The following is a 55,672-nucleotide window of genomic DNA, read 5'->3' as shown; positions in this document are numbered from 1 at the left end:
GTGCGCGACCACTCGTCCAGCCGCTCCTGCCCGATCCGCAGCCCGGCCCGCCCGGCGATCGCCTCCAGGTGGATCACCGCATTGGTGGACCCGCCCATCGCCGTGATCGCCCGGAACGCGTTCTCCAGGGACTGCAGCGTCACCAGCTCACCGGGCACCTCCCCGCGCCCGACGGCGGCCACGATCGCCTCCCCGGTGTCCCGCGCCACCGCGCGGCGGGCCTGGCTCACCGCCGCCGGCAGGGTCGACCCCGGCAGGGCGAAGCCGAGCACCTCGGCGACCGCCGCCATCGTGGTCGCCGTGCCCATCACGTTGCAGGTCCCCACACCCACGTTGACCGAGCCCTCGAGTCTCTCCCAGGCGCCGTCGTCGAGCGCGCCCACCCGGCGCTGTTCGCACAGGGGCCAGACGTCGTCCACGGTGAACTCGGGATTGTCCTGGAAGCAGGACACGGGGCGCGGGCCCGCCGCGACGACCAGGGCGGGCAGACCGGCGCTGAGGGCGCCCATGATCTGGGCGGGAATGGTCTTGTCGCACCCGCCGAGCAGGACGACGCCGTCGATGGGGGAGGCGCGCACCATCTCCTCGACGTCCATGGACAGCAGGTTGCGCAGGTACATGCTCGAGGGCCGGGAGAACGGCTCGGAGATCGAGATGGTGGGGAACTCCAGGGGCAGCCCGCCGGCCGCCCGGACCCCGGCCTTGACCTCCTCGGCCAGCGACGACAGTCCCGCGTTGCAGGGGTTGAGTTCGCTGGCAGTGGTGGCGATGCCGATCACGGGGGAGCGGCGCACGTCCTCGGCGCTGAACCCCTCACCGCGCAGGAACGCCCGGTGCAGCAGGCCGTCCTGGCCCGGGCCGCGGAACAGCGCACCGCCGGCGCGGTGGATTCCCTCCTGTGACATGCAGGTCCTCCTGGGGGTCGATCTGGGGGTCGATCTGGGGGGCTCGATCCCGATGGGGACAGTGAACCACGCCGGGCCGCGGTGCGGGGCGGGTCTTCCGTGTCAGCGGTCCGGCACCCCCATCAGCGGCCGAGGTCCTCGAGATAGGTGTTGAGCCCGCGGGCGTGCTCGACCATGGCGGCCCGCACCGGGGCGACGGCCACCCCCTCGGTCGAGGCGTCCATCAGCACGGCATGGCGGCCGGCCGGCGTGGCGATGCACGAGTAGCCGGTGAACCCCTCACCGGCGTGGTTCGCGTAGGCGATGTAGAGACCGTTCTCCAGCGCCCGCGAGGGGACCTGGAGGGTGGACGTGAGCGTCGCCGAGTACCGGTCCTCCGGAGCCGGGGCCTCACCGTCTAACGGAAGCGGACCGGGGTCGTCGAGGACCGGGACCGCGGTGGGCACCAGCAGGACCTGGACGCCGTGCCGCGCCTGCGCCCGGGCGAACTCGGGGAACTCGACGTCGTAGCAGATCCCCAGCCCCCAGCGGAGCCCGCGCCAGTCCACCGGCAGGCCGTAGTCATCACCCGGGGCGAAGTACTGCCGCTCGGTCGCCCCGTAGAGGTGGCGCTTGCGCACCCGGCCGATCTCACCGTCGTCGGGATCGAAGAAGGAGGCGGAGATGTGGGACCGGCCCCCGGCGGTGTCCACCGTGGAGGCGACGAGCCCGACGCCCGCCCGGCTGGCGACCCGGACCAGGCGGCCCCGGATCTGCTCGGCATCGTGGGTCCACGCCGTGGCGGGGTCGTATCCGGTGGCGAACAGCTCGGGAGTGACCACCACGTCCGCGCCCTGCGCGGCGGCCTCACCGACCCAGCGCTCCAGGACCGCGAGGTTCCGGTCCACCTCGCCGGGACCGGCCGCGGCCTGGACGATGCCCACCCTCATCTGACGTTGCGACATCTCGGACCTCCCTGGACGGACGCGGACCCCGGCCCGCGCTGGCTCTTGACACCTCCAGTGTGAGCGCTAACACTTTCATAACCAAATGCCATTGGATAATCCAAGCCCCGGCCCCCAGGAGCTGCCATGAACTCCCGCCGCCACGAATTCCCCCACCGGGAGGACGCCCTCGCCTGGGCGCCCCCACGCCTCACCGCCACGGCGGAGCTGACCGACGTCGGGATGCCCGCCCACGTGGCGGACGAACTCGAACGCAGGATGGCCGCCGTGGCCCACGAGGAGGCCACCGGCGAGGACTCGCGCCGGCCCCTGTCCGCACGGGAGCTGACGGGGTACGTCCTGACGACCGTGGCCATCTGCCTCCTCGGCCTGCTGGTGGTGATCGCGTGAGCGAGACGGGTGAGGCGGGCGAGGCGCGCGCGACCCGTCACCATAGGGAATCGGCGGAGCAGGAACTGGACCGGGAGTCCTCCTACGGCACCTTCCCCCTGCTGAAGCACGAGCGGACCTGGTCCGGCTGGGACTTCACGTGGGTGAACACCGCGCTGGCCATCGCCACCTGGGCCTTCCTCGTGGGCGGATCCACCGCACTGCTGGTCGGCTTCCAGCAGGGGGTGGCCGCCATGATCATCGGCAACGCCATCGGCCTGTGCTTCATGGTGCTGGCCTCCGTGGTCGCCTCGCAGCGCTACGGCAGTGAGCAGTACACGCTGCTCCGGGGCGCCTTTGGCGTGGTGGGGGTGGGCATCCTCGTCTTCACCGTCATCCTCGTCACGGAGATGGGCTGGTCCGCGCTGCTGGCCATCATGGCCGGCCGGGCCGCCTCGCAGGTGGCCTCCACCGTCAGCGGGGTCGAGCTCGACCAGTACGGTCCGGCCGTGGTGGTCGGTGCGCTCCTGGCCATCCTCCTGGCCTGGTTCGTGCTGTCCCGCGGTCCCGTGACGATCGGGAAGTTCAACAAGTGGATCGCCCCCGGCCTGGCCGTGATCACCGTGGTCATGTTCGGGTTCCTGGTGGTCAACACCTCGTGGGGCGCGTTGCTGGACGCGGCCCCGCTGGCGCCCTTCGACGACGCGACCCTGAACTTCATGGTGGCCGTCGAGTTCAACGTGGGCGTGGGGGTCTCCTGGTACCCCGTCATGGGATCACTGGCCCGGATGACCGTCTCCCGCAAGGCCGCCGTGTGGCCGGCGTACGGCGGACTACTGGTGGCGACCCTCATCGCCCAGATGGTGGGCATGGGCGCCGCTCTGACGCTGGGCGACTCGGACCCGACCCTGTGGATGGTTCCCTTCGGCGGGCCCGTTCTCGGCGTCGCGGTGCTCGTCTTCATCGCCTTCGCGAATATCACCTCGATGTCCTCGATCATCTACTCCACGATCCTCGCCATCCGCCAGTCCTCCGGCCGGCTCCTGGCGCGCATCCCCTGGACCGTGCTGACGGCGTCGTTCTTCGTCCTCCCGGCGATCCTGTCCTTCTTCCCCCAGTTCATGTACGAGCAGTTCATGGTCTTCGTGTCCGTCTCCGGAGCCTTCCTGACGGCCGTGTGCGGCGTGGCCGTGGCGGACTACTTCTTCCTGCGCCGCCAGCGCATGGACCTGCGCGAGCTGCACCTGGCCCAGCACGGTCAGCTGTACGCCTACCCCGGTGGGGTGAACGGGGCCGGCATGCTCGGGCTGGTGGCCGGGGCCGCGTTCTACCTGTGGCTCTACAACCCGATCACCCTGGACACGCAGCCAGTCTTCTCGGTGATCACCGCCTCCTTCCCGGCGGCGCTGGTGGCGGCCGTCGTCTACCTGCTGGCCACAGCCCTCATCCACCGCGGCCGCCGGCTCAGCCCCGAGCCCGTGCCGGTGCCGGTCACGACTGGCACCACATCCACCGCACCCACGCAGGCGAAGGAAGGCCGCGCATGACCACCACGATCGACACGCTGACGGCTCGCGCGGCGGTGCACGCAGGGTCCGGGCAGGAGATGACGCTGCACCAGGTGGAGGTCGCCGTCCCCGGGCCGGGACAGGTCCGCGTGCGGCTGCGGGCCTCCGGGGTCTGCGGTTCGGACCGGCACGTGCTGGACGGCGACTGGACGCTTCCCTCGCCCACCATCATGGGCCACGAGGGTGCCGGCGTCGTGGAGTCCGTGGGCCCCGGCGTGACGGAGCTGCAGGCGGGTGATCACGTGGTCCTCACCTGGTTCTACCCCTGCCTGTCCTGCTCCGCGTGCCGTGAGGGACGGTCCTGGGTCTGCACGGGGTCGCGCTCGGAGGAATGCCTCCTGCCCGACGGCACGACCCCGCTGTCCATGGACGGCCAGGCCGTCTACCCCTACCTCGCCGTCGGCTCCATGGCCGAGTACGCGGTCGTGCCGGTGCAGGCCGCGGTGCGGATCCCCGCGGACGTCCCCTTCGACGTCGCCGCACTCATCGGCTGCTCGGTCGCCACCGGCGTGGGCGCCGTCGTGAACGACGCCGAGGTCAAGCCGGGCCGCTCGGCCGTGGTCATCGGCAGTGGAGGGGTGGGCCTGTGCATCGTCATGGGACTGAGACTGGCCGGCGCCGAGCCGATCATCGCCGTCGACGTCAACGACGCGTCCCTCGAGCTGGCCCAGGGGTTCGGGGCCACCCACGCCATCAACTCCTCCGGCAGGACCACCGAGGACGTCGCCCGGGAGATCAAGGAGCTCACCGACGGCGGAGCGGACTACGCGTTCGAGGCCATCGGCCGGGTGGAGACCATCCAGCAGATGCCTCCCTTCCTCACCCGCGGCGGAACCGCGGTGGTCGTCGGGCTGCCGCCCCAGGACCGACCGGTGGCCCTGGACCTGCTGGCCTTCGCCGAGAACGGCCAACGCCTGCTGGGCTCCAATTACGGGAGCACCGTCCCCGCCCGGGACTTCCCCCTGCTGGCCCGGTTGTACCGGTCGGGACGGTTGCCGATCGACCAGCTGATCACCCGGCGCCGGCCCCTCGACGAGGTGAACGAGGCGTTCGAGGACATGCGTGCCGGCGCTCGCGGCCGGACGGTGGTGCTCCATGAGTGACCGCCGGCGGCCCCACCGCGCCGGCCCGGGCCCGCGCGGCTGAGTGCCATACTCCTGTCATGGCGCGCCCCCTGCAGAAGATCCTGTCCCGCGAGCGCATCGTCCGGACCGCCCTGGACATGCTGCGCCGCGGGCGGGAGTTCACGATCCCGGCCCTGGCCGCGGAGCTCAAGGTGCACCCCTCCTCCCTCTACCACCACATCCCCGGCGGCCGGGACGAGATCGTGGACCTGATGCGCGCCGAGCTGTACGCGGGGATCGACCTCGAGTCCCTGTCAGACCATGGGATGCCGTGGGAGCAGCGCCTGCGCGGCTGGGCCCACGCCTATCGGCAGGCCACGGCCGGGGCGCCCTGGCTGCTCCCGGTCGTGGTGGGCCAGCCGGTGGACGACCGGCCGACGCAGGCCATCTACGAGGTCCTGTTCGCCCTGCTCGAGGAGGCGGGGCTGCCGGAGGACGAGTGGATGGCGGCGGCCACCATGCTCGACGTCATCGTGCTGGGGTCCGCCCTGGACGCCTCGTCACCGGTTCCGCTCTGGCAGAACGTCGCACCGGAGTTCACCCGGCTGACGGGCCCCGTGGCGAGCCGTGACACCGAGACACGCAAGCTGGACGGGTTCGCCATGGCCGTGGATGCGGCGCTGGCCTGGATCGGACGGCGCAGCCCTCGGTGCGCGGCGCAGCCGGCCGGCGGTCCCGCCCGATAGCGCCCGGCTCGGGGGCGCGGGCTCCGGGCGGGACCTGACCCCGCTCAGCGTGCGGACTCGATGACCTCCCCGTCGTCGGTCAGCACGGTCGTGGACTCCGCGGCCCGGTCCACCGACCGGCGGGTCAGGTGCTCGTCCTTGCACTCGAAGTCCCCGTACATCTCCAGCTGGTCGCTGTAGTGCTCGTCCCGGGTGCCGTCCGGGGCGATGAACCCGCTCTGGCCCGGAGGGGCCACGGTGCACATCTCGGCGTCGCGCCCGTCCAGGTGCACCATGTTGTTCTCCGTGCCGCGGTTCATGTAATTCAGTGCCGTGAACCGTTCGTCCTCACCGGCCTGGTCCACGCCGATGAAGTTCTTGTGACTGAACGTGTGCTGGGCCATGGGCGCCTCCCAGTCCGCCGGATCGCTCCCGTGCTCGGCCTCGAGCTGGTCGATCGCCTCCAGGTAGGTGGCGGCCAGCACGCTCGGGCCGTCCTCGCCGTCCAGCAGGTCCACGTGCTGCTCCACGCCGGCCTTACGCCCCAGCAGGGCGTTGTAGACCAGCTTGGTGCCGTTGGCCGGCCGGGCGACGCCCGCCTCGGGATAGATGTTCTGGGCGTACTGCCGATAGACATCCTCGGGCAGGTCGTCGGCCAGGACCTCCTCGAAGAGCCGCGGCAGCCAGGCGCGCATGATCGCCGGCTGCGGATCGTCGTAGAGGCCGTCGCCGTCGTCGTCCCTGGCCTGGCCGTCCCAGTCCAGGACCAGGTCGATCAGCTCGCGCTCCTGGCTGCGCGGGTGGTACGTCTTCGCGGCCTTCTCCAGGGAGGGGCGCAGGTAGCGGATGTTCAGGTCCGCGAAGCTGGTGGTCTCGATGATGTCCCAGGACTCCTCGGGCGTGAATCTCCGCTGGGACTCGAGCTCGGCGATGATCTCCTGGACCCGGTCCACGGGAGACCAGTTGCCACTGTCACCCACGGCACCCGGGCCGGCCTGGTTGTTCCAGTTGGCGATGTACCCCTGCTTGGGGTTGTAGGTCTGCGGGTTCTCCGAGAAGTCCCGGATGCCCTCCCACTCCATCGAGCCGTCACCGGTGGCGGGCACCCGGGCATCCTGACCTTCGGGGCGCTTCGGCATCCTGCCGGGGGAGACGTAGCCGATGTTGCCCCGGCGGTCCGCGTAGTACCAGTTGATGCTGATGCCCATCTTCTGGGCCTCGTCCAGGAAATCGTCCCAGTCTCGGGCCTTGGTGACGTCCACCCACGCCATGAGCGACTGCACCTCGGTACCGGTCCAGGACCGCTTCTTCGCGTACGCCGTGTTGTTCTCCGTGTCGATGCTCGTCACGGTGCCGTGCACGGTCGAGTAGACGGTGTGGGTCACCGGCTCGCCGTCCTTGACCTCGATGGTCTCCTGCCGCTGTTCCATCTGCCGCCACTGACCCTGGTACCGGTACTGCGTGGGGTCCTCGGGGTTCAGCTGTTCCTGGTAGACGTCGTTGACGTCCAGTGGCCCGGCCGTGGCACCCCACGAGGTCTTCCTGTTGGTGCCGAAGATGACCGCCGGGTAGGCGAAGGGGGTGTTGCCGGTGACGTCGTATCCCGCGCCGTGCAGGCCGATGCCGTACACGTAGGAGGGGTTGAACCAGCCGAACTGCGGGCCGTTGACCAGCGTGGAGCCGCCGCCCCGGGTCTTCTTCTCCCCGGTGATCCACAGGTTCGAGGCCTCCGGCCGGTCACCGGGGGCCGAACCTCCGCCGTTGGCGCGCATGCGTTCCACGCCGTCGTCGCTCAGGTCCGTGTCGATGGGGGACAGGCCCGACGCCGTCGCGCTCGCCCGCGCAGCCTCCTCGCGTTCCTGCCCGCCGGGCAGGTGCTTCGGCGCCCGGGTGTCCTTGCGCGGCTGGGTGGTGGGTGCGGTGGGGTCCTCGGTCCACAGGATCTGGTCGAACAGCTCCCGGCCCTTCTCCTCGCCGTGCTCGTCGACCAGGGACTGCAGGGTCTGCAGGTTGGCGACCTCACCGGTCGAGTCGGAGAACCGGTTGGCCATGGTGCCGATCCAGATCATCGCGACGTCGTACGCGGTCCACTCCTGCGGGGTGAAACCGTGGTCCGAGAACTGCTTGGGCAGCAGGGTGCCGGGGTCCGCCTCGATCTGGCGCAGGTGCCGGTTCATGCCCTCGGCGTAACCGGCCAGCACGTCCAGGTGCTCCTTCGGCAGGTCCTCGAGCTGGGCGCGGATGGCGGCCGGATCGAAGGTGGCGCGGGTGCGGCGGTCGATCTCCACGTAGTCCGGTCCCAGCACCTCGGCCGAGGTGCCGAGAACGGCCCGGCGGGCCATCTCCATCTGGAACAACCGGTCCTGGGCCACCACGTATCCGTAGCCGTAGAACACGTCGAAGGTGGTGTCCGCGTAGACGTGGGGGACACCGTACTGGTCCCGCTTGATGGTGACGTCCTCGGACGGTTTCTGGACCTCGCCCGCGGTGGCGGCCGAGGCCACAAGGCCAGCGGCGGTGCCGGTGCCGGTCCCGGTGGTGGCCGCGGCCGGCGCGAGCGCGGCCAGGGACAGGGTCAGGGTGAGCGCCACACCAGCGGTGCGCTTGACGTTGTTCATGCGTGAGTACCTCACTCGAGTGCCTATAGCGGGTGATCGCGCTCCCGGCAGCTGGTGGATGCCGGGCCCCCTCGGCCCGGATGCGGGCCCCCTGCGATCGCGTGGCTGACTGACCGTTCGGTCAGTGATCCACGTCACAGGAAAGTATCAGTGGTCACCGAGGTGGTCAATCACATGACGCCATGGGGCGGGCGGGCGCGCCTGGCGGACGGCGGGTCCTCCTGGGAATGTGCCGCGGTCGCGGCTGTCCACTGAGTGGCTGGTGGGACTCGTCGAGCGGGATGACGCCGTCGAGGGGGGTCCCCGCGCCCTGGGGGCGGCGGGGTGCGGCGGGAATGGCTGAGGGCTCCCGGGGCCGTCAGGCGGCGAGGGAGTGCGCGGAGGCGTCCTCGAGGAACTCGGGGGCCTCGGGCACCTGGTAGAACCCGTCCAGGATGTCCATGAAGTGGGTCATGAACTCGTGGAAGTCCTCGGCCTCCTGGTCCTGCAGCAGCATCAACGCGTCGTCTTCGACCACGCCGGTGGAAGCGCTGAGGGAAATGTGCGCGGTGTCCTCGACCTCGAAGCCGGCGCGGAAGCCGGTGACGGTCTCCACGCGGTACCCGGTGCCGGTGTCCGCCAGGGTGGCCACGTTCGACAGGTCGATGCTGGAGACCGGGCCGGCCGCACGGGCCGTCACGCGGGGCGCGTCGCCACCGGCCTGCGGCGGGCGCGTCAACTCGACCGGGACGAGCACGAGTTCCAGGGGCGTGTGGCGATAACCGATCACCAGGGCCGTGCCGGGGGTGCAGGACTCCGCGTAGACCACGCTGTAGTCCCCGTGATTGATCACCTGAGTCTCGAACAGCTCATGGAGCGCACGCGTGACATCGTTCCCGTTCATGATGCACCAGCTTAGCCCATCATGTGACCGCCGTCACAATCGTGACGAGGGGCGATGACGAGAGGTGGTGAGATCGGTCTCTGCCGGGCGTCCTTCGTCAGGCTCGAGCCCTCTTCGCGTGCTGCGCCCAGGGGGCGGCTCCCCGTGAGGGGCGGGATCTCGTCCCCGGCCGTGGGCATCATGGGGAGTAGACTCCGCCCGCATGCGTCCGGGCGGCCCGTGACCTGCTGATCGATGAAAGAAGGCGCTGTGCGATTCCTCGCTCCCCGTGACCGGCAGGGTGCTGCTCGCGCAGCGGACGGTGTGGCTCCGGCCGGTGACACTCAGTCGCGGCGAACCCTGGGAACCGTCCCGGTCCTGCTGGCCGTGATCGCCGTGTTCGTGGCGGCCATCAACCTGCGCGCCGGTATCGCCTCCCTGGGGCCCGTCCTCGGCGATGTCCTGGACGCCTTCGACGCGGCCGGCTGGCTGGCCGGAGTGGTGACGGCCATCCCGGGGCTGTTCTTCGCACTGATGGGCCTGGCCGCCGTTCCGCTGGCGCGACGGCTGGGATTGAGCACCGCGCTGACGGCCGGCATGGTCCTCACGCTGATCGGCCTGGCGGTGCGCCCCTGGGTGGGGCAGATCTGGGTGTTCATCGTCCTCACCGCGTTCGTGGTGGCGGGCATCGCCCTGGCCAACGTGCTCCTGCCGGCCTGGATCAAGAACCACGGGCGGCACCGCACGGTGGCGCTGATGACGGTGTACACCGGGGTGCTGGGGGTCTCAGGCGCCGTCGGCCCGCTGAGCGCCCTGTTCTTCCACGGCGAGGACGCCTGGCGGTGGGCCCTGTTCGTCTGGGCCTCGTTCGCGGCCGTGCAGGTGGTCGTGTGGGTGATCGTCTCGGCGCGCACCGGCTTCGACTTCCCGTCGGTCAGCATGAGCGGGGCCGAACCGGGCGGCTCATTGTGGAAGGCCCCGACGGCGGTGTTCCTCATGGCGTTCTTCGGCCTGCAGTCGATGAACGCCTACGTGCAGATGGGCTGGCTGCCGCAGATCTACCTCGACAGCGGGGCCCCGGCCTCTGTGGGAGCCGTCGCCCTGGCGCTGATCGGCGCGCTGAACATCGTGGGCGGCCTGGTCATGCCGTTCCTCATCAGCCGGGTGCACAACCTGACCCTGTTCCCCGTCCTGTTCTCGGTCCTCTCGGCCACCGGGTACCTCGGGCTGTACGTCGCCGCGGACCTGATGCCCCTGCTGTGGGCGCTGTTGCTGGGCCTGGGCGGGTTCTGCTTCCCCACCGCCCTGGCACTGATCGCCGCCCGCAGCCGGACCGCGCTGGTCACGGCCCGGCTGTCCGGGTTCGTCCAGCCGTTCGGGTACTTCGTGGCCGCCGCCGGCCCGCTGCTGGTCGGCATCGTCTACGACATCACCGGCCAGTGGTCGGCCATCCTGCTGGCCCTGGTCGCCGGGACCGTGGCCATGGCCATCGCCGGATTCCGTGCCAGCCGCCCGGGGTACATCGACGACGAACTCGCGGCCCCCACCCCCTAGGGGAGGTGTCCCGGCCGCGGCCCCGGAACGAAGGTCACACCGGTTCGGGTGCGGCGTCGATGAAGATGTCCGCTAGGTTCGATATTCGGCCCTGATGAGGCGAGACCCGGTTCATCGGGGCCGGAACAGACCAGTTCATCATCGAGAGAGGACCCAGTGTGATCGGATTTATCGTGGCAGGACTTGTCATCGGCGCCCTTGCCCGCCTGATCAAGCCAGGCAAGCAGAACCTCGGCCTGGTGGCCACCCTGCTGTTGGGGCTGGCGGGTTCGGTGATCGGCGGTGTGGTTGCCAACCTGTTGGGCACGGGGGACATCTTCGAGCTCAACGTCCTGGGCTTCGTGGTGGCCGTGATCGCCGCAGTGCTGTTGATCGGCGTCGCGGAGACCCTGGTGGGGCGCAACCGCACGCGCACCCGCTGACCGCTGCCCGCGCTCGCCGGTCCGCCGGTGGGCGCGGGCGTTCAGCAGGCGTCGGGGAGCGCATTAGGTCCCTGACGATTTGTGCCGTACGGTGGTACCAGAAGTAGTAGTAGCAGTAAGTCCGTCACATTTGCGGACCGGGAAGCCCTTCGGGGCTGAACGGGGCGTCGAGAAGCGGTTCGCAACATGCCGCTTCGCCCCCGCTGGAACCTTCAGTGGGTATACACCCCGAATAGAAAAGAGGCCACCATGGCCACCGGTACCGTCAAGTGGTTCAACGCTGAGAAGGGCTTCGGCTTCATCTCCCCGGACGACAACTCCGCTGACATCTTCGTTCACTTCTCCGCCATCGAGGGCTCCGGCTTCAAGGAGCTGCAGGAGGACCAGAAGGTCGAGTTCGAGGCGACCCAGGGCGCCAAGGGCATGCAGGCCTCCTCGGTCCGCCCGCTCTGATCTAGTCAGACGCACGAAGCGGCCGCTCTCCCCCTCGGGAGGGCGGCCGCTTTGCTGTGCCCGGGAGCCGGGCCGCGAGGCTCGCCCGTGCGCCGCCGCCACCTCCCGGATGATCGCCCACGCCTCGTTACCGGATCGGTACACAATCTGCATTGACGGTGTGAAGCAATGATTTCATCATGGGGGCACCTATAGCGTTCCACCGGAGTAGACAATGTCCATTCACCGGGGGGCCATGGGAGTGCTGGCCGCCCTGTCCCTGAGCGCCACGCTCCTGGCCCCCGCCACCGCCTCATCGGAGACCGACGCCTGTATGGCCGGGAGCGGAACCTCCCACCCGGACAGCGCTGCGACGGGAGTCTGCTGCGTCACCCAGACGAATTACTCGCTGGCCAGCAAGGGCGTGCGCATGCCCTTCAGTGGGGTGCCGACGTTCAAGAACGGTCCCGGCGGGAAGATGGTCGTCGCCCGGTCGTACTCGGGCAGCGTCTCCGCGCAGGTGGTGGCCGGCGCGGAGGCCGAGGTCGGCGCCGTGCTGGCCCGTGCCACGGCGTCCCTGAGCACGTCCCTGGCCAGCGCGAACTCCACCGCCTCCACGAACACCTATGAGCGCCACATCTCCCGGGACAAGTACGGTAATGCCCGGTACGTCTCCTGGGGCCAAGAGGTCTCCTACCGGAAGTTCCGGATCAACCGGGACTGCACCCGCACCACGCTGGCCAGCGGCAGGATCCAGTACCCCAGTGACTCCGAGGGCTGGTACTACTGGGAGACGGGGAGCTAGGCCATGGACGCGCGCCCGGGTGCCGGTGCAGGCGGACTGACTCCCGGTCTGCGGCGTGGCCGGGTGCGCGCGCTGTCCACGATCCTGGGCCTCGCCGCGGCCGGTACCCTGCTGGTCGCCTGCTCCGTGGGCTCACCGCAGGCCGCGACACCCACCCATCCCGGCGACGCCGCCACCCCCGCCACTTCCGTCGCGAGCAGGCAGGCCACACCCGCCCCGGAGGATGACGGATCCGCGAGCGCGGCGGGGGAGGAGTTCACCGTCAGTGAGCGGCGCCAGGACGCCATCGCCGTCGCCCAGGGCTCCGAACACCGCGTCGACGCCGCCACGCTGACCCCGGCCGAGGCCGGGGTGACCTACGTGGTCCACGCCGCCTGCGCCGGCCACGGCTGGATGCGCTACCGGCTGACGGTGGACGACCTCGAGGTCTCCGCCAGTCGGCTGCGGTGCGGGCGGGACGTGGTCAACACGGCGTTCACCGCCGAGGGCGGCGAGCGCGTGCAACTGCACCTGGAGGCCCCCGCCGGGGAGGGTGCCGGCAGCCTGGCCGAGGTCGTCCCCGCGCCCTGACCCTCGCCCCGGGATGATCGGAGCGGGCATCGGGGCGGGGTTGCGCCGGTAGCGGAGCCCCCGGAACCGCCACCTCACCCGGGTCTACGCTGGCCGTGTGCGCCTCCGACGAGGGCGACGCCGGGACGGACATCGCCCCGCAGTTCAGTGTGGAGAGAGGTTGATGGCATGAAGGCCTGGCAAATCGTGGGAACGGACCAGCCGTTGGAGCTCAACGAGGTCCCGGAGCCGACCGCCGGCCCCGGTGAGGTGGTCGTGGACGTCAAGGCCTCCGGCGTGTGCCACTCGGACGTCACCACCATCGACGATCCCGGCTGGATGGCGCTGTTCCAGCACGGCCTGCCGCGCACCATGGGCCACGAGTCGGCCGGCGTGATCAGCCAGGTCGGCCAGGGCATGGAGCACTGGAAGATCGGGGACCGCGTGGGCCTGGCCCCGGTGATGTCCGACGGCGACGCGCTCGGCTACGGCAAGTGGGACGGCGGCTTCGCCCCCAAGCTCCGCGCGACGGACGACAACCTCGTCGCCCTGCCGGACGAGGTCCCCTTCGACCTCGGGGCCATGGCCACCGACGCCGGCCTGACCTCCTACCACGCGATCATGACGGTGGGCGGGGCGAGGAAGGGCATGAAGGTCGGCGTGATCGGCCTGGGCGGGCTGGGCTACATCGGCGCCCGGGTGGCCGCACTGACGGGCGCGGAGGTCTACGGGGCCGAGATCAACCCCGAGACCCAGAAGCTGGCCGACGAGATCGGGCTGGCCGGGGTGGCCGACTCGATCGACGCCTTCAAGGACAAGGGCCTGGAGCTGATCGTGGACTATGCGGGCTTCGGCACCACCACCGCGGCCGCGCTCGAGACGCTGGCCGAGTTCGGCACGCTCGTGCAGGTCGGCATGGGCCGGCTGGAGTCGACGATCAACACCTACCCGCTGATCGTCAACCAGCTGAGCATCAAGGGCTCGAAGTCCGGCACCAAGGAGGACCTGGCGGGCATCTACGAGCTGATGCGCTCCGGCCGGCTCACCCCGCCGATCAACCACATCTCCCACGCCGAGATCCCCGAGGCGATCGACAAGCTGCGCACCGGCGGCGTGATCGGCCGGTTCATCGCGATGTACGAGTGAGGATGTGCGAGTGAGGTAGCACGGAGAAGGCCGCACTCCCGTGGGGGAGTGCGGCCTTCTCGTCGGGCGACGCCGGGTGTCAGCTGTTCGGCACCAACCGCAACGGCATCCGGGCGAAGCCGCGCAGCACGTTGTGGATCCACGGGGTGACCTCACCGGTCAGCTCGATCCGGTCCACGCGCGTGGCCAGCGCCTGCAGCATGAGCTCGATCTCGGTGCGCGCGATCGGTTGCCCCACACACTGGTGCAGGCCCATGCCGAAGGCCACGTGGCCGGAGGCGTTGCGGTCCAGGTCGAACACGTCGGCGTCCTCGCCCCACTTGCGCGGGTCCCGGTTCGCGGCCCCCATGAACAGCAGGATCTTGGAGTCCGCCGGGATGTGCACCCCGCCGATCTCGGTGTCCACGGTGCTGGTGCGGTGGAACATCTGGAAGGGCGACTCCACGCGCAGCGCCTCGTCCACGGCGAACTTGGCCAGCTGGGGCTTGGCCTTGAGCTTCTCCCACTGCTCGGGATACTTGGCCAGGTTGTAGAGGGTGTTGCCGATGCCGAAGATGGTCGTGTCCACGCCGGCGGAGAGCAGGGCCCGGACCAGGAGGGTGGCCTGCTGGGGCTCGATCCGCCCCTCGTCGGCGACCGTCCAGATGTCCGCCCCGAGCCCGGTCTCCGTCAGGTTCTCCCGCTCGCAGCTGTCCATGACCCAGGCGGCCACGCGCTCGCCCTCCTGGAAGGCCGCGGCGCGGATGTCATTGTCCGCCCCGAAGGCGTTGAAGACCATGGAGCCGTACGGCAGCAGGTTCTCGCGCCCGTCCGGGCGCAGGCCCACGGCGTCCGGGAACACCTTCAGCGGGTAGCGCTCGGCGATGTCCACGATGCCGTCCACGTCACCGCGCCGGGCCACCTCCTCGGCGAGCTCCTCGGCGAACGGCGCGAACTGCTCGCGCAGCCGGCGCATGGTCGAGGGGGAGATGACCCCGGCCAGGCCGCGGCGCATGACGGTGTGCGTGGGCGGGTCGGACTCCAGGATCGACGGCGGGCGCCACTCGGCCTCCTTACGGATGTCCTTGGGGCCCAGGCCGCCGCTGGAGCAGTAGGACTCGAAGTCGGTGAGGATCTCGTAGACCCACTCGTAGCGGGTGACGGCGTAGCAGCCGTGCTTCTCCAGCCAGACCACCGGTCCGGCCTCGCGCAGCTTCTCGTGCAGCGGGTAGGGGTTCGAGATGTTCTCGATCGTGAAGGGGTCGTCCGGCAGGGAGACGACGCTGGTGGGGGACATCGTGACGGTCATGGATTCTCCTGGTGGCGTCGGGTCAGAGGTCGAGGACGAGCTTGGGGCAACCGGCGGCCGCGCGGGAGACGCAGACCATCATGCAGTCGCCGAACCGCTTCTCGTCCTCGCTGAGGATGGCGTCGCGGTGTTCGACCTCCCCGCTGACCACGTGGGTCTCGCAGGTGCCGCAGATCCCGCCGCGGCAGGAGGACAGGACCCGGACGCCGTGTTCCTCCACGGCCTCCAGGATGGTCTGGTCCGGGGCCACGGTGACGGTCTTGCCCGTCTGGGTCAGCTCGACCTCGAAGGGCTCGGCGCTCGCGCCGGCGTCCAGGCTCGCGGCCACGAACCGCTCCGTGTGCAGGACCCCGGGGGGCCAGCCCATGCAGTAGTCCTCGATGACGCGCAGCAGCGGCTCCGGGCCGCACGCGTACACGAGCATCTTGGCCCGCGGCAGGGCCAGCAGGCCCTCGAGGTCGATCCGGCCGACCTCGTCCTCGGGGAAGAGCAGGATCCGCTCGCCGTACCGCTCGATGAGCTCGTCCGCGAACGCCATCGACGCGCGGGAGCGCCCGCCGTAGGCCAGGCGCCATTCGCGCCCGGCGGCCTCGGCGGCCTCGATCATCGGCAGGATGGGCGTGATGCCGATGCCCCCGGCGATGAACAGGTACTTCCGGGAGTCCACGAAGGGGAAGTTGTTGCGCGGGCCGTTGATCCGGATCACGTCACCCTCGGCCAGGGACCGGTGGACGTACTCGGAGCCGCCGCGGGAGTCCCGGGTGTGCAGCACCGAGACCTGGATGCGGCTGCGGTCGGCCAGCGGCGAGCACAGGGAGTACTGGCGCACGTGGTCCGGCAGCACCAGGTCGATGTGGGAACCGGGCTCCCAGCGGGCGAACTCCGAGCCGTCGAGGGTGCGCAGCGTGAGGCGGCGGACCCCCTCGGCGAGGGTCTCGAGCCGCTCGACCACGACCTCCTCGAGGTCGTGCCCGAAGCGGCCGGCGTGCTCCGGCTCGGGGGCCACGGCCGTGGCGGCGGTGCCGGAGGCGGTGCTGGAACCGGTGTCAGGGATGCTCTGCATGATGCCTCCTTCAGACGGCCGCGGAGGCCAGGGTGGTGACGGTACGGTGGGCGGACAGCCCGCCGTCCACGCACAGGTCGGTGCCGTTGATCCAGGACGCCTGCGGGCTGAGCAAGAACGCGATCACCTCGGCGATGTCCTGCGGCTGGCCGGCCCGGCCGAGCAGGGCCACCGCGCCCTCGACCTTCTCGCGGCCATGGTCCTTCTTGAAGTCCTCCAGGATCGGGGTCTGCACCGGTCCGGGGCTGACCGAGTTCACCCGCACCCGGCCCAGGTGCTCCGAGGCCTGCACCTGGGTCAGCCAGCGCACGCACTCCTTGGAGAACCGGTACGAGTTCCCGGTGACCTCCGGATCCCCGGCGACGGTGGCCAGCGCCTCCGCGGGGTCCGCGGCCTGGACGAAGCGGGCGACCTCGAGCTGGCGGGCGGCCCAGCCGGCGGCCACGTTCGAGGCCAGGTTGACGACGGCACCGCCGTCGGCGATCTTCGGCGCGAGCAGGCGGGTCAGATCGCGCACGCCGAACACGTTGACGGCCAGCACCGTCTGCCACGGCGCGGTCCCGGGCACCCCGGCGATGTTGAGCAGCCCGGCCACCCCCTCCGGGACCCGGCCGGCGACGGCGGCCACGCCCTCGGGCGTGGAGAGGTCGCCCTGGATGAAGGTGCCGCTGAACTCGGCGGGGACATTGCGGTCCACGCCGATCACGGTGGCCCCGTTCTGCTGCAGCAGGGCCGCCGTGGCGGCGCCGATGCCCGAGGCGACGCCGGTGACGACGAGGGTCTTCCCATCGAGATTCATGGGTATGTCCTTCCGGTGGTCCGCATCCGATCCTTCCCGAGACGCCCCGGAGTGCGGGATGCGACAGGATGATGATGCCTGGTGACGGTGTTTCCACCCACTATGTGGCGTTAAGCACGCGGACATCAGCCCAACTTTTTACTGGACGAAAAGACACGTGGGGTGGCTCACAGCCGAGCGCGCAAGCTGGAACCCAGGAAGCGCGCCCACCGGCCGGTGGGCGCTTCAGCCGTTGAACCCGAGGAGGACGCGTGACCGCGACCTATGCAGTGATCGACCCGGCCACCCTGGAGCCGGTCGGCGACGTTCCGCTCCACCAGCCCGAGGACGTCGAGCGCGCCATCTCCGCCGCCCGGCAGGCCTCCCGCGCGTGGGCCGCGGACCGCGAGGCCCGGCGCTCGGCCCTGCGGGCCGCCGCCGGCGCCATCGCCGCGGAGGCCGAGGACCTCGGGCGCGTCCTGTCCCTGGAGCAGGGCAAGGTGTGGACCGAGGCCACCCAGGAGTTCCGGGTGGCCGCCGGGCTGTTCCGGCACTACGCGGACCTGGACTGGGACCTGTCCGAGACGCTGCCCCCGCGGGACGGGCGCCAGGTGCAGGTCCAGTACGCCCCCGTCGGGCTCGTCGGGGCCATCACCCCGTGGAACTTCCCCATCTCCCTGCTGGCCGTGAAGCTGGCCCCGGCCCTGGTGACCGGGTGCACCGTGATCGCCAAGCCCTCGCCGTCGACCCCGATGTCCACCCTGGCCCTGGCCGAGGTGCTGAACCGCTTCCTGCCGGCACACGTGCTGCAGGTGGTCACCGGCCGCGGCGTCCTGTCCCGGGCGCTGTCCGAGATGCCGGGCGTCCGGAAGATCTCCTTCACCGGGTCCACCGAGATCGGGGCCGCGATCATGGCGCAGGCCGCCCCCACGGTGAAGAAGGTGACCCTGGAACTGGGCGGCAACGACCCGGCCATCGTCCTGCCCGACGCCGACCTGCAGGTCACCGCCCAGCGGATCGTGGCCTCGGCGTTCCGCAACGCCGGACAGGTCTGCATGGCCGTCAAGCGGGTCTACGTCCCGCGCGCGCAGAGCGCGGAGCTGACCGAGGCGCTCGTGGCCGCGGCCTCCGCCCTGCGCGTGGGCCACGGCGTGGCCGAGGGCACCACCATGGGCCCGATGCACACCGAGGCCCAGCAGCGACTCGTGAAGGACTACGTCGACCAGGCCGTCGCCCAGGGCGGGCGGATCGCCCACGGCGGCCGGCACGGGACGACCCTCCCCGGGTACTTCCTGGAGCCGACGATCGTGGCCGACGCCCCGGCGTCCTCGGAGCTGGTCTCCTGCGAGCAGTTCGGCGCCGCGCTGCCCGTTGTCGCCTATGACGACCTGGACGCCACGATCGAGGGACTCAACGCCCAGGAGTTCGGCCTGGGGGCCTCGGTCTGGTCCCCGGACCTGGACCGGGCCCACGCGGTGGCCTCCCGCCTCGAGGTCGGCACCGCGTGGATCAACCAGCACACCGTCGTCGAGCTGGACGCGCCCTTCGGCGGCTGGAAGGGCTCGGGCCTGGGCCGCGAGCGCGGCCGCTGGGGCCTGGCGGAGTACCTCGAGCCGCGCACCGTCAACGCCCGGTCCCACACGGACTGAGCCCCACGGTCCGCGAGCCGCACGGCCGGCTCGCGGACCGCGCGTCGGTCCCCAGACGCAGCACAGTGGCCCCGCACCGAACGGTGCGGGGCCACTGTGCTGGGTGCCGTCCGTCCCTGCGTGCCGGGCCCGATCGGCGGACGCCTCGGCCCTCGGCGCCCCGGCGGTACACGGGCCGCCCACGCAGGTCGCCCACGCAGGTCGCCCACGCAGCCCGCCCGGCGGGGAGATCCCCACCGGGCGTTCTGGCACGCGGTGCCCTGCGACGCGGCCTGGCCGTCGTCGGGCGGGCTCAGGCCTCGATGCCGAGCTTGCGGCGCTGGCGCTGCTGGTTGACGAAGACCAGGGCCAGCAGGCCGAAGGCCGTCAGCAGCACCGCGGTGACCTGGAAGGCCAGCTGGTAGCCGTCGGCCGGCGTCACGGCCCGGCCGATGAGGAAGCCGCCGATGGCCGGGGCGAAGACGCCGCCGGTCGTCAGCACGGCGTTGGCCACGTTCAGGTGGGCCCCGCGCTGGGAGATCGTGGTCAGCTCACCGACGATCAGGTAGGTGATGGCGAACAGCGCCGGGGCGGTGCCGAAGCCGAAGCTCATCAGGGCCAGGGCCAGTGCCGGGGAGGCGACGAGGGTGGAGGCCAGCAGGGACAGCCCGGCCGCGGTGCCGGCCAGGCCCAGGGTCCAGCCGCGGGAGCGCCGGCTCGGCACGCCCCGCTGGTCCAGGCGCTGGATCATCGCGTTGAGCCCGATCGTCGCCACGACGCCCCAGGCGGCGGGCAGGGCGATCAGCGCACCGGCCTGCTGGCCGGAGAAGCCCATGACGTTCTGGAAGTAGGCCGGGCCCCAGGACATGGCCAGGGTGAAGGTCCAGTAGCCGAAGAAGGACGCCAGGACCGCGAACAGCCACGTGGGATTGGCGATGGTCTTGAAGAACGGGACCTTCTCCTCGCTCACGCGCGGGGCCTCGGGCAGCGGGGCCTGCACCGCGGTGCCCTCGATCTCCCGTTCCACGGCCAGGGACGTGTACGGTCCCTCCTTGCCCAGCCACATCCAGACGGCGCACCAGGCCACGCCGACCACGGCCAGCGCCACGAAGGCGGTGCGCCAGCCGTGCTGGGTGACCACCCAGGCCAGGACGGGCGCGAAGGCCACGATGCCGAGCGTCACGCCCGAGGAGGCCACCGCGGCGGGGGTGGCGCCCTTCTTGGAGGGGAACCACTTGTAGATGGCGTGCATCAGCACCGGTGCGAGCGGGCCCTCGCCGGCGCCCAGGGCCAGCCGGCTGATCCACAGGGCGGGCAGCGTGGCGAAGACGACCACGGGCATCACGGACAGGGACCAGATCAGGCACATCACCAGCAGCAGGGTCTTGGCCTTGATCCTGTTGGCCAGGGGGGCCGCCACGAGCTGGGCCAGCCCGAAGGTCAGGAACATGGCGCTGGAGACCAGGCCGAACTGCTCCGGGGTGATGTCCAGTTCCTCCATCAGCGGCACGGCGGCGATGCCCAGCACGGCCTTGTCCGCCCAGCTCAGCATCATCAGGAACAGCAGCAGCCCGGTCAGCATCCACGCGTACCGGGTGCGCTTGCGGGGGGACCAGTACCGGGGGTCGCCGCTGTCGAAGGGCGGGGCGCTCGGCAAGCGGGTCTGCGCCGTGGGCGCTTGGGTGAGGGTCATCGGATTCTCCTGTGAGGGGACCGTGGGGGTCGGTGAGGAACGTCTGCAGGCGAATCTAGGAGCGTGTGAACTGGGGCACATAGGTGGCTTTTCGTCCAGTGAGAAGTGGGCCTGAGGGGGAGGCGGATGGTCGGGCACAGTGGGGGAAACCACTGGAACCACGGAAGGCCCCCACATGGACGACCACCGCAGCACCGCGCACCCCGACCAGGACCGGACCGGGCTGAAGGTCGTCACCCTGGGCACGGCGGCCGGACCGGCGATCCGCTCCGAATGCGCCGGCATCGCCACGGCGATCATCGTGGACGGGGTCCACTACCTGGTGGACTTCGGCCTGGGGATCACCCGGGCCTCCCACGAGGCCGGACTGCGCGGGGAGAACCTGCGGGCCTGCTTCGTGACCCACCTGCACTCCGACCACGTGGCCGAGCTGCCCGCCTACCTGCTGTGGAACTGGGGCCAGCCCGTGCAGGGCTTCACCGAGCCCGTGAAGATCCTCGGGCCCGGTTCGGCGGACCCGGAGGCGGGCGCCGTGGGCCTGGCCGGGCTGGTCGACCACGTGCTGCGCGGTTACTCCTACGACATCGACGTGCGCATCGTCGACGAGGGCCGCCCGCCGCTGTACGACCTCGTCACCGTGGAGGAGATCCGCCTGCCGGGCTCCGCCGCCGGCGCCACGGGGGAGTCGACGCCGGCCATGGAGCCCTTCCTCGTCTACGCGGACGAGCGGGTGCGCGTCAGCGCGATCCTGGTGGAGCACCCGCCGATCTTCCCGGCCTACGCGTTCCGCTTCGACACCGCCTACGGATCCGTGGTGGTCTCCGGGGACACGACCGAGTCCCAGAACATGGTCCGGCTCGCCGCCGGCACGGACCTGCTCATCCACGAGAGCGTCTACCTCGACTTCTACCGCGCACGGGACTTCGGCCCGGAGTTCCTCAATCACCAGCTCATCGCCCACACCACCCCGGAGGGGGTCGGCCGGGTGGCCACCGCGGCCCGGGCGGGGCGCGTGGTGCTCTCCCACCTGGCCGGCGTCGCCACGGACGAGCAGTGGACGGCGGGCGTGCGGACCGAGTACGACGGGCCGGTCACCGTGGCCCGGCCGGGCACGGTCTTCGAGGTCGTCGGCAGCGGGACCCTGGCGGGAGCGGGTGTGGGCACGTCCGCCTGAGCCGTCCTAGACCGACCGGTTCAGGGACCGGGTGATCGCCGCGGAGGCCACCTGCAGGGCGGGCACGATCCGCTGGAAGTCCGTGATACGGGACAGGTTGACGATCCCCAGCGCGGCGATCACCTCGCCCTCCATCCCGCGGACCGGCACCGCCAGGCCGTAGGCCCCGGAGGAGTGCTCCCCCTCCGTGGTGGCGTACCCGCGCTCGCGCACCCGCTCCAGCTCCTCGTCCAGGCGGGGCCGGTCGGCGATGCTCTTGCGGGTCTCCGGGGTCAACCGCGCGGCGGCGGCCTCGACCACCTCGGCGGGACCGTGCGCCAGCAGCACCTTCCCGCCGGCGCTGGTGTGCAGGGGCAACCGGTCCCCGGGGCGCGCGATCGGGGCGCCGACGCGAGTGCCGGCGATCCGGTCCAGCAACAGGGCCTCGGTGCCGTCGAGGATGAACAGGTTCACGATCTGCCGGGTGGCGAAGAGGACGTCCTGCATGTAGGGCGCGGCCGTCTGGCGCAGCCCGCGCTCCAGCGGGGCGAGCAGGCCCAGCTGCGCGATGCGCGGCCCCACCGCGTAGGAGCCGTCCTCGCCGCGGCTGAGGGCCCCCCACTCGGCCAGGTCCCGCAGCAGCCGGTAGCAGGTGGCCACGGGCATGCCGGTACGGCGGGAGATCTGGGACAGGTTCTGGCGGACGTGCTGGGCGTCGAAGGAGCCCAGCACCTCGAGCGCCCGCGAGGTCACGGAGCGTCCTGGAGCGTGTGCGTTGCCGGCCACGGACCCGCCTTATCACTGGATGGAAAACTGGGGATAGTCTACGGGCCCCGGTGGCCAGAATGACCCTATGGACCTTCAGGCGATCAGTGACCTCGTGGGCGCCGTGTCGGTCCCCCTGTTCGCCGTCACCAGCATGGCCGCCGTCGGGCTCGGCCAGACCGTGCGCCAGTTCATCGCCCCGCTGCGCAGCGGCCGGCTCCTGGTCTCCGGCGCCGTGGCCAACTTCCTCATCGCCCCGGCCCTGGCCCTGGTGCTGACCGCCGTCCTGCCCATCCCCGCGGACGCCCGCATGGGGCTGATGGTCCTGGCCTGCGCGGCCGGCGCTCCCTTCGCGCTGAAGCTGACCCGGCTGGCCCGGGGGGACATGCCCTCCGCCTCCGCGCTGCTGGCCGTCATGCTCGTGGCCACCACGCTGTTCATGCCCGTGGTGCTGCCGATGCTGCTGCCGGGGGCGGAGGTCTCGCCGGCCAGCATCGCCGCGGTCCTGCTGCCCACGATGCTGCTGCCCCTCGGCGCGTCCATCGCCGTGCGCCAGCTCAGTCCAGGACTGGCGGCGCGGTTGCAGGGGCCGGTCCAGCGCCTGAGCTTCTGGTCCATGCTCGTGATGCTCGCCAACCAGTTCCTCGCCGGCCACCGGGAACTGGCCGGGCTCATCGGGACCGGGACCGTCCTGGCGATCGTGCTGTTCACCCTGGCCAACCTCGCGGCCGGGTGGGCGCTGGGGGCCATCAAGCCCGGGGTTGGCCCGATCGTGGGCATCTCCGCCTCCCAGCGCAACATGGGCGTGGCCACGCTGGTGGCCGTGGCGAACTTCGGGGACTCCGCCGCGGTGGTCACCGTCGTGCTGGCCGGATTCCTGGCCCTCATCCTCCTGCTCCCGCTGACCTGGCTCACGGGCCGGGCCGGGCGCGGTGGCCGTGCCCCGGTGGCTACAGTCTGACCTGCGCTGTCACAAGGTGTCGGGACTTCATAGGTTCATCCTATGAGAGTTATTGAATGATTCAGTTTTACTTCATCAGCGATCGGGGACACAGTGGTCTACATCACGCCGCGCTGACGCGGCATCCCCATCCGCTGTCCTCAAGGAGTACCCGTGCAGCCAGCACCGGAGAACGGCCTCGCGCCGCGCATCGTCACCCTCGGCACCGCCGGCGGCCCACGCTGGTGGGCCTCGCAGGAAGGCCGCCATCGGCATGGCATCGCCACCGCCGTGGTGGTGGGGGACGCGTACTACCTGGTGGACGTGGGGCTGGGTGCCGGACGGCAGCTCGAGAAGGCCGGCCTGTCCTTCGACGGCATGCGCGCGGTGTTCGTGACCCACCTGCACTCGGACCACACGGTCGATCTCGCCAGCCTCCTGCTCATGGGCCTGTACGAACGGGACCTCGCGGCCCTCGACCCGATCAGGATCATCGGCCCCGGCGACCGCGGTGCGCTGCCCCCGGTCTCGCCGCGGGCCGACGTCGCCCCTCAGCCGGTGTTCCCGCAGAACCCGACGCCGGGCATCCGCGGCATGGTGGACTCGCTCGTGCAGGCCTACGCCACCGACGTCAACGACCGGGTGCTCGACGCGCTGCGTCCCTCGCCGTTCGACTGCTTCACCGCCACCGATATCGCCATCCCCGAGGGCATCGGATACCACCCCAACGCCAACCCCACCCCCGCGGGCATGGCCCCCTTCGAGGTCTACCGCGACGAGCTGGTGACGGTCACGGCCATCCTCGTCGAGCACCCGCCGGTCGCCCCGGCCTTCGCCTTCCGCTTCGACACCGTGGCGGGCTCGGTGACGATCTCCGGTGACACCACGGCCACCGACAACCTCGTCACCCTCGCCCGGGACACCGACCTGCTGCTCCACGAGGCCATCGACTTCGACTGGGTCGAGGCCCGGTACGGCGGCAGCCCCACCGAGGCCGACCGCGCCTCGATCGACCACCACCGCAAGTCCCACACGAGCCCCGAACAGGCCGTCGAGCTCGCCGAACGGGCCGGCGCCGCCCGCCTGGCCCTGCACCACCTCGTCCCGGGCCACACGCCGGAACAGCGGTGGCGGGACCTGGCCTCGGAGTTCTCCGGCGAGTTCTTCGTCCCCGAGGACCTGGCCACCATCCCCTTTGCCCGCACGACTGCGGACGCCCATACTGCTGCCCTGAAGGTAGGTGCCCTGCGATGACGCACACTGCAACGACGCCCGGCCCGGAGGCCATGGAGATCTCGACCTCGCTCAACACGACGATGATGCGCCGCATCCTCGCCTCGAGCTTCCTGGGGTCGATGATCGAGTTCTACGACTTCATCCTCTTCGCCACCGCGGCCTCGATCGTCTTCAGCCAGGTCTTCTTCGCCGGCATCGATCCCGGACTCGGCCTGTTCGTCTCCTTCACGATCCTCGCGGTCGGCTACATCGCCCGTCCCCTCGGCGGCGTCGTCTTCGGCCACTTCGGCGACCGGCTCGGCCGCAAGGGCGTGCTCGTGACCTCGATGATGCTCATGGGCGCCACGACCGTGGCCATCGGCCTGCTGCCGCCGACGGCCATGATCGGCATCGCCGCGCCGATCCTGCTCGCCGTCTTCCGGGTCATCCAGGGCCTGGCGGTCGGCGGGGAGTGGGGCGGGGCCATGCTGATCGCCCTGGAGCACGCCCCGGCCCAGCGTCGCGGGTTCGCCGCGAGCTTCGCCAACATGGGCGGTCCCGCCGGGGCGATCCTGGCCACCGTGGTGATGTCCGTGTTCACCATGCTCCCGGACGACCAGTTCATCAGCTGGGGCTGGCGCGTCCCGTTCCTGCTCAGCGCGGTGCTGGTCCTGATCGGCCTGGTCGTGCGCCTCAAGGTCCACGAGTCACCGCTGTTCGCCAAGCTCGAGGACACGGCCGAGGAGCGCAAGATCCCGCTGCTCGAGGTGATCACGAAGTACCCCAAGAACCTCACCCTGGGCATCGTCGCCGGGATGAGCTCCTACACCGTGCAGGGACTCATGACCGTCTGGGCCATCTCCTACGTCATCAACGAGGGCCTGGACCAGACGCACACGCTCTGGGTCAAGGCGCTCGGGGCGGCCTCGACCGTCGTCGTCGTGTGGTTCGCGTCCCGGCTGTCCGACCGGGTGGGCCGGCGCCCCGTGATGATCGTCGGGATGCTGATCGGCGCGGCCGCCGCCTTCCCGGTCATGCAGCTGCTGGACCTGGGCACCCTCTGGGCGTTCCTGCTGGCCCTCATCCTGACCCAGGGCTTCGTGCAGGGCACCATCTTCGGTCCCTTCGGTGCCTTCTGCGCCGAACTGTTCCCCACCCGCATCCGGTACACCGGCTCGTCGCTGGTCTACCAGGCCTCCTCGACCCTGGGCGCCGGCTTCACCCCGATGATCGCCTCGGGCCTGGTCGCCTTCGCCGGCGGCTCGCTGTGGCTCATCGGCGCCGTGTGGATCGTCGTGTACCTGGTGGCCGTCCTGGCGACCCTGGCGGTCAAGGAGGGCCGCGACGCGGACCTCGAGGGCGACATGCGCTGACAGCTCCTACCCGTGCCCGGGCGCGCGGCCGGACGGCATCTGCTCGTCCAGCCGCGCGCCCTCCGCCGTGCACAGCGAGATGAGCTCCCGCAGCCGGCGGCTGCGGCGTTCCTGCACGTAGGCGAAGCAGATGTCACTGGGCTCGAAGTTCAGCAGGGGGATGGGGACGATGGGGAACCCGTCATAGGACATGTCCACGGGCGGACGCTGCACGAGGACGCTCCACCCCAGCCCGCGCCCGACGAGCCCGCGGACCGCCTCGAGGCTCGTGGAGCGCCAGCGGATGTTCGGCTCCAGGCCGAGGGCGCGCAGCTTGGGGATCTGGTTGTCCCGGACCGCGGGCACGTCCAGCAGCACGAACGGGTCGTCACCGAACTCGGCGACCTCCACCGCCTCCCGGGACGCCAGGCGGTGCCCGGGGTGCACGAGCGCGTACCCCTGACCCCGGCGGATCACCTCGTGGTGCACGCCGTCGATCAGGTGCCCGGTGTGGGTGATGACGGCGTCGAACCGTCCCTCCAGCATCTGCCGCTGCAGGTCCCGGCCGTCGCCCTCCACGATCTGGACGGACACCTCGGGATGGGGCACGATGAACCGCTCGGCGATGAACGGGACCCAGAACGGCGCCACGGCGGTGTAGCACCCGATGCTGAGCGGACCCACGAGCTGGCCGGCCCGGTCCGCCATCTCCTGCTGGACGTCGGCGGCACGGCGCACCAGCTCGCGTGCGTCCACCAGGAAGCGGCGCCCGGCCGAGGTCAGCTGGATGCCGTGCGAGCGGGTGCGGACCATGAGCTGCTGGCCGACCGCCCGCTCGAGTTCGGTCAGGGACTGGGACATCGCGGCCTGGGAGATGTGCACCGACTCGGCGGCCGCCGTCACGGTCCCCGCGTCCGTGGCCGCGAGGAAGTGCTGCAGTTGCCGCAGCGTGAAACGGAAGGGGTCCATCGCGTCCGCCTATCCTCCGGAGCCCGCGGCGGGGGCGCGCCGCATGGGCACGTGCGGGATCCCGTCCTCGTCATAGGGATCTCCCGCGCGCCGGAAGCCGAAGCGTTCGTACCAGCCCTCCAGGTGGGCCTGGGCGTGCAGGTGGATGACGGCGTCCGGCCGGCACAGGTCGATGCCATGGCGGATCAGCCGGCCGGCGACGCCGCGGCCCCGCGTCGCCGGGGCGGTGGCCACGCGACCGATGGCCGGGGCGGTGCCGTGGACGTCCAGGACGCGGATCGTCCCGAGCACGTCGCCGCCCTCGTGGGCCCAGGCGTGCAGGGTGCCCTCGTGCAGGTCCCGGCCGTCGAGCTCGGGGTAGGGGCAGTCCTGCTCCACGACGAACACGTCGGTCCGCAGGCGCAGCAGGGCGTACAGCTCGGCGGCCGTGATGCCGCCGGCCTCACGGGTCTCCAGGGTGAAGGGCACGGGGCCAGCGTAGTCGGGCGCGGCGGGCCCCGTGCTCAGCGCGGCAGTCCGGCCAGCGCCGTGCGGCAGGCCCGGAGGTTGCTGGCGAACGACTGGCGTTCGGCCGGCGGGATCGCCGCCAGCAGGGCGGACTCGAGCGCGGACACCGGTCCGCTCAGGGATTCCAGGACCTCGCGGCCGGCGTCCGTGAGGTACAGGGGGATGCGGCGGCCGCTGGCGGCATCCTCGGACCGGCGCACGTACCCCGCCTCGAGCAGGGGCGTCATGGTCTCGGCCATCGTCTGGGCCCGGACGAAGGAGCGACGCGCCAGCTCGGAGGACGTGATCCCCGGCCAGCGGGCCAGGACGGCCAGTGCGGTGTACTGGGCGGTGGTCAGTCCGGCGGCCTGTTGAGCGGCCTGTTCCAGCGGGGCGCGCAACCCCGACTCCAGCTGCTTGATGGTGTAGATGAACCATCCCTCGACCAGGCCCGGGGGCGCGGTGGCTGGTGAGTGGCTCTCCTGATCCGGCTCGGTGTCCATTCCACTCCCTCGTCCGTTGTGGCGGGAACCACCCGCGCTCGGGGTCAACCTAGCACGCGGGCCACCGCCGCCTGCCGCCGGTCAACCGGCGTCGCTAGGGCATCCCGGTGGCCTCCCGCCCCGCGTCCTCCGGGTCCCCGCTCCAGTCGGCCCTCACAGTCGAACGTCCTTGACAGTCATTTCAGGTTACCTGAAACTTAGGAGCAGTGTCGGCATCGTGGCCGGCCGCTACCCATCGGCCGTGGTCGTCAAGCGTAGGAGGGCCTCATGGACGTACGCGAGAGCGGCACGCTCAGGACAACGATCGACGGGCTCCCGGAACTGGTGGGTCGCACCTTCGGCCCATCCTCGTGGTTCCGGGTCACCCAGGACGACGTGGACGCCTACGCGCAGGTGTCGCGGGACCACAACCCCATCCACGTCGACCCGGAGGCAGCGGCGCGGAGCCCCTTCGGGCGCACGGTCGCCCACGGTTACCTGACCCTGAGCCTCGTGGTGCCGCTCATGGCAGAGGTATTCGAGGTGACCGACATGGGCACCGGCATGAACTACGGCCTGGACCGGTTGCGGTTCCCGGCTCCGGTGCCCGTGGGCAGCACTATCCGTCTGCGGGGCGAGGTCCTGGGCACCGTCCCCCTCGCTGCCGGACAGCAGGTCACCGTGCGCGTCACGTTCGAGGTGGAGGGTTCGGCGAAACCTGCCTGCGTGGCCGACCTGCTGCTGCGGTACTACGCGTGAACTCCCGCACCGTTATCAACCGAACCGAGGAGGCCCCCGTGTACGAACCACGGATCGACCTGGAGTCCATCGTCGCCATCGACACCCACGTGCATATCGAGGCCGACGCCTGCGGACACGGGGCCCTGCCGGGCGAGCTGACGGAGGCGATGGACGCCTACTTCAAGCGCGACGGAGACCGTCCGGGCCTGGACGCGGTGGCCGACTACTACCGGGGGCTGTCCATGGCGGCGGTGGTCTTCACCGTGGACGCCCGCACGGCCATGAAGACCATGCCGAACAGCAGCACCGAGATCGCGCAGGGGGCCGCCCGGAACAACGATGTGCTGATCCCCTTCGGCAGCGTCGACCCATGGTGCGGGCCGGCGGCCATCGAGGACGCCCGTCGGTTGCACGGGGACTCTGGCGTCCGGGGATTCAAGTTCCATCCGAGCGTCCAGGACTTCCTGCCCAGCGACCCGCAATTCGACCCGCTCTTCACCGTGCTGGAGGAGCTCGGGGTGCCCTGCGTCTTCCACACCGGACAGACGGGCATCGGGGCCGGGATGCCCGGGGGATACGGCATCCGGCTGTCCCTGTCCAACCCCATGCACCTGGACGACCTCGCCGCCCGGCACCCCGGACTGAGGATCATCATGGCCCACCCCTCCGTGCCGTGGCAGGACGAGGCGATCGCCATCGCCACGCACAAGTCCAACACGTGGATCGACCTCTCGGGGTGGTCGCCGAAGTACTTCGAGCCCAAACTCGTGCGCGCGGCCCGGACGTACCTCCAGGACAAGGTCCTGTTCGGGTCGGACTACCCGGCCATCACGCCGGAGCGGTGGATGCGCGACTACCGGGAGCTCCAGATCCCCGACGGCGCCACCCGGAAGATCCTCAAGGACAACGCGGTGGCACTGCTCGGTCTCGACTGACACGAGGCCCCGGTAGCGGGGAGGATCAGTCCCTGCGGTAGTCCTCCCGGGCGTAGGACGAGTACGGGGCGGGGTACACCGTGGCGCGGATCTGCACCTGACGGTGACGCTCCACCGTCGGCTTGGCGGAGTTCGGCTCCTCGCCCCACATCACGCTGACCTCGGTCCCGGGCTCGGCGTGGGAGGCCTCGACGCTCGCCAGGGAGACGAAGACCTGCTCGCCGGTGATGTACCCGGCGTCGTGTGAGATGCCGATGTCCGCGCCCCCGGCCAGCACGCGGTCGACCTGATAGACGCCGTACCGGGCCTTGGGGAAGTCGATGTACTTCGCCGGGGTCCCCGGTTCGTACAGCGAACGCTGGGCGGCGGCGACGTCCTCGGGGTTCCACACCAGCGTGACCTTGGTGCGCTGCGGTTCCTGCGCCAGGCGTTCGAGGGCGCGGCGCCCGATGAAGTCGTGGTCGAAGGCGACGCTGCGGCCGTAACCGAGATCGTAGGGAGTGAGGTAGTAGTCCTCGATGTCCTCGGAGGTAGCGCTTCCGGCGAGTGAACCGGTCCGGGCGGCGGGCAGCCAGTCGAGGTACGCGTCCATGCCCTGGCCCGTGAAGATCGCCGGCAGCGGAGAGGGCACCCAGGCCGACTCGAGGTTGGCCGAGGAGTAGGCCTTGGCCCCGACCGGCACGAGGTCGAACTCGGCGCCGGCCTCGATCAGTGCCTTCCGGACACGCTGGCCCTCGGCCCAGGGGCCGAAGAGCTCGAAGCCGGGCTGGCCGGCCATGCCGTGGCGCAGCGAGCGGACCTCGACGCCGGCGATGGTGAACGTGGTCATGTGGAAGAACCTGGTCTTCGGCACCGGGGCCCCGGTGACCTTCTCCATCAGGTCCAGTGCCCGGGGGCCCTGGACCTCGTAGCGGTAGAGGGCGGGATCCTGACCCGGGGTGCGCATCAGGGAGTTGGCGTCGCGCTCGAACGTGACGTCGTAGTCACCGGTCTCGCCGATGTACTGGACCCAGTCGAGCACCATGAACCAGCCCACGAGGTCGAAACGGTCCTCCTCGAGGTGGAACAGGATGGCGTCGCCGATGAGGTAGCCCTCGTGGTTGACGGCGACGAACTGCTTGGCCTTGTCCACGCCGAAGGTCGCGAAGCTGTTCACGCCGGTGTCGCTGAGCAGCCTGAGTGCATCCGGGCCGGAGATGAACAGGTCGGTCATGTGGTGGGACTGGTCGAGCAGGGCCACCGAGTCGCGCCAGGCCAATTGCTCCGAACGCCAATTGCTGAACTCTGGGGTGACGGGGAAGATCGTGGGGCGCGACTGCGCGTTGCGCAGCATCTCCACGGGGCTCCCGACGCGGGCGATGGCCTGGGCCGCGGATTCGGTCGTCGCGGCCTGCGGGGCGTAAACGGTCATGGTTGCTCCTGGAATGCGGGTGAAGGGGTCGAGCACGGCGGGCTGTGATCCATGTTACGTAGCCAGACGCATGTTCCCAGGGGTTGGGGATAATGATTGCTTATGAATCGAGCAGCGGGACTTAGTGGCACGAGGCGCGTGGCGTGGACCTGAACCTGTTGCGCGTATTCGTCGCGGTCTACGAGACGGGCAGCCTCACCACGGCGGCGCGCCGGCTCTTCGTGACCCAGCCGGCGGTGAGCCAGGCCCTGGGTCGGCTGCGCCGCGAACTCGACGACCCGCTGTTCGAGCGGGACGGCAGGACCATGCGTCCCACCCCGGTGGCCTCCACCGTGTTCCCGGCCTTCCGTGAGGCGCTGTCCGGGGTCGACCGTGCCCTGGACGAGATCCACGGCTTCGACCCGGCACTCACGGACCGTCGTTTCCGCATCGCCATGTCCGAACTCGGGGAGATCGGGTGGGCGCCGTCCATCCTGCGGGCCGTCCGGGCGCGGGCGCCCCGGGTTGGCGTCGATGTCGTGGCGATGGACGTCCAGGCGCTGCCGGAATGGCTCTCCCGGGGGACCGTCGACCTGGCTGTGACGCCCTCCCCGGTCCCGGGTGGCTTCGACCACGTGGCCCTGAAGTCGCAGTCGTACGGGGTGGCGATGTCCGCGGACCATCCGCTCGCCATGGCGCCGGTCTCCCTGGCGGACTACGTCTCGGCCGAGCACGTCGCGGTGGGGAGTGATTCCGGCCTGCCCAACCTCGCAGCCGCCCTGGGCCGGCTGGGCGCGGTCATCACCCCCCAGGTGACGGTGAACCATTTCACCTCCCTGCCGTCCCTGCTGGCGGGGGACCGGGGGCTGATCGCGACCGTCCCCGACACCATCGCCGCCGGATGGGCGACCACGTGGCCGATCGTCGTACAGCCCCTGCCCTTCGAGATGCCGGCCGTGGACGTCCGCCTCTACCGTCGGGCGACCACGCAGCAGACGGCGGCACTGGACTGGATCTTCACCACGGTGGCCAGGGCGATCCAGGGGTCCACGGGGCAGTTCTTCGCGATCCACGGTGACCCCATCGTGGGAAGGCCGCATCACCGCGCGTGAGTATCGGGGAGCCCTGATGTCTTCGGGCGGGGAGCGCAGCCTCCCGGGGCCTTGTCTCAGGAGAACCCCTCCTCCATAGTGGGTGAGCAGCCGAATGTTTCAGCCAGCCTGAAATATAGGCAGCTCGGCGTTCTGGCTCTCAACCCTTTGGAGGAACCATGGCATCCACCCCGCGATCCCCTCGACCGTCTCGCCGCGCCATTCTGGGTGCTGGGGGAGCGATGGCCCTTGGTGCCCCCTTCCTGGCCGCTGGTGGCGCGTCAGCGGACGAGACCCCGGTGCTCGCTGCTCCGGGCAAGGTCCCGGAGGCGGGAATGCACCTGGTCACCCTGGGCACCGCAGCCGGCCCGGCCATCCGCGGGTCGCGGCACGGGATATCGAGCGCTGTCATCGTGGATGGCCTGCATTACCTCGTGGACTTCGGTTTGGGCATGCCGAGGCAGGCCAGCGAGGCCGGGCTGACCGGCAGTACGCTTCGCCAGGCGTTCGTCACCCACCTGCACTCGGACCATGTCTCCGAGCTGAGCGCCTACATGCTCTACAACTGGGACACCCCGGTGCAGGGCGTGACGTCGAGGGTGGGGATCATGGGGCCCGGCCGAGCCCGCCTGCCCCAAGGGTTCCGGCCTGTTGTCGAACCGAGCCAGACCGGCATGAAGGATGTCGTCGACCATCTGCTGAAGGCCAATGGCTATGACATCAATATCCGCACCACCGACGAGGCGCGCATTCCGCTCGACGAACTCTTTGAAGGCGTGGACATCGACCTGCCTCGCGGACTGAAGGCCGACCCGGACCGTCATCCTGTGCCGGAGATGGAGCCGTTCACCATCTATGAGGACGACCGCGTTCGAGTTCAGGCGACACTCGTGGAACACCTGCCGGTCTTTCCTTCTTTCGGATTCCGGTTCGAGTCCGACCACGGGGTCATCTCGTTCTCCGGGGACACCGCCGAGCACTCCAACGTGGCGCGGCTGAGTCGTGATGCGGACATCATGGTCCACGAGGTCATCAATATGGACTACTACCGCGACCGGGGCTTCACCGAGGAATACCTGCATCACCTGGAGTCCAGCCACACGTCCCCAGAGGGTATTGGGCGGATCGCCACCGAGGCCGGTGCGAAGAGCGTGGTGGTCAGCCACGTGGCAGGGGTGTTCTCGCATGCGGACTTGACCGGCATCGGCGCGCACTACGACGGCTCGTACACCCTGGCGGCCGACCGGCAGATCTTCAGCCTCTGAGGACCACACCTTCCACTTCCAGTGCTGGCAGTGCTGGGGCCGCGGATGTGCCCCCTTGGCGTTCGGGTGCGTACCCCGGGGCTGGTCGGACCTGCGCGCAGGGACCGCAGGGCCGAACCACTCTGCGCGTTGACGGTGCGCTGCGCTCCTGGAAGCAGGCCAGGGCTCGAGGGCCTTGACGATTATTTCAGGACACCTGAAACTACTTGTGGGATCCGTCACATGGGCGGCGTCCTCCCTCGCGGTACAGGAGCGTTCGGATGTACGACAACTACGCAGTCCTCTGGAACCGGATAGCCAGACGCCGCCCGGAGCTCGTCGCGCTGCGGTCCGACGGGCAGTCCGTCAGCTACGAGGAGTTCGAGGCTCGAGCCGGGGCCGCCGCAACGGCGCTGCGGGACCAGGGCCTGTGCGCCGGGGACCGGGTGGCGTTCTTCCTGCACAACACCGTCGAGTACCTCGTGCTCTTCTACGCCTGTCTCAAGCTCGAGGCCATTCCCGTGTCCATCAACTACCGTTACCGCGGTGCCGAGGTGGCCGCATTACTGGCGGTGGCCCGCCCCGCCGCGCTCGTCCACGCCCCGGGCACCGTTGCCGTCGTCCAGGACGCACTGGAGCGGGTCGCCGGGACGGAGGCCTCACCACGGTTCGTGGTCGTGGCCGGTGGCGGACGTGCGGACGGGGCACCGGTCCGGGAGCCGGTGGTCCTTCCTCCCCGCGTGGCGCGCCTGGCCTATGCGGACCTGGTGGCCGCAGTCCCGGCCTCGCTGCCCGACCCGGGCCGGGACGCCGAGGTCTACATCTTCACCGGCGGGACCACGGGCACTCCCAAGGCCGTGGTCTGGGGGATCGGAGACCTCCTGCACATCCAGCAGTCCTCGATCTACGCACCACTGGGGCTGGAGTATCCCGCGGACGTGGAGGCCGCCGTCGCCGTGGCGGTGTCCGCGGACCGCCCGGCCGTGACCACCCTGCCGCTGGCGCCGTTCATCCACGCCACCGCCCTCTTCAGCGTCATGAACACCCTGGCCCTGGGCGGCACGGTGATCATCAACCCGGACCCCAGCCTGGTCCCCGAGGACGTGGTGCGACTGATCATCGACGAACGGGTGAGCCGGCTTATCGTAGCCGGGGACGCCGTGGCCGTGCCCATCGTCGAGGCCCTTGAAACACGCTTGCAGGGCGCCCGGTCCGGACTGACGTCCGTGATCAGTTCGGGGATGCGGTTCAGTGACGAGACCAAGCGCCGGATCCACCGATTGGGGCAGGTGGCGATCGTGGACATCCTCGCCTCCACGGAAGGGGGTCCCTACGCCATCGCCACCACAACGCGCGCCGAGGACCTCCCGGCTCGGTTCCGTCTCGCGGAGGACGCCGTGGTGCTGGACGAGGCGCGGCGCGAGGTGCAGGACGTGCCAGGTGCGACCGGCGTGCTGGCCTACCGCGGGGCCCTGCCCAAGGGTTACCTGGACGACCCGCGGAAGTCGGAGGAGAGCTACCCGGTCATCAACGGGGTCCGTCACTGTTCACCCGGGGACTACGTCCGGGTAGACGAGCATGGCTTCATCGAGTTGCTCGGGCGGGGCAGTTCCGTGGTGAACACGGGCGGGGAGAAGGTCTTTCCGGGTGAGGTCGAGGAGGCGTTGCTGGACCACCCGGCGGTGACCGATGCCGTCGTCTTCGGGGTGCCGGACCCGCGCTGGGGCGAGCGAGTGGCCGCCGTCGTCGCCGTGGCCCCGGGGTCGGGCACTACCGCACAGGACCTGTTGGACCACGTTGCACCCCGGTTGGCCGGATACAAGAAACCGCGCACGCTGGTCCTGCGCGACACCCTCGAGCGGAGACCGAGCGGGAAGCTGGACATGAGGGCGATCAAGACCGCCGTGGCGGACGCCGGCCCGAAGCGGGCGGGCACGGTATGAGCACCGGCCTCCTCGGCACGGCCGATTACTACGGGTTCGCCGAGCAGTTGAGCGGGGCCGAACGCACCGTGCTGCGGCGGTTGCGGGAGTTCCTGCTGACCGAGGCCGCACCGGTCCTGGCCGACCACTGGGAACGGGGCGAGGCGCCGCTGTTCCTGCGGGACCGACTGGCGAGGCTGGACCTGGTGGACCCCGCGGAGATCCGCGACGCCGGGGAGGCCGTCCGGCCGTTGTTCACCGGGTTCCGGAACCTGGAGTTCTCCCGCGTCGACGGGTCCCTGGCCATCCTGTTCGGCGGCCAGGCCGGCATGTTCCGCACCGTGGTGCAGGCCGGGGCCAGCCCGGAACAGTTTTCCGCATGGGACGAGGACATCGCGGAGTTCCGGATGACCGGGTGCTTCGCCCTGACCGAGCCCGAGCACGGTTCCGACATCGCCCGTGGCGTCCAGACCGAGGCCCGCCGCGACGGTGGCGACTGGGTACTCACCGGAGCCAAACGCTGGATCGGCAACGCTGCGTCCTCCGACTACGTAGCAGTGGCCGCCCGCGACACCGAGGACCACCAGGTCAAGGTCTTCCTGGCCCGCACCGACGATCCGGGCATGACCATCACCACGATCCGCGGCAAGACCTCCCTGCGCATGGTGGACAACGCCGACATCACCCTCGACGGCGTCCGGGTGCCGGACTCACACCGCCTGCAGGAGATCAACTCCTTCGCCGACCTCAACCGGGCCTTCCGGATTTTGCGTCCGGACGCGGTGTGGAACGCCACCGGCCTGCAGATCGGCCTCTTCGAGACCGTGCTCGACTACACGCGGCAGCGAGAGCAATTCGGCCGGCCGATCGCGTCGTTCCAGCTGGTCCAGGACCAGCTGGTCACCATGCTCGGCAACGCCAACGCCTCCCTGGCGCTCGCGGTCCGCCTGGCGCAGCTCGCCGACGGCGACGGCGTCGGCGACGCTCAGGCGGCCCTGGCCAAGACCTGGGTGTGCCGCCACATGCGCCACACTGCCTCACTGGGCCGGGAATTGCTGGGCGGCAACGGCATCCTGCTGGAGCACCAGGCCGCCCGGTTCCACGCGGACGCCGAGTCCCTCTACACCTTCGAGGGCACGGACCAGATCAACACCCTGATCGTCGGACGGGACATCACCGGCCATGGGGCCTTCGTCTAGCAGACAGGAGGGTTCCGATCACCTCTTCCCACCCCCTTCACCCCTCTCATCACCTCACCCATCAGTCCCTCTTCACCACCCCTGCGCCGCAGGCCGGATGAACTGGAGCAGCATTCCATGACGCACCTTCCCGAACACACCCGTCAGCAATCCCCGGACAGCCCGACGGCGGCCGGCCCGATACCCCGGGCCCCCGGCACCCCGGTATCCGCGACCGACCCGGCCAGGGCCCGGGAGGCCCGCCGCGTCATCGGTGCGACGTTCCTGGGCACCACGATCGAGTGGTACGACTTCTTCCTCTACGCGGCGTCCGCCGCACTGATCTTCGGACCCCAGTTCTTCCCCTCGGACAACGCCACGGCCAGCCAGATCGGAGCCTTCGCGACCTTCGCATTCGGCTTCATCGCCCGGCCGATCGGCGGCATCCTCGCCGGCCACTTCGGAGACCGGATCGGCCGCAAGCGGATGCTGGTCCTGTCCCTGTACCTGATGGGCGGGGCCACCGTGCTGATCGGCCTGATCCCCACCTATGCCACCATCGGCATCTGGGCGCCGATCCTGCTGACGCTGCTGCGGCTCATCCAGGGCCTCGGCGTGGGCGCCGAGTGGGGTGGTGCCGTGACGATGGCCATCGAGCACGCCCCCGCGAACAAGCGGTCCCTCTACGGTGCCGCCCCGACCATCGGGCTGCCGGCCGGACTGATGCTCGCCAACCTGATGCTCATCATCCTGATGGCCGTGACCGGTCCGGCCTTCCTGGAGTGGGGCTGGCGGATCGCCTTCGTGATCAGCTTCCTGCTGGTCGTCGTGGGGATCTGGGCCCGCCGCCGGCTGGGTGAGAGCCCGCTGTTCGAGGAGTCCGTGAAGAACGAACCGGCCAAGGTGCCCTTCCTGGAGGTCTTCAGGGGCTTCACCCCGCAACTGCTCCTGACGGTCTTCGTGGCCGGCGTGCCCTCGATCCTGTCCTACATCGTGCTGACCTGGGCCCTCTCCTACGGCACCACTCAGATCGGTTACTCCCAGTCCGCACTGCTCTGGATCGGCATCGCGTGCTGCGTCCTGCAGATCGTCATGGTGCCCCTCCTGGCCCGGCGGGCGGACCGGACCGGCCTGACCAGGATGGCGGTGGCGGGGGCCACCCTCATGATCGCAGGGGCGCTGCTGTTCTTCCCCCTGTTCAACACCGGGAACATCTGGCTGGCCGCCCTGGCCACGCTGCTGGCGCACGCCTCCACGTCCTTCGCCTGGGCCGTGGTCCCGCCGATCCTCACGCAGGCGTTCCCGGGGCGGGTCCGCTACTCCGGCATCAGCATGGCCTACCAGTTCGGTGCCATCGTCGGCGGGGGTTTCGCACCCCTGATCGCCACGACGCTGCTGGCCCGCACCGGGACCAGCTGGTCGGTGGCCGGATACGTCGTCGTCGCCTGCCTCGTCATGCTGGCGTGCACCCTGGCGCTGACCCGGTACCGCACCCACCGCGACTACGCGGACGACGCCGCCTGAGGCCGCGGTGCGACCCCACCGGGATCCGCTCCTGCTCCGGTGACGTGCACGCCCCCGACCGCCCTCGGTGCGCGGCCGGGGGCGTGCACGTCACCCCACCCGCAACAGCACCTCGGCGCCGGGCTCGGCCCGCAGGCCGGGCACCTCCACCTCGGTGGCGTACAGCTCGACGACGGCGCCGGCGTCCGTGGGGCGCAGCACCACCCCGCGCAGCCGCCCGCTGCTGCCGAGCACCTCGGCCACGCCGGCGGCACCCGCGTCCGGGGCCAGCGCGGACCGGCCGTCCGCGGATCCGGCCACCGTCGTCGTGCCGTCCGCGCGCCCGGGGCCGCCGGCCGCTCCCGCCGCGACACCGAGGAGTTCCGCCCGCGTCCCCACCGCCAGCACCCGGCCCTCGCCCATGACGGCGATCCGGTCCGCCACGGTGAAGGCCTCGGCGTGGTCATGGGTCACGTACACGGCGGTCGTCCCCGTGCTCGTCAGGATCCTGCGCAGGTCCACGGCCAGGCGTTCGCGCAGCGCCCGGTCCAGGGCGGACAGCGGCTCGTCCAGCAGCAGCAGCCGCGGCCTGGTCGCCAGGGAGCGGGCCAGGGCCACGCGCTGGGCCTGGCCGCCGGAGAGTGTCTGCACGGCGCGGTTCCCGTAGCCCTCCAGTCCCACGAGCCGCAGCATCTCGTCCACGCGTGTGCGCCGCTCGGCCCGGCTCAGTCCCGAGGTCTCCAGTCCGTAGCCGATGTTCCGCGCCACCGACCGGTGGGGGAACAGCTGCCCGTCCTGGAACACCATCCCGCACCCGCGCTCGTGCACGGGCACCCGGTTCATCCGCCGGCCGCGCATCCACAGGCTTCCGGCGGACACCCGCTCCAGCCCGGCGATCCCGCGCAGCAGCGTCGACTTGCCCGAGCCCGAGGCGCCCAGCAGCGCGACGATCTCGCCGGCGTCGACGGCCAGGTCCATGTCCCGCACCGCCACGAACCCGTTCGGGTACGCCACGGACACGCCCTCGCACACCAGCGCCCGCTCTGTCTCGACACCCATCAGAACCCCGCTCCCGTCCCGGCCGCGCCCCGCGGGCGCAACCGCTCACACACCAGCATCACCGTCGCGGTCAGCACCGCCAGGATCACCGACCCGGCCATCGCCATCCCGTAGTTGTCCTCCCCGGGCCGGCCCAGCAGGCGCACGATGAGCACCGGCAGGGTCTGGTAGTCGGGGGAGGCGAGGAACGTCGTCGCCCCGAACTCGCCCAGGGACACCGCGAACGCGAACCCGGCGGCCAGCCCGAGTCCGCGCGCCAGGAACGGCCCGTCCACGGTCCGCAGCACCCGCCCGGGAGAGGCACCCAGCACGGCCGCGGCCTCCCGCAACCGCGGGTCCACGGCCCGCAGCACCGGCACCAGCGAACGGACGACGAGCGGCAGCGCGACCACGGCCTGGGCCAGCGGCACCAGCGCGCCCGAGTACGCCAGCTGCGGGGCGGAGGCCACGAGGGACACCACGAACCCGAAGCCCACCGTCACCGCGGACACCCCCAGCGGCAGCATGATCGCCGCGTCGAACAGCCGCTGGGCCCGCACCGCCCACCGCGAGCGCACCGGCCGGGTCAGCAGCAGCGCCAGCGGCACCCCGACCACCAGCGTGATGACCGTGGCGTCCAGGGCGATCTTCACCGAGTGCTCCAGGGCCTGCAGCACCGTGGTCCCGCCGGCGAACCCGGACCCGGCGCTCGAGCCGAGGAGCTCGTAGTTGCGCAGCCCCCAGCCCTGCGAGGACTGGAAGGACCGCGCCACCAGCGCCACGATCGGCGCGGCGATCAGCAGCACCACGGTCAGCATCGTCACCGCGAACGGCACCGCGTCCGCGCGCCGCAGCGGGTGGGAGGTCGGTTCGCGCAACCGCAGCGCCGTCTCGGTCCCGGCGCGGAACCGGTTGGCCAGCGTCACCGCCAGGATCACCACCACGAACTGCAGCGTGGAGAACACCGCCGCCGTGCGCAGGTCCAGGAACGCCGTCGTCTGGATGTAGATCTCGGTCTCCAGGGTGCCCACGCCCGGCCGGCCCAGGGTCTGCACGATCCCGAACGCCGTCGAGCAGAACAGGAACACCAGCGACCCGGCCGAGGCGATCGCCGGTCCCAGCGCCGGGACGGTGACGGTCACGAACGTCCGCCACGGCGAGGCCCCCAGCATCCGGGCGGCCTCCCCAGTGCGCGGGTCCAGCGTGGACCACAGGGCACCGACCTGGCGCACCACCACGGAGAAGTTGAAGAACACCATCGCCAGCACGACGGCCGTGAGCGTCTGGTCCAGCCCCAGGAACCCCAGCGGGCCGTTCTCGGCCAGCAGCGCCCGGAACGCGGTGCCCACCACCACCGTCGGCAGCACGAAGGGCACCGTGGACAGCCCGCGCAGCAGGTTCCGCCCGGGGAACCGGCACCGGTACAGGACGTACGCCCCGGGCAGCCCCAGCAGCAGCGATCCCAGTGTTCCGGCCACCGCCAGTCCCAGCGTCTGCCCCACGAGCCGCCAGGTGCGCGACTCGGCCAGCACCTCGGCGAAGGCGCCGAGGTCGAGCTGCCCGGCGGCGTTCGTCACGCCACGGGCCAGCATCGACCCGACGGGCCACAGGAAGAACACCGCCAGGAACGCCAGCGGGACGGCGGCGACCACCGTCCACACCAGCCCGCGGCCCACCGGGCCGGCGGCACGCCTCCACCGCCCGGGCACGACGTCCGCCCGGTCACCGCCCGGCGGGGCGGTTCCGGTCTCCGGGGCCCGACCGGACGCCGGCACCCGGGTGGGGGCCGGCGTCGGGACCAGGGCCGGGTCTCCCGGGACCAGGCTCATCCGTCGCGTCCTGTCCGGTGGGGGATGCCGATCAGCTCGCGGCCTCGTAGAGTGCGTTCCAGTCCTCGAGCCAGGCCTCGCGCTTCTCGGCGATCTGCCGCAGGTCCGCCTCGATCGGGTCCTCGACGAGGGTGGCGTTCTGCGCCCATTCGGCCGGCAGCTCGAGGGACTCGTCCACCGGGTACATGAACATGTTCTCCGGCAGCGAGGCCTGGAAGTCCTCGGCGAGCAGGAAGTCGATGAACGCCTGCGCGCCCTCGGGGTTCTTCGCGCCCTCCACGACGCCGGCGTACTCGACCTGGGTGGTGCAGGTGTCCTCGACGACCCCGGTGGTCGGGGCGAAGGCGGGGGAGGACGAGTAGCTGAGCACCAGCGGGTAGGCGCCCTGGCCCTCGCCGGCGGAGAAGTCGGAGTAGTAGGCGTCCGACCAGCCGGCGGCGACCTTGGTGCCGCCCTCGAGCAACCGCTGCCAGTAGTCCTGCCAGCCGTCCTCGCCCTTCTCGGTCACGGTGGCGGCCAGGAAGGCCAGGCCGGGGGAGGAGGTGACCGGATTGGTGGTGACGAACAGCCGCGCGTACTCGGGCCTGGCCAGGTCCTCCAGGGTGGTCGGCGCGGCGAGGTCGTTCTCCTCGAACCACTGCTCGTCCACGTTGACGCAGACCTGGCCCTGGTCGATGGGGGTCAGCCGGTCCTCGACGACGAGGTCCTGGGCGGATTCCGGCAGCGCCCCGGAGGCGTACTCGGCGACGACGCCCTCGTCGATGACGCGCTGGGCCGAGAGATTGTCGATGCCGTAGACCGCGTCCACGGTGGGGTTGTCCTTGGACAGGATCAGCTGGTTGACCAGGGTGCCGGCGTCGCCCGGGGCGGTGGTGGTGAGCTCGTAGCCGGACTCCTGCTCGAAGGCGGCGATCTGCTCCTCGGTGATGTTGAAGGAGTCGTGGGTCATCACGGTCACCGTGCCACCGGTGCCGGCTCCCGAGGCGCCGCTCGCGCCGTCGGTGGTGGCCGGCGCCGTGCCGTCGCCCGCGCCGGACTGGTCCGCGACCGAGCAGCCGGTCAGGGCCAGCGCGGCGATGCCCAGGATCGCGAGGGCGCCACGGGCACGGCGTCTGCTGGTGGGCGCTGCGGAAAGGTGGTGCATGAGTTCCTCCAATACCTCTGGAGGGGACGGGGCGGCGGGTGCGCCGACCCGAGGAGAGAAAGCTCGACTTCCTTCGCCGGTGCTAACCGGGCAGGTTCGAGGGTCTGCGGTGTGCGCACTCTCAGCGCCGGCCTGGCGCTCCCCTGTCGTTGAACCTTCAGTCTAGTGCCGGGGGAGGGGCGGGGTCATCTCGGTCGGCTGACGTGACCGGCCGTGGCGGCGCACCATAATGGAAAAGCCCTGCCTGTCTGAGCTGTCCGGCTGAGCACCTGCACGACGAATCGGCCCTGAGAGGTGGATGTGGACTGTTGTCATCCCGCTGCCGGCGGTACCGAGCCGGGACGTGCGCAGCACATGGATCCGCGGGAGCCTGCGTCTCGGGCCGTCCACACGGGCCCGGTCCAGTCGAGCTCCACCCACGGCATCGAGCAGGTTGAGGTTCCCGCCGGTCGGTTCCTCATGGGGGACCACTTCGGTGAGGGGTACCCCGCAGACGGTGAGACGCCCGTGCACGCGGTGCGGTTGGACGGCTTCTCCATGGACGCCACCACCGTGACGGTCGACGACTTCCGGCGGTTCGTGGAGCAGACCGCGTACGTCACGGAGGCGGAACGGTTCGGGTCCTCGGCGGTCTTCCACCTGGAACTCATTGCTCGTCGGCTGAACCCGGCGGGCGCGAACCCGGTCCCGGGGACGGCCTGGTGGGTCAACGTGCCCGGGGCGTGCTGGCATGCCCCGCTCGGACCGGGATCCCGGGCGGACGAGGACCACCCGGTGGTCCACGTCAGCTGGAATGACGCCCAGGCCTACTGCGCGTGGGCCGGGCGCCGCCTGCCGCACGAGGCGCAATGGGAGTACGCGGCCCGCGGCGGGCTGCAGGGCCACCGCTACGCCTGGGGCGATGAGCTCGTGCCGGGCGGCGAGCACCACTGCAACATCTTCCAGGGACGCTTCCCCGTGGAGAACACGATCGACGACGGTTTCCTCTCCACGGCCCCGGTGCGGACGTTCCCGGCCAACGGGTTCGGCCTGTTCCAGATGGCCGGGAACGTCTGGGAGTGGTGCCAGGACTGGTTCCTGCCGCGCTACTACCGGCGCAGTCCCGAGGAGAATCCCCCCGGGCCGCCGTTCGGCGAGGGCAGGGTCATGCGCGGAGGGTCGTTCCTCTGCCACGACTCCTACTGCAACCGGTACCGGGTGGCAGCGCGGAGCAGGAACAGTCCGGACTCCTCGAGCAGCAACTGCGGCTTCCGGACCGTCGGCTGACGGGTCAGGCCGCCGCCCGCACCCGGACCCCGTGGTCGGTCAGCGCCAGCAACTCGTCCAGCATCAGCTGGCGCATGCGGTCCACGACCTCCTCGCACCCCGGCCTGGCGGCCAGGTTGTGGGCCTCCTCCGGGTCCGAGTCGAGCAGGTACAGCTCCTCGGCGTCGGTGCCGAAGTACCGCGTGTAGCGGGCCTCGGGGGTGATGACCGAACGGATGTGCACGGGGGCCGGCAGCCCGTCGAGGCCGAACGGCTGATCCTCCTCGACGATCAGTGCCCTGCGGTGGACGGAGGCCTCGCCCCGCAGCAGCGGGACCAGGCTGCGGCCCTGGATGCCGCGGTGTCCCGAGACCCCGGTGAGTTCCAGCAGGGTGGGCACCAGGTCCGCGTTCGAGACCAGGGCCGTCGAGGCCGCGGTCCGCGCCGCCGGGGAGATCCCGACGCCGGCCCCCGGCAGTCCCGCGGGCACCCTCATGACCAGTGGCACGTTGGTCACGCCCCGGTAGTGGGTGAAGTGCTTGAGCATCATGCCGTGGTCGCCGAACATGTCCCCGTGGTCCGAGGTGAAGACGACCACCGTGTTCTCCGCCAGTCCGGTGCGTTCCAGCGTCTGCAGGATCCTGCCCACCTGGTCGTCCAGCAAGGTGATCAGACCCAGTTCCGCCGCGCAGGCCACCCGGTACTGTTCCTCCGTGGCGATCCACGTCATGGTCGGGTCCTCGCCGGGCATCCCCCGTCGCTCGGCCATGCGCCGGACGTGTTCGGGAGAATCCGAGTGATCCTGGTGGAACGTATCAGGTACCGGGACGTCCGCCGGGTCGTACAGGCGGTCGTATCCGGCCGGCGGCGCGAACGGATGGTGGGGATCGGGGAAGGAGGCGAACAGGAAGAACGGTTCGCCGTCCGCGGCATGGTCCTCGAGGCGGGCGCAGGTCCGCTCGGCGACGTACGCGCTGGGGTGCAGTCCGGCCGGAACGGCCGAGGTGTAGACCTGCGCCCAGTGCCCGCCGTGATCGTCCAGTGCCCGCTGCGGTCCGGCGTCCGTCAAGGGGTCGAAACCGCGCTCGCGCGCCCAGTGCACGTAGTGACCGCTGGGGCGGTCCCCATGACCGACCACCAGGTCCACCTCCTGGTAGCCGTAGTAGTCACCGGGCATCGTCACCGGCTGTTCGCTGTGGAGGAGGGAATCCTCCCAGCGGTCCCAGCCGGCGTCGCGGACGGGTCGGCGGGCATCCGGGAGGCAGTCCTCCAGCAACTGGGGTTCGGAGAGCATGATCTGCTCGCGCTGCTCCGGCTCGAAGTCCCAGCCCATGTTCTGGTGGTGCAGCTTGCCCACCGCGCTGGTGCGGTAGCCGCACGACGCCAGGTCTCCCGGCAGGGTCGAGACGTCCGGGTCGAGTGGCAACCCGTTGCACCGGGTGCCGTGCTGCTGGGGCCACCGACCGGTCATCAGGCTGGCCCGGCTGGGCATGCACGTGGGGTTGGTGACGTGGACGTTGCCGAAGGCCACGCCCTCGGCGGCCAGGGCATCCAGATGGGGCGTCGACACCAGCGGGTGGCCACCGAAGCCCAGGTGATCCGGGCGGAGCTGGTCCGCGATGATCACCAGGACGTTGGGGCGGCCGGCTGCGGGGTTCGGGTCAGGTCGCTCACGCATCGGCCATCTCCTGACGGTGGGGGTTCTTGATCAGGGACAGCACGCGCGTGCGCTCGTCCACGAACGCCTTGGTGGCGCGCGTGGTGATCTGGTCCCGCTCCCGGGGCAGGTTCACGGTGACGACCTCGACCACGTGGGCAGGCTTGGAACCGAGCACGACGACGCGGTCGGAGAGGTACACGGCCTCGTCGATGTCGTGCGTGACCACCAGGATGGTCATGCCGAATTGTTCCCGGATCCGCAGGCAGAGGTCCTCGAGCTCGAACCGGGTCTGGGCATCGACCGAGGCGAACGGCTCGTCCATGATGAGGATCTCCGGCCGGTAGGCCAGGCCGCGGGCGATGGCCACGCGCTGCTGCATGCCACCGGAGAGCTGCCACGGGTAGAGCTCGGTGGCATGGCTGAGCCCCACGGCCTCGATCGCCTCGTCGATGCGCTGGTTCTCCTCGGCCCGGCCCAGTCGGAGGTGCCGCAACGGAAGCCGGATGTTCTTGCGTACCGTCAGCCACGGCATCAGGGAGCGGTGGTAGTCCTGGAAGACGAGGGCCATCTGCTCCGGTGGCCCGTCGATGGGCTGGCCGTCGATCCTGGCCTCGCCGGAGGTCAGTGGCTGCAGTCCGGTGATGCACTTCAGCAGCGTGGTCTTGCCGACACCGGAGGGCCCCACGATGCAGACGACCTCTCCCGCGGCGACCTCGAAGGACAGGTCCCGGATGATCTCCTTGGCCTGGGGGCCGCTCCCGTAGGACTTGCACAGCCTGTCGACGGCCAGTCGAGGGACGGGTGTGGCGTGGTCCATGGAAGCTCCTCGGGTGTGGGCGGACGTGGCGCCGTGGTGTGGTCGGGTGTCAGTGCGGATGGTGGAGTCAAGAGTCACGCTGGGCCTCCTTGGCGCCGAAGTACCAGGCCAGGATCCTGGCCTTGACGAGGTCGAAAAGTTTGTTGATCACGAATCCCAGGACACCGAGCAGGAGCACCCCGGCCCACATGTCCGCGATCATGAAGGACTGCTGCGCGGTCAGCGTCAACGCACCGATGCCGGTCGAGGCACCGAGCATCTCCGAGGCGATCATCACGATGAACGCGATCTGCAGGCTCACCTGCAACCCGGCGAAGATCTGGGGTGCAGCGGCCGGGAGGTACACCTGGGTGAACTTCTCCGTACGGGTCAGCCGGTAGACGACGCTGACGTCCTTCAGGGTGCCGTCCACGGAACGGATCCCGTCCATGGTGGCGATGAGGGTGGGGAACGTCGCCGCCAGGGCGATCGAGGTGATGCGCATGTCGTTGCCGAAGCCGATCATGGTGATGAAGATCGGCACCAGGGCGACGGGCGGGATGGACCGCACGAAGTGGATGATCGGCTCCAGCAACCAGCGCAGCGGCCGGACCAGGGCAAGGACGAACCCGAGGACGATGCCCACCACGACCGCCAGCGCGTAACCCCCGGCCAGGTTGGCCAGGCTGGGGACGACATCGGTGGGGAAGTGGGCGAACAGCCACAACTGCTGAAACCTGGTCAGGATCTCTTCCAGTGGCGGGAAGAAGGTGCTGGAGGACCTCGCTGAAGCCACCCACCAGGCGGCCAGCAGCAGGGTGGGCGTGCCGACGGCCAGGGCCCATTTCAGCCAGGACGGTACGCGACGCGACCTCCGGCGGGGACGCCGACGCGCTGTCAGGTGGTTGACGGTGATGTCTGCGGTGGTCATGCCTGCACCTCACGTTTCGATTCATGCCAGTGCAGGGCCTTGGCCTCGACCAGCTGGGACGCGGCCTGGAAGGCCATGCCGAGGACGCCGAGCACGATGATCAGCGCGTACATCCGCGCCGAGTCCCCGGCGGTCTGGGCCTGGTACAGGCTCTGGCCCAGACCCGGTCCGCCCCCGAGCAGCCCGGCGACGACGGTCACCACCAGGGCTGCCGGTGCGGAGACGCGGATGGCGGTGGCGATGAAGGGCGAGGCGCCCGGGAGTATGACCCGCCCCAGGATCTCGACCTGGCCCATGCCGTACGAGCGGGCGGTGTCAGTGCGCACCGGATCGACATCGAAGACGCCGGCAACGGTCTGGATCAGGATCGGGATCGCGCAACCGATGATGGCCAGCACGATGGTCATCTCCGTCGTCGGACCCAGGATGAGCACCACGATGGGCAGGATCACGATCGGCGGGATCGGCTTCAGGAATTCGAGCACCGCGGACGTGGCGAATCGCAGCAGCTGTGAGGTGCCGATCAGGATGCCCAGGACCACCCCGACGACGATCGAGGCCGCCAGCCCGATCAGGGCCGTCCCCGCCGTGACGGCGGTGTCCTCCCAGAACGCACCGTCACCCAGCATCTCCCCGAGGGCGCTGAGCGCCTGCCCCACGGTGGGCAGGGACGTACCGGACAGCGGACCAGTCGCCAGCACCTGCCAGACGATGAGCAACAGGCCCACGCCGGCTGCGCCATAGGCCAGCGGCCGGGAGTTGTGGCGCCAGTAGTGCCCCGTCATCATTCAGCCCCCAGGATCGAGTCCTCGGTCAGCGGCGCGTTCTGCGGCTGGTAACCGAGTTCGGTCATCTTCTCGTTGGCACGGTTGATGTCCTCGAGCCTCGTCTCCAGCGGCCAGTAGGTGGTGGCTCCCTGGCGGATCGTCTCCAGGTCCACGCCGGTGATCTCCGCCGCGTGCTTCTGGGCCTCCTCCGTGTTCTCGTTGCCGTATTCGAAGGCCTTGACCATGGCCTCACGGAAGGCCTCGTACTTGGCGGGGTCCTGCTCCACCTGGTCGGTTCCGGCGACCCACAGCCCCACGGCGCCCTTCTCGAAGAAGGCCACGCCCGGGGAGGAGAGCAGGGTGTTCCCCTGGGCGCCGGCCTGCTCGGTGAAGGGGGAGACGAGGGCAGCGGCATCGATCCGGCCGTTCTTCAGGGAGTCCAGTGCCGAGGCGGGGTCGAGCACCATCCACTGGACCTTGGACGGGTCGCCACCGTCCTGGCGGATGGTCTCGCTGATGGTGACCTCCATCTGGGCCTTGCGAGCCGGGACGGAGACCTTGCGTCCTTCGAGGTCAGCCGGGGACGAGATGTCGCTTCCGGCGGCGACGTACACGCCCGTGTCGTCCAATTCGGCGGCATCCATCTCCAGGGCGTCGTCGGGGTAACCGTCGGCGGCGGCGACGACGGTCAGGTCGATGCCCTGGTTGAGGGCGTTGAAGAAGGGAACCGAGGGGGTGTAGGCGACGTCGATGTCACCGCTCTGGACCGCGGCGATGGCGGCCGGCGGGTTGGCCACGGTCTTCACCTCGATGCTGTTGATGCCGGCCTCCTCGAGGTATCCCTGCTCCTCGGCCAGGCGCAGCGAGGCATCGGATGCCAGGCCGAGGGCCCCGACCGTCACGGTGCCCCCCGACGAGCCGGACTGGGTCTGTCCTGACTCGGCCGTGGTGCTGCCGCCGCAGGCGACCAGGCCGAGGCCCAGAGACGTGACGGCGGCGAAGGACAGGAAGGTTCGACGGGTGTTCATGGTGTTCTCCTGGGGTATGGGAATCGAGGTGGAGACGGTGGAACCGATGCCGGAGGAGGCATCGGGGGACGGATGGACTGGTCGATGGCCCGTGTCAGGCCGGTCCGTGGACCAGGCGCCCACCCAGCCACGTGGATCGGACGGGGTTGGAACTGAGGTCCTGTATCTCGTGGTCGGACGGCCACGGACTCTCCAGCAGGCAGAGATCGGCGAATTGGCCGGGGGCCAGGGTTCCCTTGAGGGTCTCGGCATGGTCCTGCCAGGCGGGAGTGGAGGTCATCGCCGCCAGTGCCTCGCGCGAGCTGATCCGCTCGGCGGGGTTGACGGGGAGATCGTGGTCCCGCGTCATCCGGGTGACCATCGCGATGATCTCGCCGCGCCAGTCGACTGACGAGACGGGTGCGTCCGAGGTCGCCGTGAACCGCACGCCAGCTCTGGCCGCACTGGCGAGGGGCTGATGCCAGGCGAAGCGTTCCGGGCCGAGAAGCCGCTCCAGGGAGGCGCCACCGCCGAAACGGATCAGTGGGTTCGTGCACAGGCCCACGCCGTGAGCTACCATGCGGGCGAGTTCCCGGGGCGCGTCCGGACCGTTGAAGGCGCCATGGATGACATAGTGTCTCGGATCCCCTGTGGCCCCCGGCCGGCGGTCGGACGGGCCGCCTTCCTGGGCTGCCGCCACCGCGTCGACGACCGCTGATGTGGTCGCGTCGCCCGTGGCGTGCACCCCCGACTGGAGCCCCGCCCGGTGGATGAGGGCGATGATCTCCTTGAGCTCGGTGATGCGCGCCTCGTCGCTCGCGCCGGCCACGACGAGCTGTCCGTGCGAGCACTCGGTCCCGTAGGGAGCGGACATCCACGCGGTGCCGCTGCGCGGGGTCCCATCGGCGAACACCTTGACTCCACCGATGCGCAGCAACTGGGGGTCGATGGCGCGCTCCTCCAGCAGTCGGGGGAGGTCTGATTCAAGGCCGCTGCGGACGGTTTCGGAGCTGATGCCACCGGTGCCGGCGAACAGCATCAGGACGTTGACCCTCAGGGCCAGCTCCTGTGACTGCGCCAGTGCCGCCAGTGACTCGAGGGCTCCCGTGGTGGGAGAGCCATCCAGCAGTCCGGAGCCCCCGGGGCCGAGGCCGGGCTCCGTCAGTGACGTGATACCCCAGGAGTGCAGCAACGACTGGCACTTCAACTGGACCCGGCGCAGTTCAGCAGTGCTCGGGGCGGGAATGGCGCTGAGGGGCAATTCCATGGCGGCGTCGACGAACAGCCCGTTCGGCCTTCCGTCTGGGTGGCGTCCGATGACACCGCCGGGCGGGTCCGGAGTCGAACTCGTGACGCCGGCCATCCGGATCAGCGCCTCATTGGCCAGGAGTTGATGACCCGTCTGGTCGAAGGCGACCACGGGGACGTCGACACCGAGGCCGGCGAGCATCTGCACCCCGGCGGCGCCGAGGCGGAACTCATCCCACCCGTGCGCCTTGACGACTGCCGGTCGCGCCGACGCCGCCTGGCGCAGCGCGTGGGCGACCTCGTTCCACGTGGGACAGCGATGCGCCGAGACGTCGACGCAGCCATAGAGGATGCTGGCGAGCACCGTGAAGTGCAGGTGGGCGTCATTGATGCCCGGGATCAGCGCGCCACCAGCGGCATCCACGACGCGGGTGCCCGGTCCGACCAGGGCGCCCACCTCGGACGAGGGGCCGACGGCGGTGATGCGCCCTTGTGAGACGGCGACGGCATCCGGGGCAGGACCAGAACCCGGGGCCCGCAGGACCGTGGGCAGGTCCGCGCCATGGATGTACAGGTCCGCCCTGGGGGTCATGGGTTCCTCCTGTCCGTACTGCGCGGTGGTGACCCACGGATGTGAGCGCCCTCACATTGGAGCATTAAGTTGGTCAAGTGATCAAGACATATGACCAACTTCGGTCGTACGATGTATTCCATGCACGGCACGTCGAAGTGACCCCACGGTCCCGAGACCGCCTGAGAGAACGGAGCACGCATGTCGAAGCGCATTCCCGCTGAGCAGCGCCGGGAGGAATTCATCGAGGCGGCGGCGCGGGTGATCGCCCAGGAGGGGGTCGAGCGGGCGACTACGCGTCGCATCGCCCAGGAGGCGGGCGCCCCGCTTGCTGCGCTCCACTACTGCTTCCACAGCAAGGAGGAGCTCCTCGAGGCCGTACAGGAGTACCTGAGCCGTGACTTCGCCTCGCGGTTGCCCCCTTTGCCGCCGGAGGTCCGTGGCCTGGAGGCCGCCATAGCGGCCCATGCCGACCGGGTGTGGCAGCGGATCACCGAGCATCCCGAAGAACAGGTGGCGACCTTCGAGCTGCTGTTGCGCCGTTATCGGCAGAGCCAGGAGGATTCAGAGTCGCAGGCCCAGGCGAACCTGGAGATGTACCAGGCCTGGTTCCGGTCGACGTCCTCGATCTACGCGAGGGCAGCCGAGGAGGCGGGAGAACCGGTACCCAACAACCTGCTGCTGATCACGCAGTTGTTCATCGCCGGGATCGATGGATTGAGCATGCTCTACGTCGCCAGCCCCGAACTGGTTCAGCCCCAGCCCATGCTCGACGTCCTGGTCCGGTCCATCGTGGCCGCGTGCAGGTACGACATGTCCGAGACAGGCCGGTGACCGCGACGTCTCACGGGTGAACCAGCCGGTCCTGCCCGTGGCACGGCGTCCGCGGTCCGTGTCGCCCGCGGACCGGCCCACCCCGGGGAGAGGTCATGTCCGCGTGGAGCGGACCCCCTTTCGTCCGCACCCCACCGGTCCCTAGGGTGGACGGATGAGCAAGTACACCACCACGAACCCGACCACCGGACAGATCGAACGCGAGTTCCCCACCCTGCAGGACGGCGAGGTCGAGGGGGTCCTGGCCCGCTCCCATGCCGCCTACGACGGATGGCGGTCGACCTCCCCGCAGGACCGGGCGAAGGTGCTGGCCGATGTGGCCCAGGCCTACCGCGACCGCGCCGAGGAACTGGGCCGGCTGATCGCCACCGAGATGGGCAAGCCGCTGCGCCAGGCCATCGGCGAGGCCAAACTGGCCGGCAAGATCTACCAGTGGTACGCCGACCACGGCCCCGAACTGCTGCAGACGGAGACCCTGGACCCGCAGGGCGCCGTCGAGTCGATCGTGCAGACCACGCCGCTCGGTTCGCTCGTGGGCATCATGCCGTGGAACTACCCCTACTACCAGGTGGCCCGGTTCGCCGCCCCCAACCTGATGGCCGGCAACACCGTCATCCTGAAGCACGCCCCGATCTGCGGTGCGTCCTCCGCGGTGATGGAGCAGATCCTGCACGAGGCCGGGGTCCCGCAGGATGCCTACATCAACGTCTACGCCACCAACGAGCAGGTCGCCACGATGATCGCCGACCCGCGCGTGCAGGGCGTCTCGCTCACCGGCTCGGAGCGGGCCGGTACCGCCGTCGCCAAGACGGCGGCCGAGAACCTCAAGAAGGCCGTCCTGGAACTCGGCGGCTCGGACGCGATGATCGTGCTGGACGACGCCGACGTCGAGTCGACGGCCAGGACGGCGGCCCAGGGGCGGCTCTCCAACGCCGGCCAGGCCTGCAACTCGCCCAAGCGCATGATCGTCCCGAACGACAAGCTCGACCAGTTCGTCGCCACCGTGGTGTCCACGTTCGAGGGCGCCGCGGTGGGCGATCCCACCCAGGACGGCACCGCCGTCGGGCCGCTGTCCTCCGTCACGGCACGGGACACCGTGGTCCAGCAGGTGCAGAGGGCCGTGGACCAGGGTGCGACCCTGCACACCGGTGGCCAGCCGCTGGACGGCGAGGGCGCCTTCATGGCCCCGGCCGTGCTGACCGGGGTCACCCCGGAGATGGACGCCTACTCGGAGGAGATCTTCGGGCCGGTGGCCGTGGTCTACGGCGTGGACTCCGTGGAGGAGGCGCTCGAGCTCGCCAACGACGTCAGCTTCGGTCTCAGCGGATCCGTCTGGAGCCAGGACATCGATCGCGCCCAGGAGGTCGCCGACGGTCTCGAGGTGGGCATGGCCTACGTCAACGAGCACGGCACCACGCTGCCCGGCTTGCCCTTCGGCGGCGTCAAGCGCTCGGGTTTCGGCCGCGAGCTCGGCCGCTGGGGGATGGGCGAGTTCGTCAACACCCGGTTGCGCCGCACCGCCGCCGCCAAGGGCTGACCCGGGCGGGGTGGGCGGGTCCTCAGAGGGTGAAGGCCCGGATGAGGGAGAGCACGAGCCCGCCCACCCCGATGACGATCAGGGTCGCCCCCAGGGACAGGCACACGCTGGTGATGGGCCGGCGACGCCCCAGGCTCATCAGCGTGGGCTTGTCCGGGCTCACGTAGGCCAGGGCGTGGTCCCTGCCGCCCAGGCGGGCGCGTTCCGGGGCACGGAGGCGCCGTTCGTAGATGTCCTCGGCGGTGAACCACCGTGCCCGGGGCTGGTGCGGCTGGCCCATGATGACGATCTGCGTGGGGACGAACCCACGGTCGGTGGAACGCAGGAGCATGCCCAGCACGAACAATGGCAGCCCGATCCCCGGGCTGACCCAGGCGAGCACGTCTGCGGCGTCGGCGAAGTCCTCGAGGCCGGTCACGGTTCAAGGCTAGTCTCAACCGCCCGGGAACTGGGGGCTGCCCCGGTGAGCGTGCCGGGGCCCGCGCCGCCCCGCACGTGCCCGGGGTGTTCGCTGACGCGAGTCAACGAACACCCCGGCCCCGGCAGTCATGATCACGGCGCGCGGTGGTTTCCTTGGCGTGTCCCACCGCGCGGCGTGACCGTGACCCAAGAGCACGGTGCGGGGAGCGCCGCCGCCGGGAGCACGACGCGCGGGCCGCGGCTCAGGCCGCCAGCGCCTCCGGCGTGCGGACCGGCGTCGCGCGCAGCTGGCTGTCCTCGACGGTCACCCGCACCGCGTCCCCCTCGGCCACGGTCTCGGAGACCAGCAGGTCCGCCACCCGGTCGTCCAGCTCGCGCTGGATGACCCGGTGCAGCGGGCGCGCACCGTAGGCCGGTTCGTACCCGGCCTCGGCGATCCAGTCGCGGGCGGCGTCATCGACCTCGAGGGCGATGCCCTGGGCGGCGAGCCGGGCCTCGGAGGCCCGCAGCTGCAGTCCCACGATCTCGCGCAACTGCGCCGCCGAGAGCGGGGAGAACAGCACCGTCTCGTCGATCCGGTTCAGGAACTCCGGCCGCATGAACTCCTTCACCCGGCCCATCACCTTCTGGCGCACGTCCCGCTGGGCGGCCGCCGCGTCGGCGGAGGCGAACCCCAGGGACGTCCCGCCCGAGGACAGGAACTCGGACCCCAAGTTCGAGGTCATGATCAGCACCGTGTTGCGGAAGTCCACGGTGCGGCCCTGGCCGTCGGTGAGCCGGCCGTCGTCGAGCACCTGCAGCAGCAGGTTGAACACGTCCGGGTGGGCCTTCTCGATCTCGTCGAGCAGGATCACCGAGTACGGGCGGCGCCGGACCTGCTCGGTGAGCTGCCCGGCCTCGTCATAGCCGACGTACCCCGGAGGGGCACCGACCAGGCGCGAGACCGTGTGGCGCTCGCCGAACTCGGACATGTCGAACCGGACCATGGCGTGCTCGTCGTCGAACAGCGACTGCGCCAGCGCCTTGGCCAGCTCGGTCTTGCCGACGCCGGTGGGACCGAGGAACAGGAAGGACCCGACCGGCCGCGAGGGGTCGGCCATCCCGGTCCGGGACCGTCGGACGGACCGGGCGATCGCGGTGACCGCGTCGTCCTGGCCGACCACCCGGTGGTGCAGCTCATCCTCGAGCCGGGCCAGGCGCGATTTCTCGGCCTCGGTCATCCGCGCGGCCGGGATGCCGGTGGCGCGGGAGACCATCTCGGCGATGGCGCCCTCGTCGACGACGTCACCGGCCCCGCCCGCGTTCTGCCGTGCGGCGGCCTCGGCCAGCTGCTCGTTGATCCGGTTGACCTCGTCGCGCAGCTCGCCGGCGCGCTCATAGTTCTCGGCGTTGACGGCGGAGTTCTTCTCGGCCTCCAGCCCCGCGAGCGTGGCGCGCAACGCGTCGACGTCCACCGGTGCGCCGCCCTCGACCGGGCCGCGCCGCAGCGACAACCGTGCCCCGGCCTGGTCGATCAGGTCGATCGCCTTGTCCGGCAGGAACCGGTCGGTGATGTACCGGTCCGAGAGCACGACGGCGGCGCGCAGCGCCTCGTCCGTGTACGTCACCCGGTGGTGGTCCGCGTAGCGGCCGGCCAGCCCGGCCAGGATCTGCACGGTGTCCTCCACGGAGGGCTCCGGGACGGTGACCGGCTGGAAGCGGCGCTCCAGGGCGGCGTCCTTCTCGATCTTGCGGTACTCCTTGAGCGTGGTGGCGCCGACCATGTGCAGGTCCCCGCGGGCCAGCCGCGGCTTGAGGATGTTGCCGGCGTCCATGCCGCCGGACTCCCCGGAGCCCCCCGCGCCGACGACGGTGTGCAGCTCGTCGATGAACACGATGGTGTTGCCGTCCTCGGCGATCTCATCCATCGCGGTGGTGAGCCGCTCCTCGAAGTCGCCGCGGTAGCGGGTGCCGGCGACCATGCCGGCCAGGTCCAGCGTGATGACGCGCCGGCCCTTGAGCTGGGCGGGCACCTCGTCGTCGGCGATGGCCTGGGCCAGGCCCTCGACGATGGCGGTCTTGCCGACGCCGGCCTCGCCGATCAGCACCGGGTTGTTCTTGGTCCGGCGGGCCAGGACCTCGATGGTCTGCTCGATCTCGTCCTCGCGGCCGATCACCGGGTCCAGCCGGCCGGCGCGGGCCTCCTCGGTCAGGTCGAGGCCGAACTTCTCCAGCACGGATCCCTCGGCGCCGGTCTGACCCGGGCCCTCACCCGGCCCGTGACTCGGTTGTCCCGGCTGGGCCTGTTGCTGGGCGGCGGCCTGCAACGACTGGGGGGTGACACCGGCCTGGGCCAGCAGGTGCCCGGCGGGGGAGTCCTGGTTCAGCACGAAGGCGAAGAACACGTGTTCCGGGTCGATGTACGTGGAGCCGAAGGCGCGGGCCACCTGGTAGCCGTCCAGCAGGACCTTCTGCGCCGAGGCGTTCAGGGCCGCGGACGTCTCGTCCTTCCCCTCGACGGGAGCGGGCAGGCGCTCGTCCACGGCCGCGATGAGGGCCTGGGGGTCGGCGCCGGAGGCGCGGACGCCGGCGGCGGCCGGATCCTCGCCGAGCATGGTGCGCAGGACGTGCAGGGCGTCGACCTCGGTCTGGCCGCGTTCGACGGCGAACCGCGCGGCGGCGGCGATGACGTCGTGGGTCCGCTTGCTCAGCAGGCGGGTGATGTCGACGGGGCGTCCCTGACGGCCCACCCGCTGACCCTGCAGGTAGCGGGTGAAGAATTCGTCGAAGGAATCGCCGTGGGAGCCGGCGGGGCCGAAGAATGCGGGCATTGGTCCTCCTCGAGACATGCTCAGCGAGAGTTGAGTGTGTTCAGCTCAAGTAACGC

49 protein-coding genes and 1 riboswitch are annotated in these 55,672 nt (G+C 70.5%); of the genes, 25 read left to right on the top strand and 24 right to left on the bottom strand.

The annotated features are described in order from the left end of the window. Both Q0283_RS00630 and Q0283_RS00625 read right to left on the bottom strand, forming a co-directional pair. Window positions 1–905, bottom strand: a 905-nt coding sequence (locus tag Q0283_RS00630) for a dihydroxy-acid dehydratase (RefSeq protein WP_298041950.1), incomplete at its 3' end; no start/stop codon positions are given. Between the two features lie 122 nt (window positions 906–1,027). Further along, on the bottom strand, window positions 1,028–1,849 hold the full coding sequence (locus Q0283_RS00625; protein WP_183528746.1) for a nitrilase-related carbon-nitrogen hydrolase: 822 nt from the start codon (window positions 1,847–1,849) through the stop codon (window positions 1,028–1,030). A gap of 126 nt (window positions 1,850–1,975) precedes the next feature. Here Q0283_RS00625 and Q0283_RS00620 point away from each other — a divergent pair, with 126 nt between their 5' ends. Genes Q0283_RS00620 through Q0283_RS00605 form a run of 4 tightly spaced genes read left to right on the top strand, consistent with a single transcriptional unit; the run spans window position 1,976 to window position 5,596 of the window. After that, on the top strand, window positions 1,976–2,239 hold the full coding sequence (locus tag Q0283_RS00620) for a hypothetical protein (RefSeq protein ID WP_183528744.1): 264 nt from the start codon (window positions 1,976–1,978) through the stop codon (window positions 2,237–2,239). Next, the gene (locus Q0283_RS00615) at window positions 2,236–3,765 is read left to right on the top strand and encodes a cytosine permease (protein ID WP_298041949.1); all 1,530 of its coding nucleotides are present in this window, start codon (window positions 2,236–2,238) and stop codon (window positions 3,763–3,765) included. Before Q0283_RS00620 ends, Q0283_RS00615 begins: the two co-directional genes overlap by 4 nt. Then, window positions 3,762–4,889 (top strand): Zn-dependent alcohol dehydrogenase, encoded by a 1,128-nt coding sequence (locus Q0283_RS00610; RefSeq protein ID WP_298041948.1) that lies wholly within the window; start codon window positions 3,762–3,764, stop codon window positions 4,887–4,889. The genes Q0283_RS00615 and Q0283_RS00610 overlap by 4 nt, the downstream gene beginning before the upstream one ends. Window positions 4,890–4,948: 59 nt before the next feature. Then, window positions 4,949–5,596: a TetR/AcrR family transcriptional regulator C-terminal domain-containing protein gene (locus Q0283_RS00605; RefSeq protein WP_298041947.1), complete on the top strand. Its 648-nt coding sequence runs from the start codon at window positions 4,949–4,951 to the stop codon at window positions 5,594–5,596. A gap of 44 nt (window positions 5,597–5,640) precedes the next feature. Here Q0283_RS00605 and Q0283_RS00600 read toward each other — a convergent pair whose 3' ends face one another. Continuing rightward, window positions 5,641–8,193 (bottom strand): penicillin acylase family protein, encoded by a 2,553-nt coding sequence (locus Q0283_RS00600; RefSeq protein ID WP_298041946.1) that lies wholly within the window; start codon window positions 8,191–8,193, stop codon window positions 5,641–5,643. A 358-nt stretch (window positions 8,194–8,551) separates the two neighbouring features. Beyond that, entirely contained in the window at window positions 8,552–9,076 is a 525-nt protein-coding gene (locus tag Q0283_RS00595) for a hypothetical protein (protein ID WP_298041944.1), read from the bottom strand. A gap of 249 nt (window positions 9,077–9,325) precedes the next feature. Here Q0283_RS00595 and Q0283_RS00590 point away from each other — a divergent pair, with 249 nt between their 5' ends. From Q0283_RS00590 to Q0283_RS00565, 6 genes are all read left to right on the top strand, one after another. Then, complete coding sequence (locus Q0283_RS00590; protein WP_298041943.1) at window positions 9,326–10,609, top strand: MFS transporter; 1,284 nt, start codon at window positions 9,326–9,328, stop codon at window positions 10,607–10,609. A 173-nt stretch (window positions 10,610–10,782) separates the two neighbouring features. Further along, on the top strand, window positions 10,783–11,031 hold the full coding sequence (locus Q0283_RS00585) for a GlsB/YeaQ/YmgE family stress response membrane protein (protein WP_298041942.1): 249 nt from the start codon (window positions 10,783–10,785) through the stop codon (window positions 11,029–11,031). A gap of 249 nt (window positions 11,032–11,280) precedes the next feature. Beyond that, window positions 11,281–11,484 (top strand): cold-shock protein, encoded by a 204-nt coding sequence (locus Q0283_RS00580; protein WP_010145090.1) that lies wholly within the window; start codon window positions 11,281–11,283, stop codon window positions 11,482–11,484. 214 nt (window positions 11,485–11,698) lie between these two features. Then, complete coding sequence (locus Q0283_RS00575; RefSeq protein WP_298041940.1) at window positions 11,699–12,268, top strand: hypothetical protein; 570 nt, start codon at window positions 11,699–11,701, stop codon at window positions 12,266–12,268. Between the two features lie 3 nt (window positions 12,269–12,271). Beyond that, window positions 12,272–12,838 (top strand): hypothetical protein, encoded by a 567-nt coding sequence (locus tag Q0283_RS00570; RefSeq protein WP_298041939.1) that lies wholly within the window; start codon window positions 12,272–12,274, stop codon window positions 12,836–12,838. A gap of 168 nt (window positions 12,839–13,006) precedes the next feature. Further along, the gene (locus Q0283_RS00565) at window positions 13,007–13,963 is read left to right on the top strand and encodes a zinc-binding dehydrogenase (RefSeq protein ID WP_298041938.1); all 957 of its coding nucleotides are present in this window, start codon (window positions 13,007–13,009) and stop codon (window positions 13,961–13,963) included. Window positions 13,964–14,042: 79 nt separating this feature from the next. Here the strand turns inward: Q0283_RS00565 and Q0283_RS00560 are convergent, their stop codons facing one another. The 3 genes from Q0283_RS00560 to Q0283_RS00550 are packed head-to-tail and all read right to left on the bottom strand — an operon-like array spanning window position 14,043 to window position 17,113. Next, window positions 14,043–15,251 carry a cytochrome P450 gene (locus Q0283_RS00560; protein ID WP_298041936.1) on the bottom strand — a complete coding sequence of 403 codons (1,209 nt, stop codon included), beginning with the start codon at window positions 15,249–15,251 and terminating at the stop codon, window positions 14,043–14,045. A 22-nt stretch (window positions 15,252–15,273) separates the two neighbouring features. Continuing rightward, complete coding sequence (locus Q0283_RS00555) at window positions 15,274–16,314, bottom strand: PDR/VanB family oxidoreductase (protein WP_298041934.1); 1,041 nt, start codon at window positions 16,312–16,314, stop codon at window positions 15,274–15,276. A gap of 10 nt (window positions 16,315–16,324) precedes the next feature. Then, window positions 16,325–17,113 (bottom strand): coniferyl-alcohol dehydrogenase, encoded by a 789-nt coding sequence (locus Q0283_RS00550; RefSeq protein WP_298041932.1) that lies wholly within the window; start codon window positions 17,111–17,113, stop codon window positions 16,325–16,327. 251 nt (window positions 17,114–17,364) lie between these two features. On the opposite strand from Q0283_RS00550, the gene Q0283_RS00545 reads away from it, so the two are divergent. Next, the gene (locus tag Q0283_RS00545; protein ID WP_298041930.1) at window positions 17,365–18,741 is read left to right on the top strand and encodes an aldehyde dehydrogenase family protein; all 1,377 of its coding nucleotides are present in this window, start codon (window positions 17,365–17,367) and stop codon (window positions 18,739–18,741) included. A 292-nt stretch (window positions 18,742–19,033) separates the two neighbouring features. Here Q0283_RS00545 and Q0283_RS00540 read toward each other — a convergent pair whose 3' ends face one another. Then, the gene (locus Q0283_RS00540) at window positions 19,034–20,413 is read right to left on the bottom strand and encodes an MFS transporter (protein WP_298041928.1); all 1,380 of its coding nucleotides are present in this window, start codon (window positions 20,411–20,413) and stop codon (window positions 19,034–19,036) included. Between the two features lie 175 nt (window positions 20,414–20,588). Between Q0283_RS00540 and Q0283_RS00535 the strand changes: the two genes are divergently transcribed. Beyond that, window positions 20,589–21,587 (top strand): MBL fold metallo-hydrolase, encoded by a 999-nt coding sequence (locus Q0283_RS00535; protein WP_298041926.1) that lies wholly within the window; start codon window positions 20,589–20,591, stop codon window positions 21,585–21,587. Between the two features lie 6 nt (window positions 21,588–21,593). Here the strand turns inward: Q0283_RS00535 and Q0283_RS00530 are convergent, their stop codons facing one another. Next, window positions 21,594–22,319 (bottom strand): IclR family transcriptional regulator, encoded by a 726-nt coding sequence (locus tag Q0283_RS00530; RefSeq protein WP_183528716.1) that lies wholly within the window; start codon window positions 22,317–22,319, stop codon window positions 21,594–21,596. Between the two features lie 100 nt (window positions 22,320–22,419). Between Q0283_RS00530 and Q0283_RS00525 the strand changes: the two genes are divergently transcribed. From Q0283_RS00525 to Q0283_RS00515, 3 genes are all read left to right on the top strand, one after another. Continuing rightward, complete coding sequence (locus Q0283_RS00525; RefSeq protein ID WP_183528714.1) at window positions 22,420–23,292, top strand: bile acid:sodium symporter family protein; 873 nt, start codon at window positions 22,420–22,422, stop codon at window positions 23,290–23,292. A 153-nt stretch (window positions 23,293–23,445) separates the two neighbouring features. Continuing rightward, complete coding sequence (locus Q0283_RS00520; protein WP_183528712.1) at window positions 23,446–24,525, top strand: MBL fold metallo-hydrolase; 1,080 nt, start codon at window positions 23,446–23,448, stop codon at window positions 24,523–24,525. Further along, entirely contained in the window at window positions 24,522–25,859 is a 1,338-nt protein-coding gene (locus tag Q0283_RS00515; protein WP_183528710.1) for an MFS transporter, read from the top strand. The genes Q0283_RS00520 and Q0283_RS00515 overlap by 4 nt, the downstream gene beginning before the upstream one ends. A gap of 6 nt (window positions 25,860–25,865) precedes the next feature. On the opposite strand, the gene Q0283_RS00510 is transcribed toward Q0283_RS00515, so the two are convergent. The 3 genes from Q0283_RS00510 to Q0283_RS00500 are packed head-to-tail and all read right to left on the bottom strand — an operon-like array spanning window position 25,866 to window position 27,796. Then, window positions 25,866–26,807, bottom strand: a complete 942-nt coding sequence (locus tag Q0283_RS00510) for a LysR substrate-binding domain-containing protein (RefSeq protein WP_183528708.1) — start codon at window positions 26,805–26,807, stop codon at window positions 25,866–25,868. A 9-nt stretch (window positions 26,808–26,816) separates the two neighbouring features. After that, complete coding sequence (locus Q0283_RS00505; RefSeq protein ID WP_183528706.1) at window positions 26,817–27,275, bottom strand: GNAT family N-acetyltransferase; 459 nt, start codon at window positions 27,273–27,275, stop codon at window positions 26,817–26,819. 35 nt (window positions 27,276–27,310) lie between these two features. Then, window positions 27,311–27,796: a MarR family winged helix-turn-helix transcriptional regulator gene (locus tag Q0283_RS00500; protein ID WP_183528704.1), complete on the bottom strand. Its 486-nt coding sequence runs from the start codon at window positions 27,794–27,796 to the stop codon at window positions 27,311–27,313. 267 nt (window positions 27,797–28,063) lie between these two features. On the opposite strand from Q0283_RS00500, the gene Q0283_RS00495 reads away from it, so the two are divergent. Beyond that, window positions 28,064–28,534 carry a MaoC family dehydratase gene (locus Q0283_RS00495; RefSeq protein ID WP_183528702.1) on the top strand — a complete coding sequence of 157 codons (471 nt, stop codon included), beginning with the start codon at window positions 28,064–28,066 and terminating at the stop codon, window positions 28,532–28,534. 38 nt (window positions 28,535–28,572) lie between these two features. Next, window positions 28,573–29,451: an amidohydrolase family protein gene (locus Q0283_RS00490; RefSeq protein ID WP_298041921.1), complete on the top strand. Its 879-nt coding sequence runs from the start codon at window positions 28,573–28,575 to the stop codon at window positions 29,449–29,451. Between the two features lie 25 nt (window positions 29,452–29,476). Here the strand turns inward: Q0283_RS00490 and Q0283_RS00485 are convergent, their stop codons facing one another. Then, a complete protein-coding gene (locus Q0283_RS00485; protein ID WP_183528700.1) occupies window positions 29,477–30,862 on the bottom strand; it encodes an aminomethyl transferase family protein in 1,386 nt (461 codons plus the stop codon). Between the two features lie 143 nt (window positions 30,863–31,005). Here Q0283_RS00485 and Q0283_RS00480 point away from each other — a divergent pair, with 143 nt between their 5' ends. From Q0283_RS00480 to Q0283_RS00460, 5 genes are all read left to right on the top strand, one after another. Beyond that, window positions 31,006–31,953: a LysR family transcriptional regulator gene (locus Q0283_RS00480; RefSeq protein ID WP_183528698.1), complete on the top strand. Its 948-nt coding sequence runs from the start codon at window positions 31,006–31,008 to the stop codon at window positions 31,951–31,953. A 158-nt stretch (window positions 31,954–32,111) separates the two neighbouring features. Further along, window positions 32,112–33,197, top strand: a complete 1,086-nt coding sequence (locus Q0283_RS00475; RefSeq protein ID WP_298041919.1) for an MBL fold metallo-hydrolase — start codon at window positions 32,112–32,114, stop codon at window positions 33,195–33,197. A 260-nt stretch (window positions 33,198–33,457) separates the two neighbouring features. After that, window positions 33,458–35,119: an AMP-binding protein gene (locus Q0283_RS00470; RefSeq protein WP_183528696.1), complete on the top strand. Its 1,662-nt coding sequence runs from the start codon at window positions 33,458–33,460 to the stop codon at window positions 35,117–35,119. Next, window positions 35,116–36,297, top strand: coding sequence for an acyl-CoA dehydrogenase family protein (locus Q0283_RS00465; protein WP_183528694.1), 1,182 nt, complete (start codon window positions 35,116–35,118; stop codon window positions 36,295–36,297). Before Q0283_RS00470 ends, Q0283_RS00465 begins: the two co-directional genes overlap by 4 nt. 117 nt (window positions 36,298–36,414) lie before the next feature. Continuing rightward, entirely contained in the window at window positions 36,415–37,800 is a 1,386-nt protein-coding gene (locus Q0283_RS00460; protein ID WP_298041916.1) for an MFS transporter, read from the top strand. A gap of 90 nt (window positions 37,801–37,890) precedes the next feature. Here Q0283_RS00460 and Q0283_RS00455 read toward each other — a convergent pair whose 3' ends face one another. Genes Q0283_RS00455 through Q0283_RS00445 form a run of 3 tightly spaced genes read right to left on the bottom strand, consistent with a single transcriptional unit; the run spans window position 37,891 to window position 41,790 of the window. Further along, window positions 37,891–38,838, bottom strand: coding sequence for an ABC transporter ATP-binding protein (locus Q0283_RS00455; protein WP_183528690.1), 948 nt, complete (start codon window positions 38,836–38,838; stop codon window positions 37,891–37,893). Continuing rightward, window positions 38,838–40,646 (bottom strand): iron ABC transporter permease, encoded by a 1,809-nt coding sequence (locus Q0283_RS00450; RefSeq protein WP_183528688.1) that lies wholly within the window; start codon window positions 40,644–40,646, stop codon window positions 38,838–38,840. Before Q0283_RS00450 ends, Q0283_RS00455 begins: the two co-directional genes overlap by 1 nt. 31 nt (window positions 40,647–40,677) lie before the next feature. Further along, a complete protein-coding gene (locus Q0283_RS00445; RefSeq protein WP_183528686.1) occupies window positions 40,678–41,790 on the bottom strand; it encodes a thiamine ABC transporter substrate binding subunit in 1,113 nt (370 codons plus the stop codon). A 51-nt stretch (window positions 41,791–41,841) separates the two neighbouring features. Next, a riboswitch (TPP riboswitch) is annotated at window positions 41,842–41,945 on the bottom strand. Between the two features lie 199 nt (window positions 41,946–42,144). Between Q0283_RS00445 and Q0283_RS00440 the strand changes: the two genes are divergently transcribed. Then, window positions 42,145–43,056, top strand: a complete 912-nt coding sequence (locus Q0283_RS00440; protein ID WP_183528684.1) for a formylglycine-generating enzyme family protein — start codon at window positions 42,145–42,147, stop codon at window positions 43,054–43,056. Between the two features lie 4 nt (window positions 43,057–43,060). Here the strand turns inward: Q0283_RS00440 and Q0283_RS00435 are convergent, their stop codons facing one another. From Q0283_RS00435 to Q0283_RS00410, 6 genes are all read right to left on the bottom strand, one after another. Then, entirely contained in the window at window positions 43,061–44,713 is a 1,653-nt protein-coding gene (locus tag Q0283_RS00435) for a sulfatase (protein ID WP_183528682.1), read from the bottom strand. After that, a complete protein-coding gene (locus tag Q0283_RS00430) occupies window positions 44,706–45,512 on the bottom strand; it encodes an ABC transporter ATP-binding protein (RefSeq protein ID WP_183528680.1) in 807 nt (268 codons plus the stop codon). Before Q0283_RS00430 ends, Q0283_RS00435 begins: the two co-directional genes overlap by 8 nt. A 67-nt stretch (window positions 45,513–45,579) precedes the next feature. Next, window positions 45,580–46,422, bottom strand: coding sequence for an ABC transporter permease (locus Q0283_RS00425; RefSeq protein ID WP_183528678.1), 843 nt, complete (start codon window positions 46,420–46,422; stop codon window positions 45,580–45,582). Then, the gene (locus tag Q0283_RS00420) at window positions 46,419–47,210 is read right to left on the bottom strand and encodes an ABC transporter permease (RefSeq protein WP_255459682.1); all 792 of its coding nucleotides are present in this window, start codon (window positions 47,208–47,210) and stop codon (window positions 46,419–46,421) included. Before Q0283_RS00420 ends, Q0283_RS00425 begins: the two co-directional genes overlap by 4 nt. After that, window positions 47,207–48,217, bottom strand: coding sequence for an ABC transporter substrate-binding protein (locus tag Q0283_RS00415; protein ID WP_298041913.1), 1,011 nt, complete (start codon window positions 48,215–48,217; stop codon window positions 47,207–47,209). The genes Q0283_RS00420 and Q0283_RS00415 overlap by 4 nt, the downstream gene beginning before the upstream one ends. 94 nt (window positions 48,218–48,311) lie before the next feature. After that, window positions 48,312–50,036, bottom strand: coding sequence for an amidohydrolase (locus Q0283_RS00410; protein ID WP_298041911.1), 1,725 nt, complete (start codon window positions 50,034–50,036; stop codon window positions 48,312–48,314). Window positions 50,037–50,216: 180 nt separating this feature from the next. Here Q0283_RS00410 and Q0283_RS00405 point away from each other — a divergent pair, with 180 nt between their 5' ends. Further along, the gene (locus tag Q0283_RS00405; protein ID WP_298041909.1) at window positions 50,217–50,849 is read left to right on the top strand and encodes a TetR/AcrR family transcriptional regulator; all 633 of its coding nucleotides are present in this window, start codon (window positions 50,217–50,219) and stop codon (window positions 50,847–50,849) included. 154 nt (window positions 50,850–51,003) lie between these two features. Further along, window positions 51,004–52,386: an NAD-dependent succinate-semialdehyde dehydrogenase gene (locus Q0283_RS00400; protein WP_183528670.1), complete on the top strand. Its 1,383-nt coding sequence runs from the start codon at window positions 51,004–51,006 to the stop codon at window positions 52,384–52,386. A gap of 22 nt (window positions 52,387–52,408) precedes the next feature. On the opposite strand, the gene Q0283_RS00395 is transcribed toward Q0283_RS00400, so the two are convergent. Then, complete coding sequence (locus tag Q0283_RS00395) at window positions 52,409–52,804, bottom strand: hypothetical protein (RefSeq protein WP_183528668.1); 396 nt, start codon at window positions 52,802–52,804, stop codon at window positions 52,409–52,411. Between the two features lie 244 nt (window positions 52,805–53,048). Beyond that, window positions 53,049–55,616, bottom strand: coding sequence for an ATP-dependent Clp protease ATP-binding subunit (locus tag Q0283_RS00390; protein ID WP_183528666.1), 2,568 nt, complete (start codon window positions 55,614–55,616; stop codon window positions 53,049–53,051). Between the last annotated feature and the right edge of the window lie 56 nt (window positions 55,617–55,672).

Source organism: uncultured Citricoccus sp. (assembly GCF_937871995.1).
Taxonomy (GTDB): Bacteria; Actinomycetota; Actinomycetes; order Actinomycetales; family Micrococcaceae; genus Citricoccus.
Note: the sequence above shows the minus strand (reverse complement) of the source record. Positions and strands in the feature narration are given on the sequence as shown.

Excerpts from the sequence above, each read along its gene's own strand:
- Q0283_RS00625 (WP_183528746.1), bottom strand. The coding sequence starts at position 1,849 with ATGTCGCAACGTCAGATGAGGGTGGGCATCGTCCAGGCCGCGGCCGGT.
- Q0283_RS00620 (WP_183528744.1), top strand. The coding sequence starts at position 1,976 with ATGAACTCCCGCCGCCACGAATTCCCCCACCGGGAGGACGCCCTCGCC.
- Q0283_RS00610 (WP_298041948.1), top strand. The coding sequence starts at position 3,762 with ATGACCACCACGATCGACACGCTGACGGCTCGCGCGGCGGTGCACGCA.
- Q0283_RS00605 (WP_298041947.1), top strand. The coding sequence starts at position 4,949 with ATGGCGCGCCCCCTGCAGAAGATCCTGTCCCGCGAGCGCATCGTCCGG.
- Q0283_RS00600 (WP_298041946.1), bottom strand. The coding sequence starts at position 8,193 with ATGAACAACGTCAAGCGCACCGCTGGTGTGGCGCTCACCCTGACCCTG.
- Q0283_RS00595 (WP_298041944.1), bottom strand. The coding sequence starts at position 9,076 with ATGAACGGGAACGATGTCACGCGTGCGCTCCATGAGCTGTTCGAGACT.
- Q0283_RS00580 (WP_010145090.1), top strand. The coding sequence starts at position 11,281 with ATGGCCACCGGTACCGTCAAGTGGTTCAACGCTGAGAAGGGCTTCGGC.
- Q0283_RS00575 (WP_298041940.1), top strand. The coding sequence starts at position 11,699 with ATGTCCATTCACCGGGGGGCCATGGGAGTGCTGGCCGCCCTGTCCCTG.
- Q0283_RS00570 (WP_298041939.1), top strand. The coding sequence starts at position 12,272 with ATGGACGCGCGCCCGGGTGCCGGTGCAGGCGGACTGACTCCCGGTCTG.
- Q0283_RS00565 (WP_298041938.1), top strand. The coding sequence starts at position 13,007 with ATGAAGGCCTGGCAAATCGTGGGAACGGACCAGCCGTTGGAGCTCAAC.
- Q0283_RS00560 (WP_298041936.1), bottom strand. The coding sequence starts at position 15,251 with ATGACCGTCACGATGTCCCCCACCAGCGTCGTCTCCCTGCCGGACGAC.
- Q0283_RS00555 (WP_298041934.1), bottom strand. The coding sequence starts at position 16,314 with ATGCAGAGCATCCCTGACACCGGTTCCAGCACCGCCTCCGGCACCGCC.
- Q0283_RS00550 (WP_298041932.1), bottom strand. The coding sequence starts at position 17,113 with ATGAATCTCGATGGGAAGACCCTCGTCGTCACCGGCGTCGCCTCGGGC.
- Q0283_RS00540 (WP_298041928.1), bottom strand. The coding sequence starts at position 20,413 with ATGACCCTCACCCAAGCGCCCACGGCGCAGACCCGCTTGCCGAGCGCC.
- Q0283_RS00535 (WP_298041926.1), top strand. The coding sequence starts at position 20,589 with ATGGACGACCACCGCAGCACCGCGCACCCCGACCAGGACCGGACCGGG.
- Q0283_RS00525 (WP_183528714.1), top strand. The coding sequence starts at position 22,420 with ATGGACCTTCAGGCGATCAGTGACCTCGTGGGCGCCGTGTCGGTCCCC.
- Q0283_RS00515 (WP_183528710.1), top strand. The coding sequence starts at position 24,522 with ATGACGCACACTGCAACGACGCCCGGCCCGGAGGCCATGGAGATCTCG.
- Q0283_RS00510 (WP_183528708.1), bottom strand. The coding sequence starts at position 26,807 with ATGGACCCCTTCCGTTTCACGCTGCGGCAACTGCAGCACTTCCTCGCG.
- Q0283_RS00500 (WP_183528704.1), bottom strand. The coding sequence starts at position 27,796 with ATGGACACCGAGCCGGATCAGGAGAGCCACTCACCAGCCACCGCGCCC.
- Q0283_RS00495 (WP_183528702.1), top strand. The coding sequence starts at position 28,064 with ATGGACGTACGCGAGAGCGGCACGCTCAGGACAACGATCGACGGGCTC.
- Q0283_RS00485 (WP_183528700.1), bottom strand. The coding sequence starts at position 30,862 with ATGACCGTTTACGCCCCGCAGGCCGCGACGACCGAATCCGCGGCCCAG.
- Q0283_RS00475 (WP_298041919.1), top strand. The coding sequence starts at position 32,112 with ATGGCATCCACCCCGCGATCCCCTCGACCGTCTCGCCGCGCCATTCTG.
- Q0283_RS00470 (WP_183528696.1), top strand. The coding sequence starts at position 33,458 with ATGTACGACAACTACGCAGTCCTCTGGAACCGGATAGCCAGACGCCGC.
- Q0283_RS00465 (WP_183528694.1), top strand. The coding sequence starts at position 35,116 with ATGAGCACCGGCCTCCTCGGCACGGCCGATTACTACGGGTTCGCCGAG.
- Q0283_RS00460 (WP_298041916.1), top strand. The coding sequence starts at position 36,415 with ATGACGCACCTTCCCGAACACACCCGTCAGCAATCCCCGGACAGCCCG.
- Q0283_RS00455 (WP_183528690.1), bottom strand. The coding sequence starts at position 38,838 with ATGGGTGTCGAGACAGAGCGGGCGCTGGTGTGCGAGGGCGTGTCCGTG.
- Q0283_RS00450 (WP_183528688.1), bottom strand. The coding sequence starts at position 40,646 with ATGAGCCTGGTCCCGGGAGACCCGGCCCTGGTCCCGACGCCGGCCCCC.
- Q0283_RS00445 (WP_183528686.1), bottom strand. The coding sequence starts at position 41,790 with ATGCACCACCTTTCCGCAGCGCCCACCAGCAGACGCCGTGCCCGTGGC.
- Q0283_RS00440 (WP_183528684.1), top strand. The coding sequence starts at position 42,145 with ATGGATCCGCGGGAGCCTGCGTCTCGGGCCGTCCACACGGGCCCGGTC.
- Q0283_RS00435 (WP_183528682.1), bottom strand. The coding sequence starts at position 44,713 with ATGCGTGAGCGACCTGACCCGAACCCCGCAGCCGGCCGCCCCAACGTC.
- Q0283_RS00430 (WP_183528680.1), bottom strand. The coding sequence starts at position 45,512 with ATGGACCACGCCACACCCGTCCCTCGACTGGCCGTCGACAGGCTGTGC.
- Q0283_RS00425 (WP_183528678.1), bottom strand. The coding sequence starts at position 46,422 with ATGACCACCGCAGACATCACCGTCAACCACCTGACAGCGCGTCGGCGT.
- Q0283_RS00420 (WP_255459682.1), bottom strand. The coding sequence starts at position 47,210 with ATGATGACGGGGCACTACTGGCGCCACAACTCCCGGCCGCTGGCCTAT.
- Q0283_RS00415 (WP_298041913.1), bottom strand. The coding sequence starts at position 48,217 with ATGAACACCCGTCGAACCTTCCTGTCCTTCGCCGCCGTCACGTCTCTG.
- Q0283_RS00410 (WP_298041911.1), bottom strand. The coding sequence starts at position 50,036 with ATGACCCCCAGGGCGGACCTGTACATCCATGGCGCGGACCTGCCCACG.
- Q0283_RS00405 (WP_298041909.1), top strand. The coding sequence starts at position 50,217 with ATGTCGAAGCGCATTCCCGCTGAGCAGCGCCGGGAGGAATTCATCGAG.
- Q0283_RS00400 (WP_183528670.1), top strand. The coding sequence starts at position 51,004 with ATGAGCAAGTACACCACCACGAACCCGACCACCGGACAGATCGAACGC.
- Q0283_RS00390 (WP_183528666.1), bottom strand. The coding sequence starts at position 55,616 with ATGCCCGCATTCTTCGGCCCCGCCGGCTCCCACGGCGATTCCTTCGAC.